Annotated in this window: 59 protein-coding genes (2 of these 59 only partly in view); 10 read left to right on the top strand and 49 right to left on the bottom strand. The window is 71.4% G+C overall.

Features of this window, described 5'->3' with window-relative positions:
• Positions 1 to 720: the 3' portion of an acyl-CoA synthetase gene (locus FHS29_RS07350; RefSeq protein WP_184689460.1), read on the top strand. 606 nt of this gene lie to the left of the window's left edge; only the last 720 of its 1,326 coding nucleotides appear in the window; the start codon falls outside the window, past its left edge; the stop codon is at positions 718 to 720.
• Positions 669 to 1,937: a carboxyl transferase domain-containing protein gene (locus FHS29_RS07345; protein ID WP_184690036.1), complete on the top strand. Its 1,269-nt coding sequence runs from the start codon at positions 669 to 671 to the stop codon at positions 1,935 to 1,937. The genes FHS29_RS07350 and FHS29_RS07345 overlap by 52 nt, the downstream gene beginning before the upstream one ends.
• Before the next feature lie 72 nt (positions 1,938 to 2,009).
• Here FHS29_RS07345 and tsaE read toward each other — a convergent pair whose 3' ends face one another.
• The 5 genes from tsaE to glmS form a co-directional block, all read right to left on the bottom strand.
• Positions 2,010 to 2,462 carry a tRNA (adenosine(37)-N6)-threonylcarbamoyltransferase complex ATPase subunit type 1 TsaE gene (gene tsaE, locus FHS29_RS07340; protein WP_376774392.1) on the bottom strand — a complete coding sequence of 151 codons (453 nt, stop codon included), beginning with the start codon at positions 2,460 to 2,462 and terminating at the stop codon, positions 2,010 to 2,012.
• Entirely contained in the window at positions 2,459 to 3,559 is a 1,101-nt protein-coding gene (locus tag FHS29_RS07335) for an alpha/beta fold hydrolase (protein ID WP_184689457.1), read from the bottom strand. The genes tsaE and FHS29_RS07335 overlap by 4 nt, the downstream gene beginning before the upstream one ends.
• Positions 3,556 to 4,656, bottom strand: coding sequence for an alanine racemase (gene alr / locus FHS29_RS07330; RefSeq protein ID WP_184689455.1), 1,101 nt, complete (start codon positions 4,654 to 4,656; stop codon positions 3,556 to 3,558). Before alr ends, FHS29_RS07335 begins: the two co-directional genes overlap by 4 nt.
• Positions 4,657 to 4,924: 268 nt before the next feature.
• Entirely contained in the window at positions 4,925 to 6,325 is a 1,401-nt protein-coding gene (locus FHS29_RS07325) for an NAD(P)H-hydrate dehydratase (protein WP_184689453.1), read from the bottom strand.
• Between the two features lie 50 nt (positions 6,326 to 6,375).
• Positions 6,376 to 8,238, bottom strand: a complete 1,863-nt coding sequence (glmS, locus tag FHS29_RS07320; protein WP_184689451.1) for a glutamine--fructose-6-phosphate transaminase (isomerizing) — start codon at positions 8,236 to 8,238, stop codon at positions 6,376 to 6,378.
• A gap of 134 nt (positions 8,239 to 8,372) precedes the next feature.
• On the opposite strand from glmS, the gene FHS29_RS07315 reads away from it, so the two are divergent.
• The gene (locus FHS29_RS07315; protein ID WP_184689449.1) at positions 8,373 to 9,188 is read left to right on the top strand and encodes a dienelactone hydrolase family protein; all 816 of its coding nucleotides are present in this window, start codon (positions 8,373 to 8,375) and stop codon (positions 9,186 to 9,188) included.
• A 166-nt stretch (positions 9,189 to 9,354) separates the two neighbouring features.
• Here FHS29_RS07315 and FHS29_RS07310 read toward each other — a convergent pair whose 3' ends face one another.
• The 13 genes from FHS29_RS07310 to eccCa all read right to left on the bottom strand — a co-directional run bounded on the left by FHS29_RS07310 (position 9,355) and on the right by eccCa (position 27,484).
• A complete protein-coding gene (locus FHS29_RS07310) occupies positions 9,355 to 9,819 on the bottom strand; it encodes a hypothetical protein (protein WP_184689447.1) in 465 nt (154 codons plus the stop codon).
• The gene (locus tag FHS29_RS37610) at positions 9,816 to 12,839 is read right to left on the bottom strand and encodes a WXG100 family type VII secretion target (RefSeq protein ID WP_184689445.1); all 3,024 of its coding nucleotides are present in this window, start codon (positions 12,837 to 12,839) and stop codon (positions 9,816 to 9,818) included. The genes FHS29_RS07310 and FHS29_RS37610 overlap by 4 nt, the downstream gene beginning before the upstream one ends.
• Positions 12,839 to 13,141 (bottom strand): hypothetical protein, encoded by a 303-nt coding sequence (locus FHS29_RS07300; RefSeq protein ID WP_184689443.1) that lies wholly within the window; start codon positions 13,139 to 13,141, stop codon positions 12,839 to 12,841. Before FHS29_RS07300 ends, FHS29_RS37610 begins: the two co-directional genes overlap by 1 nt.
• Before the next feature lie 164 nt (positions 13,142 to 13,305).
• A complete protein-coding gene (locus tag FHS29_RS07295; protein ID WP_184689441.1) occupies positions 13,306 to 13,704 on the bottom strand; it encodes a hypothetical protein in 399 nt (132 codons plus the stop codon).
• Positions 13,705 to 13,728: 24 nt separating this feature from the next.
• Positions 13,729 to 15,063, bottom strand: coding sequence for a phosphoglucosamine mutase (glmM, locus tag FHS29_RS07290; RefSeq protein ID WP_184690034.1), 1,335 nt, complete (start codon positions 15,061 to 15,063; stop codon positions 13,729 to 13,731).
• A gap of 121 nt (positions 15,064 to 15,184) precedes the next feature.
• Complete coding sequence (gene rpsI, locus FHS29_RS07285; protein ID WP_312864797.1) at positions 15,185 to 15,793, bottom strand: 30S ribosomal protein S9; 609 nt, start codon at positions 15,791 to 15,793, stop codon at positions 15,185 to 15,187.
• Positions 15,794 to 15,819: 26 nt separating this feature from the next.
• On the bottom strand, positions 15,820 to 16,263 hold the full coding sequence (gene rplM / locus FHS29_RS07280) for a 50S ribosomal protein L13 (protein WP_184689439.1): 444 nt from the start codon (positions 16,261 to 16,263) through the stop codon (positions 15,820 to 15,822).
• Positions 16,264 to 16,525: 262 nt separating this feature from the next.
• On the bottom strand, positions 16,526 to 16,813 hold the full coding sequence (locus FHS29_RS07275; protein WP_184689437.1) for a WXG100 family type VII secretion target: 288 nt from the start codon (positions 16,811 to 16,813) through the stop codon (positions 16,526 to 16,528).
• An 82-nt stretch (positions 16,814 to 16,895) separates the two neighbouring features.
• Positions 16,896 to 17,210 (bottom strand): WXG100 family type VII secretion target, encoded by a 315-nt coding sequence (locus FHS29_RS07270; protein ID WP_184689435.1) that lies wholly within the window; start codon positions 17,208 to 17,210, stop codon positions 16,896 to 16,898.
• Positions 17,211 to 17,367: 157 nt separating this feature from the next.
• On the bottom strand, positions 17,368 to 17,790 hold the full coding sequence (locus FHS29_RS07265) for a hypothetical protein (RefSeq protein ID WP_184689433.1): 423 nt from the start codon (positions 17,788 to 17,790) through the stop codon (positions 17,368 to 17,370).
• A 20-nt stretch (positions 17,791 to 17,810) separates the two neighbouring features.
• Complete coding sequence (locus FHS29_RS07260) at positions 17,811 to 19,616, bottom strand: type VII secretion-associated protein (RefSeq protein WP_184689431.1); 1,806 nt, start codon at positions 19,614 to 19,616, stop codon at positions 17,811 to 17,813.
• A gap of 257 nt (positions 19,617 to 19,873) precedes the next feature.
• On the bottom strand, positions 19,874 to 22,642 hold the full coding sequence (locus FHS29_RS07255) for an AfsR/SARP family transcriptional regulator (RefSeq protein WP_184689429.1): 2,769 nt from the start codon (positions 22,640 to 22,642) through the stop codon (positions 19,874 to 19,876).
• An 837-nt stretch (positions 22,643 to 23,479) separates the two neighbouring features.
• On the bottom strand, positions 23,480 to 27,484 hold the full coding sequence (gene eccCa / locus FHS29_RS07250; protein ID WP_184689427.1) for a type VII secretion protein EccCa: 4,005 nt from the start codon (positions 27,482 to 27,484) through the stop codon (positions 23,480 to 23,482).
• Between the two features lie 254 nt (positions 27,485 to 27,738).
• On the opposite strand from eccCa, the gene eccD reads away from it, so the two are divergent.
• A complete protein-coding gene (eccD, locus tag FHS29_RS07245) occupies positions 27,739 to 29,133 on the top strand; it encodes a type VII secretion integral membrane protein EccD (protein WP_184689425.1) in 1,395 nt (464 codons plus the stop codon).
• A 4-nt stretch (positions 29,134 to 29,137) separates the two neighbouring features.
• A complete protein-coding gene (mycP, locus tag FHS29_RS07240) occupies positions 29,138 to 30,565 on the top strand; it encodes a type VII secretion-associated serine protease mycosin (RefSeq protein WP_184689423.1) in 1,428 nt (475 codons plus the stop codon).
• 99 nt (positions 30,566 to 30,664) lie between these two features.
• On the opposite strand, the gene FHS29_RS07235 is transcribed toward mycP, so the two are convergent.
• The 3 genes from FHS29_RS07235 to eccB form a co-directional block, all read right to left on the bottom strand.
• Positions 30,665 to 31,792, bottom strand: a complete 1,128-nt coding sequence (locus FHS29_RS07235) for a WXG100 family type VII secretion target (RefSeq protein ID WP_184689421.1) — start codon at positions 31,790 to 31,792, stop codon at positions 30,665 to 30,667.
• A complete protein-coding gene (locus FHS29_RS07230) occupies positions 31,789 to 32,142 on the bottom strand; it encodes a hypothetical protein (protein ID WP_312864834.1) in 354 nt (117 codons plus the stop codon). Before FHS29_RS07230 ends, FHS29_RS07235 begins: the two co-directional genes overlap by 4 nt.
• 82 nt (positions 32,143 to 32,224) lie before the next feature.
• On the bottom strand, positions 32,225 to 33,859 hold the full coding sequence (gene eccB / locus FHS29_RS07225) for a type VII secretion protein EccB (protein ID WP_184689417.1): 1,635 nt from the start codon (positions 33,857 to 33,859) through the stop codon (positions 32,225 to 32,227).
• Positions 33,860 to 33,989: 130 nt separating this feature from the next.
• Between eccB and eccE the strand changes: the two genes are divergently transcribed.
• The 3 genes from eccE (at position 33,990) to FHS29_RS07210 (ending at position 37,891) form a co-directional block, all read left to right on the top strand.
• Positions 33,990 to 35,327, top strand: a complete 1,338-nt coding sequence (gene eccE / locus FHS29_RS07220; protein WP_246440004.1) for a type VII secretion protein EccE — start codon at positions 33,990 to 33,992, stop codon at positions 35,325 to 35,327.
• Positions 35,324 to 36,052 carry a hypothetical protein gene (locus FHS29_RS07215; RefSeq protein ID WP_184689415.1) on the top strand — a complete coding sequence of 243 codons (729 nt, stop codon included), beginning with the start codon at positions 35,324 to 35,326 and terminating at the stop codon, positions 36,050 to 36,052. The genes eccE and FHS29_RS07215 overlap by 4 nt, the downstream gene beginning before the upstream one ends.
• A gap of 282 nt (positions 36,053 to 36,334) precedes the next feature.
• Positions 36,335 to 37,891: a S8 family peptidase gene (locus tag FHS29_RS07210; protein WP_184689414.1), complete on the top strand. Its 1,557-nt coding sequence runs from the start codon at positions 36,335 to 36,337 to the stop codon at positions 37,889 to 37,891.
• A gap of 112 nt (positions 37,892 to 38,003) precedes the next feature.
• Here FHS29_RS07210 and FHS29_RS07205 read toward each other — a convergent pair whose 3' ends face one another.
• Positions 38,004 to 39,104, bottom strand: coding sequence for a glycosyltransferase family 4 protein (locus FHS29_RS07205; protein ID WP_184689412.1), 1,101 nt, complete (start codon positions 39,102 to 39,104; stop codon positions 38,004 to 38,006).
• 64 nt (positions 39,105 to 39,168) lie between these two features.
• On the opposite strand from FHS29_RS07205, the gene FHS29_RS07200 reads away from it, so the two are divergent.
• Together FHS29_RS07200 and FHS29_RS07195 are read left to right on the top strand one after the other, a co-directional pair.
• Positions 39,169 to 39,891, top strand: coding sequence for a PIG-L deacetylase family protein (locus FHS29_RS07200; protein ID WP_312864796.1), 723 nt, complete (start codon positions 39,169 to 39,171; stop codon positions 39,889 to 39,891).
• Positions 39,888 to 41,030, top strand: a complete 1,143-nt coding sequence (locus FHS29_RS07195) for a lysylphosphatidylglycerol synthase transmembrane domain-containing protein (RefSeq protein WP_184689409.1) — start codon at positions 39,888 to 39,890, stop codon at positions 41,028 to 41,030. The genes FHS29_RS07200 and FHS29_RS07195 overlap by 4 nt, the downstream gene beginning before the upstream one ends.
• On the opposite strand, the gene truA is transcribed toward FHS29_RS07195, so the two are convergent.
• From truA to rplP, 27 genes are all read right to left on the bottom strand, one after another.
• Positions 40,996 to 41,787: a tRNA pseudouridine(38-40) synthase TruA gene (gene truA, locus FHS29_RS07190; RefSeq protein ID WP_184689407.1), complete on the bottom strand. Its 792-nt coding sequence runs from the start codon at positions 41,785 to 41,787 to the stop codon at positions 40,996 to 40,998. The two genes, FHS29_RS07195 and truA, sit on opposite strands and share 35 nt — an antisense overlap.
• 56 nt (positions 41,788 to 41,843) lie before the next feature.
• On the bottom strand, positions 41,844 to 42,413 hold the full coding sequence (rplQ, locus tag FHS29_RS07185) for a 50S ribosomal protein L17 (protein WP_184689405.1): 570 nt from the start codon (positions 42,411 to 42,413) through the stop codon (positions 41,844 to 41,846).
• A 57-nt stretch (positions 42,414 to 42,470) separates the two neighbouring features.
• Positions 42,471 to 43,523 (bottom strand): DNA-directed RNA polymerase subunit alpha, encoded by a 1,053-nt coding sequence (locus tag FHS29_RS07180; protein ID WP_015105234.1) that lies wholly within the window; start codon positions 43,521 to 43,523, stop codon positions 42,471 to 42,473.
• A 154-nt stretch (positions 43,524 to 43,677) separates the two neighbouring features.
• Positions 43,678 to 44,283 (bottom strand): 30S ribosomal protein S4, encoded by a 606-nt coding sequence (gene rpsD / locus FHS29_RS07175; protein WP_184689403.1) that lies wholly within the window; start codon positions 44,281 to 44,283, stop codon positions 43,678 to 43,680.
• Positions 44,284 to 44,306: 23 nt separating this feature from the next.
• Positions 44,307 to 44,714, bottom strand: a complete 408-nt coding sequence (gene rpsK, locus FHS29_RS07170; protein WP_015105236.1) for a 30S ribosomal protein S11 — start codon at positions 44,712 to 44,714, stop codon at positions 44,307 to 44,309.
• A gap of 47 nt (positions 44,715 to 44,761) precedes the next feature.
• The gene (gene rpsM, locus FHS29_RS07165) at positions 44,762 to 45,142 is read right to left on the bottom strand and encodes a 30S ribosomal protein S13 (RefSeq protein ID WP_184689401.1); all 381 of its coding nucleotides are present in this window, start codon (positions 45,140 to 45,142) and stop codon (positions 44,762 to 44,764) included.
• A 219-nt stretch (positions 45,143 to 45,361) separates the two neighbouring features.
• Positions 45,362 to 45,475, bottom strand: coding sequence for a 50S ribosomal protein L36 (gene rpmJ, locus FHS29_RS36635; RefSeq protein WP_010148647.1), 114 nt, complete (start codon positions 45,473 to 45,475; stop codon positions 45,362 to 45,364).
• Between the two features lie 58 nt (positions 45,476 to 45,533).
• Positions 45,534 to 45,755 carry a translation initiation factor IF-1 gene (gene infA / locus FHS29_RS07155; RefSeq protein ID WP_005166804.1) on the bottom strand — a complete coding sequence of 74 codons (222 nt, stop codon included), beginning with the start codon at positions 45,753 to 45,755 and terminating at the stop codon, positions 45,534 to 45,536.
• 262 nt (positions 45,756 to 46,017) lie between these two features.
• Positions 46,018 to 46,377: a DUF1707 domain-containing protein gene (locus FHS29_RS07150; RefSeq protein WP_184689400.1), complete on the bottom strand. Its 360-nt coding sequence runs from the start codon at positions 46,375 to 46,377 to the stop codon at positions 46,018 to 46,020.
• Positions 46,374 to 46,868: a DUF1707 SHOCT-like domain-containing protein gene (locus tag FHS29_RS07145; RefSeq protein WP_184689398.1), complete on the bottom strand. Its 495-nt coding sequence runs from the start codon at positions 46,866 to 46,868 to the stop codon at positions 46,374 to 46,376. Before FHS29_RS07145 ends, FHS29_RS07150 begins: the two co-directional genes overlap by 4 nt.
• Before the next feature lie 251 nt (positions 46,869 to 47,119).
• The gene (map, locus tag FHS29_RS07140; RefSeq protein WP_184689396.1) at positions 47,120 to 47,893 is read right to left on the bottom strand and encodes a type I methionyl aminopeptidase; all 774 of its coding nucleotides are present in this window, start codon (positions 47,891 to 47,893) and stop codon (positions 47,120 to 47,122) included.
• Between the two features lie 53 nt (positions 47,894 to 47,946).
• Entirely contained in the window at positions 47,947 to 48,498 is a 552-nt protein-coding gene (locus FHS29_RS07135; RefSeq protein WP_184689395.1) for an adenylate kinase, read from the bottom strand.
• Positions 48,498 to 49,808: a preprotein translocase subunit SecY gene (gene secY, locus FHS29_RS07130; RefSeq protein ID WP_184689393.1), complete on the bottom strand. Its 1,311-nt coding sequence runs from the start codon at positions 49,806 to 49,808 to the stop codon at positions 48,498 to 48,500. Before secY ends, FHS29_RS07135 begins: the two co-directional genes overlap by 1 nt.
• Positions 49,809 to 50,061: 253 nt before the next feature.
• Positions 50,062 to 50,457 carry a hypothetical protein gene (locus tag FHS29_RS07125; protein ID WP_184689392.1) on the bottom strand — a complete coding sequence of 132 codons (396 nt, stop codon included), beginning with the start codon at positions 50,455 to 50,457 and terminating at the stop codon, positions 50,062 to 50,064.
• Positions 50,458 to 51,096: 639 nt separating this feature from the next.
• On the bottom strand, positions 51,097 to 51,540 hold the full coding sequence (rplO, locus tag FHS29_RS07120) for a 50S ribosomal protein L15 (RefSeq protein ID WP_312864795.1): 444 nt from the start codon (positions 51,538 to 51,540) through the stop codon (positions 51,097 to 51,099).
• Positions 51,537 to 51,722 (bottom strand): 50S ribosomal protein L30, encoded by a 186-nt coding sequence (gene rpmD, locus FHS29_RS07115; RefSeq protein WP_033428588.1) that lies wholly within the window; start codon positions 51,720 to 51,722, stop codon positions 51,537 to 51,539. Before rpmD ends, rplO begins: the two co-directional genes overlap by 4 nt.
• 4 nt (positions 51,723 to 51,726) lie before the next feature.
• Positions 51,727 to 52,332 (bottom strand): 30S ribosomal protein S5, encoded by a 606-nt coding sequence (gene rpsE, locus FHS29_RS07110; protein ID WP_037329520.1) that lies wholly within the window; start codon positions 52,330 to 52,332, stop codon positions 51,727 to 51,729.
• Positions 52,333 to 52,381: 49 nt separating this feature from the next.
• A complete protein-coding gene (gene rplR / locus FHS29_RS07105) occupies positions 52,382 to 52,780 on the bottom strand; it encodes a 50S ribosomal protein L18 (protein ID WP_221455483.1) in 399 nt (132 codons plus the stop codon).
• A gap of 1 nt (position 52,781) precedes the next feature.
• A complete protein-coding gene (gene rplF / locus FHS29_RS07100) occupies positions 52,782 to 53,321 on the bottom strand; it encodes a 50S ribosomal protein L6 (protein ID WP_184689390.1) in 540 nt (179 codons plus the stop codon).
• 16 nt (positions 53,322 to 53,337) lie between these two features.
• Positions 53,338 to 53,736: a 30S ribosomal protein S8 gene (gene rpsH, locus FHS29_RS07095; protein WP_184689388.1), complete on the bottom strand. Its 399-nt coding sequence runs from the start codon at positions 53,734 to 53,736 to the stop codon at positions 53,338 to 53,340.
• A gap of 125 nt (positions 53,737 to 53,861) precedes the next feature.
• Entirely contained in the window at positions 53,862 to 54,047 is a 186-nt protein-coding gene (locus tag FHS29_RS07090; protein ID WP_053715226.1) for a type Z 30S ribosomal protein S14, read from the bottom strand.
• Between the two features lies 1 nt (position 54,048).
• Positions 54,049 to 54,612 (bottom strand): 50S ribosomal protein L5, encoded by a 564-nt coding sequence (gene rplE / locus FHS29_RS07085; protein WP_184689386.1) that lies wholly within the window; start codon positions 54,610 to 54,612, stop codon positions 54,049 to 54,051.
• Positions 54,612 to 54,926, bottom strand: coding sequence for a 50S ribosomal protein L24 (gene rplX, locus FHS29_RS07080; RefSeq protein ID WP_184689385.1), 315 nt, complete (start codon positions 54,924 to 54,926; stop codon positions 54,612 to 54,614). The genes rplE and rplX overlap by 1 nt, the downstream gene beginning before the upstream one ends.
• The gene (gene rplN, locus FHS29_RS07075; protein ID WP_015805282.1) at positions 54,926 to 55,294 is read right to left on the bottom strand and encodes a 50S ribosomal protein L14; all 369 of its coding nucleotides are present in this window, start codon (positions 55,292 to 55,294) and stop codon (positions 54,926 to 54,928) included. Before rplN ends, rplX begins: the two co-directional genes overlap by 1 nt.
• 77 nt (positions 55,295 to 55,371) lie before the next feature.
• Positions 55,372 to 55,656 (bottom strand): 30S ribosomal protein S17, encoded by a 285-nt coding sequence (rpsQ, locus tag FHS29_RS07070; protein WP_184689383.1) that lies wholly within the window; start codon positions 55,654 to 55,656, stop codon positions 55,372 to 55,374.
• Positions 55,653 to 55,910, bottom strand: a complete 258-nt coding sequence (rpmC, locus tag FHS29_RS07065; RefSeq protein ID WP_184689382.1) for a 50S ribosomal protein L29 — start codon at positions 55,908 to 55,910, stop codon at positions 55,653 to 55,655. Before rpmC ends, rpsQ begins: the two co-directional genes overlap by 4 nt.
• Before the next feature lie 3 nt (positions 55,911 to 55,913).
• On the bottom strand, positions 55,914 to 56,016 hold the end of the coding sequence (gene rplP / locus FHS29_RS07060) for a 50S ribosomal protein L16 (RefSeq protein WP_015105257.1). Its footprint extends 317 nt past the window's final position; only the last 103 of its 420 coding nucleotides appear in the window; the start codon falls outside the window, past its right edge; the stop codon is at positions 55,914 to 55,916.

The raw sequence follows: 56,016 nt of genomic DNA, 5'->3' as shown, positions 1-56,016 counted from the left end.
ATGTTCGGCGTGCCGACGATGTACCACCGGATCGCGGCCTCCCCCGAGCACGCGTCGGCGTTCGCGAAGGCCCGGCTGCTGGTCTCCGGCTCGGCTCCGCTGCCCGCGACGCTGCACGAACGACTCGAAGCGCTGACCGGCCAGCGGGTGGTCGAGCGGTACGGCATGACCGAGACGTTGATGAACACCAGCGTGCGCGCGTCGGGCGACCGCCGCCCCGGCACGGTCGGTCTGCCGCTGGCCGGCGTCGAGGTGCGGGTGGTCGGTGACGAGCCGGGCGAGATCGAGGTGCGCGGGCCGAACCTGTTCCTGGAGTACCTGAACCGGCCGGACGCCACCCGCGAGGCGTTCGTGGACGGCTGGTTCCGGACCGGCGACCTGGCCGTGGTCGAGCCCGACGGGTACCTGCGGATCGTGGGGCGGCGGACGACCGATCTGATCAAGAGCGGCGGGTACAAGATCGGCGCGGGCGAGGTCGAGAACGCGCTGCTGGAGCACCCCGGCGTGGCCGAGGTCGCGGTGACCGGCGAGCCGGACGAGGAACTCGGCGAACGCGTCGTCGCGTGGGTGGTGGCGACCGGGACCCCGTCCACGGCGCAGGAGTTGACCGACCACGTGGCCCGGCTGCTCACCCCGCACAAGCGGCCGAGGGTGGTCCGCTACGTGGAATCGCTGCCGCGCAACGACATGGGCAAGGTGCTGAAGCGGGAGCTGCGGTGAACCCGCTGGGCTGGCCGGGGTACGCGGCGCAGTTGGAGCGGGCGCGGGAGCGCACGGGCAGCGCGGAATCCGTTTCGTGGCGGCGCGACGAGGACGCGGTGGTCATCACGTTCGACTTCCGCTTCCTGGGCGGGTCGGTGGGCACGGCGACCGGTGCGCTGATCGAGGAGGCGTTCACCGACGCCTACGCGTACCGGTTGCCGGTGGTGTCCCTGATCGCCACCGGTGGCAGTCGGATGCAGGAGGGAATGCTGTCGCTGCGCCAACTCCAGCGGGTGGCACGGCTGTGCGCGGCGCACCGGGAGGCGGGGCTGCCGCACGTGTCGGTGCTGCGCGATCCGACGACCGGTGGTCTGTGGGCGTCGCTCGGCGCGAGTGCGGACGTGGTGGTCGCCGTGTCCGGCGCGCAGGTCGGTTTCGCCGGCAGCCGGGTGCGCCCCGACCCGAGGCCCGACCCGGCGTACACGGCGGAGGGCCAGTTCGCCGCCGGCACCGTGGACCTGGTGGTGTCGCCGGGTGAGGTGGACGCCACCGTGGCCCGCCTGCTGGACCTGCTGACCGGCGGCGACGCGGTGCACGCCGAGGTGCCGTACGCATTGGGCGCAGACGATCTGCCCACCGACGGTTGGAGCGCAGTCGGTCGCGCCCGCGCCGGTGATCGTCCGCGAGCCCCGGCCTACCTGGACGACTACTTCGACCACCGGATGCCGATCAGCGGTGACCGCGCGGGCGGGGTCGACCCCGGGATGCTGTGCGGGATCGGGAAGAGGGGCACCCGGTCCATCGCCTACGCGGCCCAGACCGGCACCGCGACGACCCCGGCGGGTTTCCGCACCGCGAGCCGGCTGATCCGACTGGCCGAACGCTTGGCGCTGCCGGTGCTGACCTTGGTGGACACCCCTGGCGCGGCCAACGACGCGGCGGCCGAGCGGGCCGGTGTCGGTGCGGCCATCGCGGAACTGTTCGGCGTGGTCGCGGAAGCGCGCGTGCCGATCACCACGCTGGTGGTCGGTGAAGGCGGATCCGGAGGGGCGCTGGCGCTGTCGTCGCCGGAGCACACGTGGATCACGCCGGACGCCTACTTCTCCGTGATCGCACCGGAGCTCGCGGCCGCGATCCTGAAGCGGGACGACGTGCGGGTGCTGGCCGACGAGCTGCACCTACGACCACAGGATTTGCTCGAACTCGGTGTGGTGAAGGGAATCGCCGAGCGGTGAACAAGCATCTCTCGATCGACCCAGGAGAAGCATGTCTCGGACGTGAGAGCGCTCTCACGCCCGAGAGGTGCGTCAGGCCGGCAGTTCGCGTTCGGCCCACGAGCCGTGGGGCAGCAGGTGGGCGGTGCGGACGTCGTCGTCGTGCCGTTCGAGCTTGATCAACAGATGATCTTCGGACAGACGTTCTGCCACCCCCTCGCCCCACTCGACGGCCACCACCGCGTCCACCAGGTCGGTGTCCAGGTCCAGGTCGTCCAGTTCGTCCAGGTGCCCGCCCAGCCGGTAGGCGTCGACGTGCACCAGCGGCACGCCGCGACCACCCGGCGCGGGCTCGTGGACGCGGGCGATGACGAAGGTCGGTGAACTCACCCGACCGTTGACGCCCAGACCGTCTGCCAGCCCACGGACCAGGGCCGTCTTGCCCGCGCCGAGCGGGCCGGCCAGCAGCAGCAGGTCACCGCCGCGCACCAGTCCACCCAGCCTGCGCCCGAACTCCTCGGTGTCCTCCACCTTCGGGAGGGTCACGCTCGTCGCCACCACCGCCTGCTTTCCTCCCGTTCGGCAACACTGCGCCGAACCAAGCCGACCAGGTGTCCGGTCACCAGGTCGGGCTGCTCCATCATCACCATGTGGCCCGCGCCGGCGACGCGGACCAGTTCGCCGTGCGGCATCTCCTCGGCCATCCGCTCGGCGTGCGAGAACGGCGTCAGCTTGTCCGCGTCGCCGCTGATCACCAGCACCTCGCAGTGCCGCAGCCCGGCCAGGGCCTTGTACCTGTTGTGCGTGCCGAGGGTCTCCAGGAACTCGGTGAGCACCTGCACCGTGGTGCCGCTGATCATCTTCTCCATCAGGTCGACCAGCGACGCGCTGACCTTCCGGTCGCCGAACGCCAGCGCCCGGATCCCGCTCCAGGTCAACGTGCCCGCCCGCCGCCGGACCCACTCCACGACGCCGGGCTGGAGCCCGGCCAACCGGCCGACGCCCATCGTCACCGGGTTGTAGCGGGACAGCACCGACTTCGGCAGCCCGGCCCCGCCGACCGCGCCCGCCGCCGTGCCGACCAGCGCGACCCCGCGCACCCGGTCCGCGAACAGCTCGGGCTGCTGCTCGGCCAACGCCATGATCGTCATGCCGCCCATGGAGTGCCCGACCAGCACCAACGGTCCCTCGGGCACGACCGCCCGGAGCACCGAGTCAAGGTCGCGGGCCAACTGCTCGATCGTGCTGCCCTCGGCGGCCGACCGCCCGGACCGCCCGTGGCCGCGCTGGTCGTAGAGCACCTGGCGGACCCCGGGTCCGGTCAGTCGGGCGAGGTCGCGGCGCTGGAAGTGCCAGCAGCGCCGGTCCAGTGCGAACCCGTGCACGAGCACCGCGGTCAGCTCCGGGTCGCCGCCGTCGGCCGGGTCGACCTCTTCGACCGACAGCGGCACGCCGTCGTCGGCCGCGACGGTCGACTCGCGGTTCGGGGTGAGCAGACCGAGTGGTTCGTCTGCCAGCGGATCGTCGGCAAGCCGATCGTTGGAGACCTTCTTCTGGTTGGCCGCGACGCCCACCGCCACACCGGTGGCGGCCGCACCCAGGATGCCGCCCGCCCAGCCGACGGCCTTCCACAGCGTGTTCACCGGTAGGTCCTGGTCACCCGGGGCCGGTACATCCCGGTGACGATCTCGTAGTCGATGGTCCCGGTGGTGTCGGCCCACTCGCGGGCCGTCGGCTCGCCGCTCGCGCCGGTCCCGAACAGCACCACCTCGTCCCCCTCCGCCACGTCGTCGTCCCCGCAGTCCACCACGACCTGGTCCATGCAGACCCGCCCCACCACCGGGCGACGCCGACCGGCGAGCCACACGTGCATCCGGTTGGAGAGGCTGCGCGGCACCCCGTCCGCGTACCCGACGGGCACGAGCGCCAGCGTCGACTCGCTCTTGGCGGTCCACGTGAGCCCGTAGGACACGGACTCGCCGGCCGCGATCCGCTTGGTGAGCGCGACGCAGGACCGGAACGTCATCACCGGCCGCAGGTCGAACGGCTGCGGGACGGGGTTCAGCCCGTACACCGCGATCCCCGGCCGGACCAGGTCGAAGTGCAGGTCGGGCCGGGTCAGCAGCGCGGCCGAGTTGGCGAGGTGCCGCAGCGGCGCCAAGCCGGCGGCGACCGCCTCGCGACAGGCGTCGTCGAACCGCTCGGCCTGGGCGTCCGTCGCGGGGTGGCCGGGTTCGTCGGCACAGGCCAGGTGCGACCACACCGCGTGCACCCGGACCTCGGGCGTGGCGGCGGCGTGCTCGACGAGGGCGGCCCACCGGTCCGGCGGACAGCCGTTGCGGGACAGCCCGGTGTCGATCTTGAGGTGGACGCGGGCCTGCCTGCCCGCCACCCGGGCGGCCGCGGCGACCTCGTCCAGCTGCCTGACCGACGACACCGAGAGGTCGACGTCGGCCGCGACGCCCGGCGCGTAGTCCGTCCCCGGCGGGTCCAGCCACGCCAGCACGGGCACCTTGATCCCGGCGTCCCGCAGCGCGAGGGCCTCGGCCAGCGAGCACGACCCCAGCCACGACGCCCCGGCTTCCACCGCCGCTCTGGCCACCTCCACCGCCCCGTGCCCGTAGCCGTCCGCCTTGACGACGACCATGGTCGCGGCGCGCGGCGCGAGGCCGGCGAGGAACGAGACGTTGTGCCGGAGGTTGTCGAGGTCGATCACGACCTCAGCACGAGGAGCAGCCATAACACCGTTCATGGTGACACAACGACCCGTCGTGCCCAGCCGGCAGGCTGTGTGTCGGGGGCCGCTCACCCGGCTATGTCGTACCCCTCTGGCAGGCTTGGTCCCAGGGGCGCTCGGACCGGGAGTGTCGGTGGGCTGTGGGACGCTGAGCGGTCGGTCGCCGGGTCGCCGGGTCGCAGGGTCGTTGGGTCGTTGGGGAGCGGCTGGGACGGAGCAGCGGGTCGCCGCGGGGTGGCCGGAGGCCGGACCGCCACGGATGGTCGCGTCGCTACGGCACGGTCAGCGGACGGACGGCGCGGATGGCGTCGGGGATGGCGTTGAGCAGTGCCGAGGCCGGGATGGGGGCTCCGTCCGCAGCCAGTTCGGCGGCCAGCACGTGCACCTTGGCGGCGCAGCCCGCGGCGAGCAGCGGATCCAGGCCGGCGGCCAGCAGGGAGCCGATGAGGCCGGACAGGACATCGCCCGAACCGGCCGTGGAGGCCCAGGACGTCCGCGCCCGGTTCACCAGCACCCGCCCGTCCGGAGCGGCGATCACGGTGGCGTGGCCCTTGAGCAGGACCACGGCGTCGAACCGGTCGGCGGCGCGTTTCGCGGCTGCCACCCGGTCGTCGCCCACCTCGCCGACCAGGCGTTCGTACTCGCGGTCGTGCGGGGTGAGGACCACCGGGGTGTCGGGGTCGCGGGCGTCCCAGAGGTCGGGGTTGTTGGCGAGCATGGTGATCGCGTCGGCGTCCGCGCAGACCGGGACGCCGGCGTCCAGCACCGTGCGCAGGACTTCCTCCGCACCCAGCCCGGTGCCCAGGCCCGGCCCCGCCACCCATGCCTGCACGCGCCCGGCGTCGGTGATGGAGCCGGTGCAGATGGCTTCCGGCCAGCGGGCGCGCACGTCCTCGGCGGCGGCACCGGCGTAGCGGACCATGCCGGACGTCGCGAGCAGCGCCGCGCCGGTCGCCAGGACGGCGGCGCCCGGGTAGGTCGCCGATCCCGCCGCCACCCCGGTCACGCCCTGGGTGTACTTGTCGTCGGTCGGACCCGGCACCGGCCAGGCCGCGCCGACGTCCGACACCTCCAGCTCCACCAGGTCCGGCCCTGCCAGCTCCGGCGTCAGGCCGATGTCGACCAGGCGGACGTCACCGCAGTCGGCCAGCGCGTGGACGGGCTTCAGGCAGCCGAACGTGACCGTCACGGCCGCGTGCACCGCCGGCCCGTGCACGGCACCGGTGTCCGGGTCGAGGCCGCTCGGGGAGTCGACGGCCAGGACCGGCGCGTCCAGGTGCGCCACGTGCTCGGCCGCGTCAGGACGCAGCGGGCCCCGGCCGGACAGCCCCACGATGCCGTCGATCACCAGGTCGACGTCCGTCAGGCGGTCGACGACCCGGCCGCCGGCCTTGCGGAACGCGGCGAGGCCCTCGGCGTGGGCGCGGGGCGGGTCCAGCAGCACCGCCGAGACCGCGACGCCCCGCCGGCGCAGGTAGTAGCCGGCCCACAGGGCGTCGCCGCCGTTGTTGCCCGCGCCCACCAGGAGGCCGATCCGGCGCCCCGCCGACACCTCCAGCGCCACGGTCGCCACGCCGAACGCCGCCCGCCGCATCAGCGATCCGGCGGGCACCCTCGCCAGCACCCGGTCCTCGGCCGCTCTCACCCGCGCAGTGGTCCACAGTCCCCGCATAGCGCGACAGCCTGCCTCCTCCACTCGTCCGGCGCACCGCCGGAGGGGGTCTACTCGACCGTGACGGACTTGGCGAGGTTGCGCGGCTTGTCCACGTCGTAGCCCCGGCTGCGGGCGATCTCCGCGGCCAGCACCTGGAGCGGCACGGTCGAGATCAACGGCTGGAGCAGCGTCGGCACGGCCGGCACCTCGATCAGGTGGTCGGCGAACGGGCGCACGGTCTCGTCGCCCTCCTCCGCGATCACGATGGTCCGCGCGCCCCGCGCCTGGATCTCGCTGATGTTCGACACCAGCTTCGAGTGCAGGACCGCCCGGCCCTTCGGCGACGGCATGACGACGACCACCGGCAGGCCCTCCTCGATCAGCGCGATCGGGCCGTGCTTCAGCTCGCCGGCCGCGAAGCCCTCGGCGTGCATGTACGCCAGTTCCTTCAGCTTCAGCGCGCCTTCCAGGGCCACCGGGTAGCCGACGTGCCTGCCCAGGAACAGCACGGCCTTCGAGTCGGCCAGGTCGCGGCCCAGCGCGCGCACCCGCTCGACCGTGCCGAGCACCCGCTGCACGGCGTCCGGCATGGCCTCCAGCTCGTGGAACTCGCGGGCCACCTCGTCCGGGTACTTGGTGCCCCGTGCCTGCGCCAGCGCCAGGCCCACCAGGTAGTTCGCCGCGATCTGCGCCAGGAACGCCTTGGTCGACGCGACGCCGATCTCCGGGCCGGCGTGCGTGTAGAGCACGGCGTCGGACTCGCGGGGGATCTGCGCGCCGTTGGTGTTGCACACCGCCAGGACCCGGGCCTTCTGGGCACGGGCGTGCCGCACGGCTTCCAGCGTGTCGGCCGTCTCGCCGGACTGCGACACGGCCACCACCAGCGTGTCCCGGTCCAGCACGGGGTCGCGGTAGCGGAACTCGGAGGCCAGCTCGACCTCCACCGGCAGGCGCGTCCAGTGCTCGATGGCGTACTTCGCGACCAGGCCCGAGTGGTACGCCGAGCCGCACGCCACCACGAACACCTTGTCCACGTCCCGCAGGTCCTGGTCGGACAGCCGCTGCTCGTCCAGCACGATCCGGCCGTCGCGGAAGTGGCCGCGCAGCGTGTTCGCCAGCGCCTCGGGCTGCTCCTCGATCTCCTTGAGCATGAAGTACTCGTGGCCGCCCTTCTCGGCGGCCGACAGGTCCCAGTTCACCGTGAACGGCGTGGCGTCGGCGGTCCCGCCGTCGAAGTCGGTGACCGCGTAGCCGGACCGGTCGATCACCACGACCTGGTCCTGGCCGAGTTCGACGGCCTCGCGGGTGTGCTCGATGAACGCCGACACGTCGGACGCGACGAACGTCTCGCCTTCGCCGACACCCACCACCAGCGGGGACGACCGGCGGGCGGCGACCACCGTGTCCGGCTCGTCGGCGTGCGTGACCACCAGGGTGAACGCGCCTTCCAGGCGGCGGACCACGCAACGCACGCTGGCCGCCAGGTCGCCCTTGGTGTCGCCTTCGGCGTACGCGAACGCGATGAGGTGGGCGGTGGTCTCGGTGTCGGTGTCGCTGCTCATCTCGACGCCGCGGCCTTCGAGCTCGGCGCGCAGCGCGGCGAAGTTCTCGATGATCCCGTTGTGCACCACGGCGACCCGGCCGGTCGCGTCGCGGTGCGGATGGGAGTTGCGGTCGACGGGCGCGCCGTGGGTGGCCCAGCGGGTGTGGCCCATGCCGGCGGTGCCCGCGAACGCCTCGCGGCCCACCTCGTCCAGCCGGTCCTCCAGGTTGGTCAGCCGACCGGCCTTGCGCTCCACGGCGAGGCCGCCGTCGCCGTCGAGCACGGCGACGCCCGCCGAGTCGTAGCCCCGGTACTCCAGCCGCCGCAGCCCGTCGAGCACGACGTCCAGCGCCGGGCGATGGCCCACGTATCCCACGATTCCGCACACGCCGCACAGCGTAACCAGACCAGCGGCATCCCCCTAAAGGGCCACTTCACGACGTTTGCGCAGGTCAGCGTCGCAAGTGGTGTAGACCAATCGTGGCGTGCGGGGCAGCACCTCGATCGACTACCGTTCACGCGGTGAGCGGCTACTCGGCGAAGCAGGTGCTCGACCAGCTCAGCAAGCCCGGCGGGCACCCCGTGCTGCGCGGCGACCTGGCCCTGGTCGGACTGCCCGGCCTGGTCTACACCCCGGCGATCGGACTCGGCCTGCCCGCGGTGGCGTTCGGGCACGGCTGGTTGCAGCCGGTCGAGCGCTACCGGGCCCTGCTGCGGCACCTCGCGTCGTGGGGCATCGTCGCCGCCGCGCCCGGCACCCAGCGCGGACCGCTGATGTCGTCCCGGCTGCTCGCCGGCAACCTGCGGACCACGCTGGACATCTGCACCGGGGTGCGGCTCGGCGACGGCGGGATCAGCGTCGACGCGGAGCGGCTCGCCTTGGCCGGGCACTCGATGGGCGGTGGCGCGGCGGTGCTCGCCGCGGCCGACGACGAGCGGGTGCGGGCCGTGGTGACGTTGGCCGCATCCGAGACGCGACCGTCCGCGCTGGACGCCGCGCGGCGAATCGGCGTGCCGGGGCTGCACCTGGCGGCCGGCGAGGACCGGATCGCGCCGCCGGTCGGGCACGCCGAGGCGATCGCGGAGGCGTGGCAGGGACCGGTGCAGCTGCGGCTGCTGCCGAAGACGAGCCACCTCGGGTTCGCCGAGGGGCGGCACTGGAGCGAGTTGCTGCTCGACGGCAAGGGCGAGCGGGCCGCGCAGAAGCTGGCCAGGGCGCTGGTGACGGCGTTCCTGCTGCGGGTCCTCACCGGCGAGAAGAAGTGGGACGTCCTGCTGGAGAACGACGTGAAGGGCGCGGGCCTGCTCTTCCAGCGCGCGGCACTGGCCCGGAGCTGACCGGAGTATCGCCCGCCGCACCCGCCCGACAGCGGCGTGGGCGCCTGCTCGACGCACGATCCCGACCCTGGCGCTTCACGCGAGCAGGGCTGAACTGCCCGGAGAACCGAACGGCCCCTGCGTCCCGTAGGACGCAGGGGCCGTCGTGCACCTCGAGCGGGCCGGTTCAGGTGAGCCAGCTCTGGCTGCCGAAATCGTCGTCGTCGTCCACCGGAGCGGGCCTGCGCGGTGCGGGGCGCACCGGGGGCGGCGGAGGCGGCGGCGGTGCCACCGGGGGCGGCGGCGGAGGTGTGACCGGGGTCGCCGGGGGGCCGGCGACCCAGCCCGTGCCGGGGGCCGCTGTTTCATAGGTCGGCTCGTCGTCCTCGGTCCCGAAGCGGAACTCGCCGCTCTTCTTCTCCGTCGCCGCGGTGGTGCCCCAGCCGCCGGCCGCCTTCTGGCGCTTGCCGGCCTCCTGGATGCGCTCGATCGTCTTCTCCGCGACGGCCGCCTGCTTGTCCAGGCTCTGACCCGCCTTGTCCCGGGCCTCGCGGGAACGGCGCTCGCGCAGCTCCCGGCGGTCGGCGTGCTCGCGGGAGATCTCGTCCATGCGGCTCTTCGCCGCCGCCAGCCGGTCGGACGCGACGCTCATCGGCCCTCCTCGCCCAGCACGCCTTGCACGCGGCTGAGGCTCACATCGTCGTCGAACAGCGAACCGGTGGTGCGCCACTGGCTGGGGCTGCGCTCGCTGTCCTCGCCACCGCCGCCCTGCTGGCCGCCGCCCGCCATCCCGCCGCCCATGGGCATTCCGCCGCCCATCATGCCGCCACCCACCGGTGAGCCGGCCTGCTGGCCGTGCGCGTCCTGCATGGACGGCAGGCTCGCGGAACCCGCCTGGCCCGCGTTGGCGGCGTTGGTGTCGGCCGCGAGGCCCTGGTCGGCGCTGCCGGACGGGCTGCTCCACGTGCTGTCCGAACCGGACGGGCTGCCGCCCAGCACCGAGTCCGCGCCGTTGAAGCCGCCCGAGCCGCCGAACACCGACGCACCCGAGGTGCTGGTGGTGCCGCTCGACTCGGCGGACGTCACCGGGGCGAAGCCCTGGTCGAACTGGCCGCCGAACTGCTGGCCGCCGAACTGCTGGCCGGTGAACTGGGGACCGCCGGCCGGACTCGACCCGGGCTGGAACTGCGAGGGCTCGGTGAAGCCGGGAGCGAAGCCGCCACCGGCCACCGGACCGCCGACCACCGCACCGCCACCGCCCGCACCGCCACCGCCACCGCCACCGCCGGGAGCGAAGCCGCTGTTGTCGTGCGCCGGCATGGTGGTGAACGCCGGTTCGCCCACGCTCGGCGCGAAGCCGCCACCGACCGCCGGACCGCCGGCGACCGCACCGCTGTCAGGCGCGAAGCCACCGCCACCGCCGGCGACCGCACCGCCGCCGGGTGCGGAACCCGCGCCCGCCGGCTCGGTCGCGCCGGGAGCGAAGCCGGCGTCCGCGGCGGCAGGTTCGGTGAAGCCGGGAGCGAAGCCGGCGTCCGCCGCGGCGGGCTCGGTGAAGGCGGGAGCGAAGCCCTGGTCCGGCAGCGGTTCCGCGCGGCCGAACGCGGGCTCCGGCTGACCGGTCGACGGCTCGCCCTCGGCGGGCATCGTGGTGACCGGGTCGTCGAGCCTCGGGTCGGCGTCGGCGGGCAGCGGCACCACGTCGTCCATGCCCGGGATGCCCGGCGTGCCCTCGTCGGCCTTGTCCTCGCCGAACTCGACGCCGTACTCCTCCGGCGTGCCGTCGCCGTTGTCCACGGTCAGGTTGATCTCGCCGGTCAGCGGGTCGACCTCGGCGGTGATCGCCAGGCCGTCCAGCTCGATCAGGGCCTTGCCGTCGGCACCGGCCTCGACCGGGATCGCGCCGCCCTCGGCACCGCCGCCCGCGCCGACCACCGCGCCGGGGGCACCGGGCGCGCCGGGCGTGGTCGGGGCACCGGGCACCGCGCCGGGCGTGCCGGCGGTCGCGCCCGCCAACGCCGTGGCCAGCGCCGCCCCGCCGTTCTGGCCGGTCAACGCCTTGAGCGCGTCGGGGTTGTTGCTGAAGTCGACGTCGTAGGTCTTCGGCTCGCTGGTCGGCGTGTCGACGGTGATCTGCACGTGGCCGTTCTCGTCCGGCTCGGTGATCTTGATCTCGTTGTCGCCGCTCTTGATGGTGACGGTCTCGGGCTCCTCCTCGCCCTTCAGGCCGTCCGGCTTGCCGTCGCCGTCCTTGTCGTCCGGCTTCCCGTCGCCGTCCAGGTCGTCCGGCTTGCCGTCGCCGTCGGTGTCACCGGGGATCTTGACGTCGTCCGGCTTGCCGTCGCCGTCCTTGTCCAGCGGGTTCTCCGGCTTCGGCATCTCCGGGACGGACGGCATCCCGCCGCCACCACCGGAACCCGAACCACCGCCACCGGTGCCGGTCCCGCCGCCACCGCCGGTGCCCTTGCCGTCGCCGCCCTTCCCGTCACCCTTGCCGTCGCCGCCCTTGTCGTCGCCACCCTTGTCGTCGGCGGGCGCGGGGAACGGGTTCTCGAACCCGGCCATGTAGGACGCGAGGGTCTCCCACTTCGCGTCGACGGAGGTCTTGGTGTCCGCGCAGCAGCTCTTGAACTGCTCGTACAGGCCCCAGAACTCGACGTTGAACGACTGCTGGATCCACCGCTTGCACTGGTTGATCGCGTACTCTTTGTTCTCGTCGTTCAGCTCGCAGTCGTCGTCGTTGAGGCGGTCGGCGATGTTGCTGCCGGGCACCACCGAGTCGACCCAGCCCGCGATCTCGCGCACCCGGTCCTTGGAGTAGTCGCCCTCGCCGCGCGCGAACGAGACGACCTTCTCCGCCATGTACGTGTCGGCCTTGGCGATCCGCTCCCGGTACATGTCCAGGACCTCGTCGGCCTTGGCCTTGACCAGCTGGTACACCCCGGCCACGGCGGTGCGGGTCAGGTCGGCCGCACCGTTGAGGCCGTCGCCCAGCTCGGTGATCTTCGGCACGATCTGGTCGGTGTAGTGCTCGTACGACTTGGTGGCGGCCTTGCCCTCCCACTCGCCGTACAGCGTCTTCAGCTTCCCGTCGACGTCGGACTTCATCTCGTCGATCTTGGACTTCGCGGTGCTGAACTCGTCCGCTTCCATCAGCAGCTTCTGGAAGTTCATCCCGCGCTGCTCGTTGTACGGCGTCTGGATCTGCCCGCCGAAGTCCAGGTTGGACGTGCTGCCGAGGCAGTCGCCGGGCCGGTTGTTCCAGACCGGCATGAACTTCTCGAACACCTTCAGGCCCGCCTGGCCCGCGTCGAGCAGCTCGTCGGAGGTCTTCGTGCCCGAACCGGACGCGGTCGGCGGCTGCTTGCCGTCCAGCGACTGGTGGCCCTTCTCGACGGCCTTGGTCTGCTCGCGGCTGTTGTAGCCCTTGGTGTCGCTCTCCGCCTTGGCCTCGTCCAGCCGGTCCTGGAGGTTGTCGCCGCGGCCGGCGTGGTCGCCCCAGTTCCAGAAGCTGGACGTGTCGTAGCGGTCCTTGTACTTGTCGGCGCCGTCCGGGATGTCCCACGGCGGGGTGGCGGAGACGTAGGCGTGCATCAAGTCCGCCTTCTTGTCCTCCGACACGTTCGGGTCGTCGAGGACCGCCTGCACGTCTTTCCAGCTCGGGTTGGCCATCAGTACTGGTTCCCCACGTTGCTCGCGTTGGTGGACTCGACGTCACCGTAGGTACCGGCGCCGGAGGCGATCTTGCCCGCGAACCCGGCGAGCGTGCCGGACATGTTCGCGATGCCCTTGCCGAAGTTCTCGATCCCGGTCTTGTACTTCTGGAAGTGCTGTTTGTGCGCTTCCCCGAAATCGCGGTCGACCGTTTCGGTCTGACCCACCTTCTGCAAGTCGTCCGCGGTGTCCTTCGCGGCGTCGGAAATGCCCTTCGAGGCTTTTTGCATGGCCTCGGTACTGGTGTTGTAACCCGCCACGGGCTCCGCTCCCCTCCGTGGCGCGACGGCCACGACCCTCAAACCGAACTCGTCCGTACGACGCGACGCTCCGGTGCCCGGTTCCCATCGTGGCAGCCGACGGGGCCTCCGGACGGCCTTTCAGAGCTGGTCCTTGCAGGTGTAAACGCCGACCCCCGGAGGGGTCACCCCTGCCGCGGGGGCCGGCCGGGTCCGGGCGGCGGCTGGGGCGGGAAGTAGCCCTGCGGAGGGCTCTGCGGAGCACTTGGGGGCGGCGCCTGCCCCGACTGCCCTTGGCCCGGATGCCCTTGGCCAGGGTGGATTTGACCAGGGTGCACTTGACCGGGGTGGATTTGACCCGGCTGCCCTTGGCTCGACTGGCCGTGACCCGGTTGGCCCTGGCCCGGCTGCCCGTACCCGGGCTGGGGGAACTGCCCGTGCCGGTCGGACGGCCCGTAGGGGTTCTGCGGCGGGTACGGCGGTCGGGCGTTGCCCTTGTTCCTCTTGACCAGCACCACGATCACCACCACGACCGCGATGACGACCAGCGCGATCCCCGCGAGCGGGATGACCCCCACACCCATGGCACTACCCCCGACCGGTGAGTATCAGCCCACCGAGGAAACCACACCCGCGAGCCGGCGCGCGGCGGACTCCGCCAGTTCGTGGGTGGCCGCCTCCACCATCACCCGGACCAGCTGCTCGGTGCCCGACGGGCGCAGCAGGACGCGGCCGGTGTCGCCCAGCTCCTCGGTGACGGCGGCCACCGCGTCGTTGACCGTCGCGTCGCGCGCCACCGCCGCCTTGTCCCCGACCACCACGTTGATCAGCACCTGCGGCAGCCGGTTCATCACGCCCGCCAGCTCGGCCAGCGACCGGCCGGTCTCCGCCATCCGGGACATCAGCCGCAGCGCGGTGAGCAGGCCGTCGCCGGTCGTCGCGTGCGCGGGCAGCACCACGTGCCCGGACTGCTCGCCGCCCAACGCGAAACCGCCGGCGTGCAGCTCCTCCAGCACGTACCTGTCGCCCACGGCGGTGGTGCGCAGCGTCACACCGTGCTCGCGCATCGCCAGGTGCAGGCCGAGGTTGCTCATCACGGTCGCGACCAGGGTGTCGTCGGTCAGCTCGCCGGCGTCCTTCATGGCCAGCGCGATGACCGCCATGATCTGGTCGCCGTCGACCTCGTTGCCGTCCGCGTCCACGGCCAGGCAGCGGTCCGCGTCGCCGTCGTGCGCGATGCCCAGGTCCGCCCGGTGCTCCAGCACGGCGGCGCGCACCAGGTCCAGGTGGGTGGAGCCGCAGCCGTCGTTGATGTTCAGCCCGTCCGGCACGGCGTGGATCTCGACCACCTCGGCCCCGGCCCGCCGGTAGGCGTCCGGCGCGGCCACCGAGGCGGCGCCGTTGGCGCAGTCCACGACCACCTTCAGGCCGTCCAGGCGGTGCGGCGTCACCTTCAGCAGGTGCTGCACGTACTGGCCCTCGGCGTCCTCGATGTCGCGCACCCGGCCGATGCCCGCACCGGTCGGCCGGTGATGCGGCTCACCCATCTTGCGCTCGATCTCGTCCTCGACCGCGTCCGGCAGCTTGTGCCCGCCCGCGCCGAACAGCTTCACGCCGTTGTCGGGCATCGGGTTGTGCGAGGCGGAGATCATCACGCCCATGTCCGCGCCCAGCGTCGCCACCAGGTACGCCACCGCCGGCGTGGGCAGCACGCCCGCGCGCAGCACGTCCGCGCCGGACGCGGTCAGCCCGGCCACCACGGCGGCCTCCAGCATCTCGCCGCTGGCCCGCGGGTCGCGGCCGACCACGGCGACCGGGCGGTGCGAGCGGTCGTGCTCGGCCAGCACGCGCGCGGCCGAGGCGGCCACCGACAGCGCGAGCTCCGGAGTCAGGTCGGCGTTCGCCAGACCACGTACGCCGTCAGTGCCGAACAGCCGAGCCATGATCGCCGTGACCTCCGTGATGAACCGCACAACTTCGGGCGTAAAGCACTGCGGGAGCAGCAGTTCGACAAGAACTGGCTGCTCCCGCAGGGTGTTGCTGAAATGCGACCGACCGCGAGGGTCAGCGCTTGCTGTACTGAGGCGCCTTGCGGGCCTTCTTCAGGCCGTACTTCTTGCGCTCCTTGACCCGCGGGTCACGGGTGAGGAAGCCGGCCTTCTTCAGCGCCGGGCGGTCCTCGGAGTCCACCGCGATCAGCGCGCGGGCGATGGCCAGGCGCAGCGCGCCGGCCTGCCCGGTGGTGCCGCCGCCGTGCAGGATCGCGATGACGTCGAACGTCTCCGGCTTCTCCAGCGTGACCAGGGGCTCGCGGATGAGCTGCTGGTGCACCTTGTTCGGGAAGTACGCCTCCAGCGTCTTGCCGTTCAAGGTGAACTTGCCGGTGCCGGGCAGCAGGCGCACCCGGACGATGGCCTGCTTGCGGCGGCCGACGGTCTGCGCCAGGTGGTGCGCGCCCGCGCTGAGCACGGGGCGGACGACGGGCGCGGGAGCGGGCTCGGCCGCTTCGTCGGAGTCGGAGTCGGACTCGGCGCCCGCCTCGACCGGGGCGTCGGCGTCGGCCTCGACGGCCTCCGCCTCGACCTCGGCGGTCTCCACCTCGGGGGTTTCGACCTCGGCGGACTCGGCGACGTCGGCCTCGACCGCGTCGACCTCGGCCTCAGGGGTGGTCACGTCGTTTTCCTCGGTGTTCGGCTCGGTCACTGCGCGACCTTCTTGATCTCGAACGGCTGCGGCTGCTGCGCCGCGTGCGGGTGGGTCGGGCCCGTGTAGACCTTGAGCTTGCCGGCGATCACGCGGCCGAGGCGGTTCTTGGGCAGCATGCCCTTGATCGCCTTCTCGACCAGCCGGTCGGCACGGGTGTCGAGCACCTCGCCGAACGACTTCTGACGCAGGCCGCCGGGGTGGCCGGAGTGCCGGTACACGAACTCCTGGTCGCGCTTCTTGCCGGTCAGCGCCACCTTGTCCGCGTTGATGATGACGACGAAGTCGCCGGTGTCAACGTGGGGGGCGTAAGTCGGCTTGTGCTTGCCGCGCAGCAGCGTCGCGGCCTGGGTGGCGAGCCGACCGAGCACCACGTCCTGGGCGTCGATCACGTGCCAGGCTCGGGTCACCTCGCCGGGCTTCGGGCTGTACGTGCGCACGGGTCTACCTCGTCGTCACTTGCGTCTGGGGTCATTGCGGCGGCTTGCTCAGGCCAGACACCCCAGGTGGGCAGGTGGACCAGAACACGAGGCACGCAAGGGCGCACCGGGTACCGCACAACAACGTAGGAAGATACCGGTTGGGTCGTGGCCGGGTCAAAACGGCCCCCGCCAACCGGGCCGGGCGGGCTCGCGGAACACGTACGCGGGCCCCGGAGACCAGTGTGGTCCCGGGGCCCGCGAGGTCACGCGGTGGAGCTGTTCACCAACGCGCGGTGTTCTTGGACTCCGCGGCGGAGTAGGCGTCGTTCGCCGAGGCGACGGCGGTACCGATGGCGGCGAGGACCTGCTGGATGTCCGCGGCCGAGTCGTCCCACTTCTTCTGGATGACCTGGTAGGCCTCGGACGTGCCACCTTCCCACTGGGCGATGACGGGCGCGAGGCGGCCCTTCAGGTCGTCCAGCTGGGACTGCACCTGGTTGGCCTGGCTGCTGATTTCCGAGGCGGCGGCACCGAGGGCGCCGAAGCTGACCTGGATCTGGTCGTTCATGATCTCCCCTTGGAGGTTAAGTCACATTTCGACGAGCGATTACCGCAAAGCGGTGGGGCGAGCGGAGAAAAACGCCGGACTATCAGCTGCCGCCGAGGCGGCCCATGATGGTGGACATTTCCTGCGCCTGCTCCTCTTCCTGCTGCACGTAGGTCTGCGTGCTGCCGCTGATCTGCTCGGCGATGCCGACCAGGGCCTCCTGCAGCTTCGCCGCGTCGTCGTTGAACCGGGCCATGAGGGCCGTGAACGCGTCCGCCGCCGTACCCTTCCAGGCGCCGCTGACCGTGTCGATCGTGTTGCGGAGCTGGTTCAGGATGGTCTGCACGCTGTCGTTCGTGTTCATGACGTCCTCGGCGGCCCTGACGAGCTCCGGAACACCGGTTGCGTAACCAGTCATTGGGTGTAACCCCCTAAGTCGGCGAGATCAGGCCCCGTACGGCCCTGCTCGGTTCGTACGCCTCTTCCGACGCAGACCCTGCCACGGTCGGTTCCACGCTGTCGCGGCTTCTTCCCAAGTAGTTGCGCTAGTAAACGCAAACGGGCCGCCGGCGACTTCAGTAGAGGATTCGCGCTTGCGAAAAGTCCTCGTCATCATCCCTGTCGGGGGGAAGTTGGCCACTCGGACCGGCCACCGCGCGAGAACCGAGCACGGGCGGCGGTGACGCGGAATTTGCATTCGCGTCCGTTCGCTTCTGCGATTCTTCGGGCGCGAGCAGTTCCGCGCCGGTCGGCAGCCGCTCCACCGGCAGCCCGTGCCGCTCGCGGAAGCCGGTGGCGACCCGCTGGACGTCGCCGGGGGTGGGCGCGTGCCGGCCCGGCTCGACCCGGCGGTCGCGGGCCTCCTCGGCGAGTTCCCGGTTGCGGTCGCGCCGGGCGGCGTTCTTCGCGCCGGCCGCGGCGGCGGCCCGGCGGCCTCTGGTCACGGCGGCGTCCAGGTCCGAGCGGAACCGGGCGAAGGCCTCCGGGATGCCGGTCATCAGTCGTCCCCTGTGAAGTCTCAGTTGGTCACGGTCAACGTGCGCACCACCTGCTCGCACGCCGGGCGGACCCGGCCCTCCCCGGACGGGGGGTACTGGCAGCCGACGCTGACCTGCGCGTCACCCTGGAACAGCACGTACCAGTCGATGGTGGCCGAACCCGCCTGTTCCCGGTAGTAGACGACATCCTTGCCGCCGAAGTCCGCGGAAGCGTCGAAACCGGACAGTCCCTCGCCCTTGTCGTACTCGGCGCGCAGTTGGGTCTCGGCCCGCCGGCGGTCCGCGGTCGAGTCGTAGGTGAGCTTCTGCTCGGTCACCGTGATGACGTCGTCGCCCGACTCCGGCGCCTCCGGCTTGAGGAACACCTGCCGGGTCTCCGCGTTGCCGCCGCTCTGCGCCCAGCCGGCCGGCTGGGTGAAGCTGTAGTCGTACTGGGCGATGGTCTTGCCCGCCGGCGTGCTCGACGTGGTGGGCCCGGCCTGCCCGCCGTCGCCCAGGGTCAGCGCGTACGCCACCGAGCCGCCGACGACCACGGCCACCGCGATCGCCACGCCGACGAGCAGCGGCGTGCGGTTCTTCGGTGGCGCCGGCAGCGGGTGCGGCGTCGGGTGGGGCGTCGGCGGCGGGGGGAAGTACGCGGGCTGCGGGAAGCCGCCCGGCGGCGACGGGGTGGCCGTGATGCGGCGGGTCAGCTTGCGGGTCGAGTCGTCGGTGATCTTGTGCGTCACGCCGCCCTGGTCGGGCAGCGCCCCGGTGCGCAGCGGGTCCGCGTTCACCGCGCGCAGCGCGCCCCGGGCCACCACGGTCTCCGGCTGGTCGATGCTGGTCGGCACCACGCCGGTCTGCTCCAGCACCAGCCGGGCGACCAGCGGGATCCGGCTGGAACCGCCGACCAGGAACACGCCGGCCAGCCCGCGCGGGACCTGCCCGGCGTCCCGCACGGCGGTGGCGAGCAGCGCCGCCGCCCGGTTCAGCGGCGCGGTGATCAGCGACTCCAGGTCGGTCCGGGTCACGTGGGCGTCCGGGAACGGCGGCGGCATCGGCACGTCGGTGTAGGAGTGCCGGGACAGCGTCTCCTTCGCGCCCCGCACGTCCTGCCGCAGCACCCGGCGCTTGCGCCGGTCGGCCATCTCCCGGCCCTCGACGAGCTGCCGCCACGCCTCCGGGTCGCCGGGCGAGACCAGCGAGCCGACGTGCTCCAGCAGCGCCTGGTCGACGTCCGCGCCGCCGAACGTCGGGTCGCCCTTGGTGGCCAGCACCCGGAACGCGCCGCCCTGCCGGGTCACCACGCTGGCGTCCACGGTGCCGCCGCCCAGGTCGAGCACGGCCAGCGCGGCGCCCTCCGGGATGGCGTGGGTGGCGGAGTGGAACACCGCCGCCGCCACCGGTTCGGGCACCAGCCGCAGGTCCTGGCCCAGGCCGCGGGCGGCCTGGAGCAGCACCCTGGTGCGGATCGCGCCCCAGTCGGCGGGGTGGGTGAGCACCAGCAGGTCGACCGGCGCGCCGCCCGCCACGTGCCGGGCCTCGGTGACCACCCTGGTCAGCACGGCCCGCACCACGTCGACGACCTTCAGCACGCTCGTGCCCAGCAGCAGCTCGCCCTCGTCCACCCGGCGCTTGGGGTGCGGCTCGTACCGGGACGGGTCGACCGCGGCCTGCCGTTCCGCCTCCTGGCCGACGAACAGCGTGCCGTCCGGCGCGGCGTACACCGCGGACGGCAGGATCGGCTGGCCGTCCACCACGACCACCTGCGGCTCCCGGCCGTTGACCGAGATGGCGACGCAGGTGCTGGACGTGCCGAAGTCGACCGCCACGCGCAAGGTCATCGGTCATCCCCTCGTCTGCCGGGGTCGGCGTGCCCGCATATGCATACCGGATGATGCCTCCGGCGGAGACCCGACCTCGGCCCGCCACCGGTGCCACCTGCGGTAACCAGCCTGCGCGGACACGTCGGCGGGTCGGCGACGGGTCGGTGTCCGGCACTCGCGGGGTGCAGGTCGCGCGGCCGGGGACCGGGGTGCGCGCCGAGTTCGCCGGGCCACCGCCGGCGGCCCAGGGAAGTCGGATCCGACCGTCGGCACGTTCATCCGGTCGACACCTGGACCGGGGCGTGCGCCAGCAGCCGCACCCCCAGCTCGCGCGTCTCCGGCGCGTCCAGCTCCTTGAAGATGGCCAACGCCGCGCGCCAGTGCTGGCACGCCCCCGTCACATCGCCCGAACCGTCCAGCACGTCACCCAGCCACGCGAGCGCGAGCGCCTCGTTGTGCCGGTCGGACAACGAGCGGCTCAGCTCCAGCGCGCGCTCCAGGGCGTCCGTCGCGGCGGCGGTACGACCCAGCTCGTGGTGGAGCCGCCCCAGGTTGGCCAGGTTGATGCCCACCGAGTACAGGTCGTCGTTGTCCAGGTTCAGCCGCAGCGCCTGCTCCAGGCACTCGACGGCCCGCTCCCGCTCGCCCAGCGCCCGGTGCACCGTCGCCAGGGTGTCCATCAGCACCGCCTCGCCGGTGCGCACCTCCTGCGCCCGGCAGATCTCCAGCGCCCTGGTCAGGCAGTCCAGCGCCAGGTCGGCGCGGCCCACCGCGTTGTAGGCCATGCCGAGGTTGTTCAGCGCGATCCGGGTGTTGCGCGGGTCCTCCGCCCGCTCGCCGAGCGCGAGCGCGCCGGTCAGGTGCCCGATGGCCTCGTCGAACCGGCCGAGCCGGCCGAACACCACGCCCAGGTTGTTCATCGCACCGGACTCGGCGGCCAGGTCGCCCAGGTGCCGCGCGGCGACCATCGCGCTGTCGCACAGCCGGATGGTGTCCGACTGCCGGTACCGGAGGTTCAGGAACAGCCACATGTTCGTGCTCAGCGCCGGCAGGTACCGCCACCAGCCCCGGTGGAACGCGTCCCAGGCCGCCGGCAGCAGGTTGTGGCACTCCACGTCGAACCAGTGCACGGCCTCGTCGAACGAGCCGAACTCCAGCGGTCGCACCCCGTCCAGCAGTTCCACGGTCAGCGGCCTGATGTCCTGCCTGAGCCACCGGTTCGCGCCGAACGCGGTGTGCAGGAACCAGTTCAGCAGCCGCTCCACGGCGGCGTCCCGGTCGGGTTCGGCTTCCTCGGCCGCCGCCAGCTCCGCCGCGTACCGGCGCAGCAGGTCGTAGGTGGTGTACCGGCCGGGGTGCTGCTCGAACAGCAGGTGGGCGCGGGTCAGCTCGGCCAGCGCGGCCGCCGCTTCCGGCACCGGCACGCCCGCCAGCGCCGCGGCGGCGGGCACCGACGTGTCGACCGCCGTGCTCAGCCCGATCAGCCGGAACAGCCTGGCCGCCGCCGGGCCGAGGAACCGGTGCGACCAGGAGAACACGTTGCGCACGCCGGCGTCCGGGTCGCCCGCGTCCAGGTAGTCCAGCCGGTGCCGGCCGTCGGCCAGCTCGGCGGCCATGCCGCGCAGCGCGAAGTGCGGGTTGATGGCGGCCCGGGCGGCGACGATGGCCAGCGCCAGCGGCAGGCCGGCGCAGTGCTCCACCAGTTCGGCGGTGGCCGCGGGGTCGGCCGACACCCGGTCCTCGCCGAGTCGGCGGGTCAGCAGCGCGGTGCTCTCGACCGGGTCGAGCATGGCCAGCGGCACCGGGTGGGCGCCCTCGTTCGCGACCAGCCCGGCCAGCCGGTCGCGACTGGTGACGATCACGAAGCAGCGCGAGTCGCCGGGCAGCAGCGGGCGCACCTGCTCGGCGTCCCGCGCGTTGTCCAGCACGATCAGCACCGCGCGTTCTTCGAGAATTCTCCGGTACAGCGCGACCTGTTTGTCGAAACTCGCCGGAATGGCCTCCGGTGACACCTCGAACGCGTCCAGGAAGGTGCGCACCGCCTCGGCGGGCGGCACCGGTTCACCGGTCGGGTCGAAACCGCGCAGGTTCAGGTAGAGCCGCCCGCCCGGGAAGTGCTCCGCCACCTCGTTCGCCCAGTACACGGCCAGCGTGGTCTTGCCGACACCGGCCGTTCCGGCGATCGTCACGACCCGCGGCGCGCCTTTGCGGTGGCCGACCTTCGGGAGCTGTGCGGTCAATTCCGCCAATTCGGTGGAACGGCCCACGAAATGCGGGTTGCGGGCGGGCAGCATCCGCGGCACGGAGCATTCCGTGACCGCCTGCCGGGGTTTGGCCAGACTCGGGTTCGCGATCAGGATGTGCTCGTGCAGCTCCCGCAGCGCCGGGCCGGGCTCGACCCCGAGCTCGGCGTCCAGCAGCTCGCGGACCTCCCGGTACGCGGCCAGCGCGTCGGCCTGCCGGCCCGAGCGGTAGAGGGCGAGCATCAGCTGGCCCCAGAACCGTTCCCGCAACGGGTGGTCGCGGGTCAGCTCGCGCAGCTCGGCGACCAGCTCCACCGCCCGCCCGGCCGCCAGGTCGGCGTCCACCCGCTGCTCCAGCACGCCGAGCCGGTCCTCCAGCAGCGGCGCGATCGCGCTCGCGTGCACCGCGTCCGACTTCACGTCCGGCAGCGGCGCACCGCGCCACAGGTCCAGCGCCTCGTGGTAGCGGCCCGCCGCCGTCAGCGCCCGGTAGCGGTGCAGGTCGAGCCGGTCGGGGTGCACGTCGAGCAGGTAGCCGCCGGACGCGGCGCGGACCGCGTCCGGCTCGCCGAGCGCCTGCCGCAGCCGGGTCACCACCATGTGCAGGGTGGCCCGCGCGCGGCTCGGGTTCGGCGCGCCCGACTCCCACAGGATCTCCACCAGCTCGTCCACCGGGACGACCTTGTTGGCCCGCAGCAGCAGCACCGCCAGCAGGGTGCGCACCTTGCCCGAGGGGAACCGGACCGGCTCGCCGTCCCGCCGGACCTCCAGCGGTCCCAGCACGCTGAACTCCATCGTCATCGCACACCCCCGGGACCGGTCGCCGGGGCAGGTCCGGCGGGCGGCAGGGGCTCCCGTCCGCCGACCCGCACGCGCGGCGGACCGGGGAACCCGAACTGGACAGACACGAACAACTCCAACCAGGTGAGTCCGCTGTGAGCCGAATGTGAGCCGACTCGCGCAGAGTGGACGTCGTTCACCACCGCTCCCAGGAGCCACGCGCCGGCGAATCGGTTCGAGGGGGGTCCGCCGGCCGACAGGTCCGCGTGTCGCAGTCAGGGGGGCCGATACGCGGACCGGCTCGCGGTGGTGGCGCCGCCGCCGCAGGTGCTCTCGACGCTCCCCCATCGGAGCACCTGCGGTGACGGCTCGGTTGTCGTGTTCGCCGCGGTGGTCGCGCGGCTGTGGCGGCACCCGTTCCCGTCGTCCCGGAACGGGGCGGGGTGCCCCGGTCGCTGCGTGCCGGTTCCTCCTCGTGGTCTGCGTTCCGGCGGGATGTGCGTTCCGGCGGGATGTGCCGCCGGACGCCGGCGGGGTCAGCGCAGTGCGGCCACCTTCCCCCGCAGCTCGTCCGTTGCGCCGTGGTCCAGCTCGTCCGAGATGACCAAGGTTCGCCCCTACGCTTTCACGGGCTGCGTGGTGGTCGCAGGCCAACCCGCGTGTGTCACCGAGTCGGCCCAGGGTGGCGGCCTGCCTGGTGGCGGCGACCCGGTTGCGGGTGAGCCCGCGGCTGCGGTCGAACCTCCCAGCCCGCACGTCCCCGCACGTCCCCGCACGGCTTCGAGCGACTTCGAGCGACTTCGAGCGAAAGGCCCCGCCGCGGCGGGGCCTTTCGCGTGTCCGGGCGTTCCGCCGAACTCAGTCCGGCTGGATCCAGGCGACCTGGATCCGCTGCTGCCCCAGCTTGCGGGTGACCAGCGTGCCCCGGCCGGGGGGCTGCGGCGACGCCTTGAGGTTGCCCACGATCGCGCCCTCCTCCTTCGAGCCGGAGCCGACCAGGATCGGGGCCGAGATCTCCTTGAGCTTGCCCAGGATCGGGTCGTACAGGGCGCGCGAGACACCACCCATGCGGCGGACCGCGACGATGTGCAGGCCGACGTCCTTGGCCTGCGGGATGAACTCCGACAGCGGCTGCAGCGGGTTCTGCGCGCCCTGCGGTGCCACCAGGTCGTAGTCGTCCACCACCACGAACAGCTCCGGGCCCTTCCACCAGGAGCGGTTCTTCAGCTGCTCCTGGGTCACGTCCGGACCGGGCAGCCGGCCCGCCATCGAGCCGCGCACGTCCTTGACCATGTCGGTGAGCTGCGCCGACGACACCGCGTAGGACAGCAGGTGGTCCGTCTCGATGTAGCCCAGCATGGTGCGCCGGTAGTCCACCAGCATGATCAGCGCCTCGTTGGAGGTGTAGCTGTTCATGATGCCGCGGACGATGGTGCGCAGCAGGTTCGTCTTGCCGGACTCGCCGTCGGCCAGGCACATGAAGTGCGGGTCGGCGTCGAAGTCCAGGTAGACCGGTGCCAGCGCGTCCTCGTTGACGCCGATCGGCACCAGGTGGCCCCGGTTCGGCCGCTGCTGCTGCACCTGGGCCATGAAGTCGGCGTGCGGCAGCAGGTCGGGCAGCAGGCGGACCTGCGGCGCGCGCCGGCCGCGCCAGGCGCCGTTCACCTTGGCGATCATGTCCTGCACGCCCGCCGCCACGTTCTCCGCGTCGGAGGACGCGTCGATGCGCGGCAGCGCGGTCAGGAAGTGCAGCTTCTGCGGCGACAGACCGCGGCCCGGCCGGCCCGCCGGGATGTTCACCGCGACCTTGCGGTCCACGTCGGACTCGCTCGGGTCACCGAGCCGCAGCTCGAACCGGGTGCCCAGCAGGTCCTTCATCGCGGGACGGATCTCCGCCCACCGGTTGGCCGCGACCACGACGTGCACGCCGTACGACAGGCCCTGCGCGGCCAGCGCCTGGACCTGCGGCTCCAGCGTCTCGAACTCCTGCCGGAAGTTCATCCAGCCGTCGACCACCAGGAACGCGTCGCCGAAGTCGTCGTCCCGGATCTCGCCGCGCCGCTTGCGGTTGCGGAACTCGACCATCGAGTCGATGCCCTGCGCGCGGAACCGCAGCTCCCGCTCGGAGATCAGCCCGGTCAGCTCGGCCACCATCCGGCGGGCCTTGTCCACGTCCAGCCGGGAGGCGAAGCCGCCGACGTGCGGCAGGTTCTCCAGCGCGGCGAGCGTGCCGCCACCGAGGTCGAGGCAGTAGAACTGCACTTCCTCGGGGGTGTGGGTGAGCGCCATGGACGTGATCAGGGTGCGCAGCATCATCGACTTGCCGGACTGCGGACCGCCCACCACCGCGCCGTGGCCGGCCGCACCGGAGAAGTCCGCCCACAGCAGGTCGCGGCGCTGCTCGAACGGCTTGTCCACCACGCCCAGCGGCACCTGGAGCTTGCTGTTGGAGAAGAAGCCGGGCGAGGTCAGGCCCCGGTCCTCGGTCGCCTGCAACGGCGGCAGCAGGGTGTCCAGCGACGGCGGCTCGTTCAGCGGCGGCAGCCACACCTCGTGCGCCGGCGGGCCCTGGCCCACCAGCCGCTCGACGATGACCTCCAGCTCGCTGGGCTCGTTGCTGTCGTCCTCCTTCTTCGCCTGCTTGACCGGCTCCAGCGGCTTCACCGGCTCCTTGGGGATCTCGACGTAGTCCGGCACGAAGAACCGGGGCCGCTTGTCGCTGGACACCACGGCCGACGGACCGGCCACCTGGATGCCGGCGGGCCGGTACGGGCCGGACACGTACAGCGCCTTGAACCGGGTCAGCGGCGAACCCTGCACGCCCAGGTACCCGGAACCGGGGATGGGCGGCAGTTCGTAGGCGTCGGGCACCCCGATCGCGGCGCGCGACTCGGCGGCGGAGAACGTCTTCAGACCGATCCGGTAGGACAGGAAGGTGTCCAGACCGCGCAGCTTGCCCTCCTCCAGGCGCTGCGAGGCCAGCAGCATGTGCATCTGGAGCGACCGGCCGACGCGGCCGATCTGGAGGAAGATGTCGATGAAGTCCGGCTTCGCGGTCAGCATCTCGGAGAACTCGTCGATGCAGATGAACAGCGCGGGCAGCGGGTCCAGGTCGGCGCCGTTCTCGCGTGCCTTCTCGTAGTCCCAGACGTTCTTGTAGTTGCCCTTGGCCAGCACCTCCTGGCGCCGCGACACCTCGCCCGCGATGGCGTCCTTCATCCGGTCGACCAGGGTCAGGTCGCCCGCCAGGTTGGTGATGGTCGCGGCGACGTGCGGGGCCTTGTCCAGGCCCAGGAACGTCGCGCCGCCCTTGAAGTCGACCAGGATCATGTTGAGCGTGGTCGACGAGTGCGTCGCCAGCAGGCCCAGCACGAGCGTGCGCAGGAACTCCGACTTGCCGGAACCGGTCGCGCCGATGCACAGGCCGTGCGGGCCCATGCCCTCCATGGCCGCTTCCTTGATGTCGAGCTCGACCTGCTGGCCGAACTCGCCGATGCCGAACGGCACCCGGTAGCGGTCGCGCACCGGCCGGGGCCGCCACGCCTGCTGCACGTCGAAGGTCATCGGGTCGCCGTGCAGCCCGAGGAACTCGATCAGCGGCGGGTTGTTGCTCATCGACAGCGGGTCCTCGTCGCTGCCACCCGCCTCGACGCCGCCGACCCGGTACGGCGCGAGCCGGCGCGCCAGCGCCTCGGCCTCCACCACGGACAGCCAGTCCGGGGCGCCGAACCACTCGACGCCGCTGGCGCTGCGCGCGCCGAGCTTGCCGTCCTCGATCACCAGCCGCAGGCCGCGCCGCGCGGTCAGGTTGCCCAGCGACTCCGAGAGGTCCATCAGGGTGACCCCGACCAGGCCCTCCTCCAGGATGATGGCCTCTTCCCGGGTGACGTCGCCGTCGTCGATCACGATCACCACGTGCGGCTGGTCGGCCGGCGGCGGCGCGTTGCGGGTGAACCGCTGCCGGTCGCGCAGCTGCTCGTCGAGCATCTGCTCGACCTCGGCGAGCGAGCCCGCCATCATCCGCATCTGGCCGATGCCGTCCACGATGTTCGGGTGCTGCACGTGCGGCAGCCACTTCATCCACTCCCACTCGGCCTTGGTGCGGCCGGTGGTGACCACCGCGATCAGCAGGTCGTCCGGCGAGTGGAAGGTCGCCATCTGGGCCAGCAGGGCGCGGGCCAGGCCGCGCTTCTCGTTGATCTCCCCCAGCAGGCCGACCGCGGCGAAGCCGCGCAGCGCGATGGAGATCGGCAGGTCGGGCACCAGCGAGTGGGCGCGCACGAACCGGCGCAGCGCCAGCGTCGCGATCGGCTCCAGCTCCTCCACCGGGCCGGTCTGCGGCGGCACCAGGCGGGTCGCCAGCCGCTGCGAGCCGCGACCGGCGCGCAGGTGGCAGAAGTCCGGGTCGTTCTGCCGGCGCTCCCACATCCGCCGGGTGGTGGCCAGCGACCACAGCATCTGCGGGTCGGGGTGCACCCACTCCCGCTCGGCGCGCTGCTCGTTGGCGGCCTCGCGGGCGCGGTCCCGCATCTGGCCGAGGTACCGCAGGTAGTCCTTGCGGTCCTCGTTCATCTCGGCCTTCTTCTGGCCCTTGCCCGAACCCATGCCGCCCGCCATCATGCCGATGGTGGAGATCATCATCATGCCCGGCATGATCATCGCGGCGGGATTCTTGTTGCTGTAGCTGAACATCAAGACCATCATCCCGACGGACGACACGATCATGACGGCCGGCATGGCCTTCATCATGATGTTGCCGGGGATGATCCTGGGCACCTCGGGCGGTGGTTCGAGGTGGACCTCGCCGCCGGGCGGGCGGGGAGCAGCAAGGCGTGCCGTGCGCTTGAACTGCAACGTGCTCACCTAACAGGCACCTCTTCACACTCTCGTACCTACGCACGCGGGGGTGCGCCCACCAGTCGCAACGACACTATGGCGCATCGCTTCCCCCGGCGAAGGTGGGTCCGGCAAAATCGCCGGCGGACGTGTTGCGCCGAACCGCCCTGATGAGACGCGCGCTGCGGCCATACTTGGGGCCGCCCGGTGGGCGGCCGAGCGGACGAATAAGGTCGGCACGGCCCACAAGCACACACGTGATCAGGACTTAGGGGGCGCTGGTGGCGACCGGTACGACGGTGTTCAGCCGGGTTACGGTGGTTGCGCCGCGAACGCGTATCGACGTCGCGCTGCCCGCCGACGTCGCGGTGGCCGACCTGCTGCCGATGCTGCTGGACATGGCCAAGGAGGCCACTCCGGACGGTGGCGTGCGGCACGGTGGGTGGACGCTGGCCAAGCTGGGCGACAGCCCGCTCGACCCGAGCCGCACGCTGGCCTCGCTCGGCGTGGTGGACGGCGAGCTGCTGCAGCTGCGCAAGCGCAACGAGAACCCGCCGCCCCCGCTGTACGACGACGTGGTCGACGCGATCGCCGAGTCGGACCCCGACAGCTTCCGGCCGTGGACCAAGGACACCGCCCGCCGGTACGGCCACATCGCGGGCGCGCTGGCGCTGATCGTGGCGGCCGTCGCGGTGCTGCTGTCCGGCCCGCTGGTCGGCGGCAGCGGCCTGTGGCCGGCGATCTGCGCGGGCGCGACGGCGATCGTGGCCCTCGCGGCGGGCGCGGTGATCGCCCGCTCCTACAACGCGGTCGGCACGGGCGTGCTGATCGCCGCCGCCGGCGGCCTGCCGATGGCCTACGTGGCGGGCCTGTACACCGTGCCGGGCGCGATCGGCCGGCCGAACCTGCTGCTGGCCAGCGTCCTGGTGCTGATCTTCGCGTCCGCCGCGATCCTGCTCATCGGGCGCGGCATCACGGTGTTCATCGCGGCGGCCACCGCGGGCGCGCTGAGCGGCCTGGCGTTCCTCATCGGCATCTTCGTGGACCACCCGGTGGTCGGGATCGCGGCGGCCACCGCGGCGGTGTCGCTGGCGGCGCTGTCCATGCTGCCCCGGCTCACCATCCAGCTGGCCAAGCTGCCGCTGCCGACCGTGCCGGGCAGTGCCGAGGACCTCAAGGAGGACACCGGCTTCCCGGAGTACGCGGTGATCGAGCGGCGCACCGCGAACGCCCACGAGTACCTCACCGGCATGATCATCGGCTGCGGCGGCATCGCCGCGGTGTTCTCGGTGATCGCGGCGGGCGCCGACACCGTCTTCGGCCCGATCCTGGCGATCGTGGTCACCCTGGTCCTGCTGCTGCGCGGCCGGGCGTACGCCAACGGCGCGCAGGCGGTGGCCCTGCTGGTGTCCGGCATGGTCGCGGGCACCGGCGTGCTGGTCGGGTGGCTGGTGGAGTCGAGCCCCGGCGACCGGCTGCTGTTCGTGTTCGGCACCCTCGTGGTGGTCGGCGCGGGCGCCCTGGTGCTCGGGGTGATCTTCCCCCACCAGAAGTTCTCGCCCGTGCTGCGCCGCACCGTCGACGTGCTGGAGGCCATCCTGATCGCCGCGGTGCTGCCGCTGGCGCTCGCCGTGATGGACCTGTACGTGGCGATGCGCCAGCTGATCCCGGCGTGACCCGATGAACCGGACCGCACGCAAGGTCGCCGCCGCGACCGCCGTGGCACTGACCCTGGTGACCTCGCCCGGCGCGTACGCGCAGCCGGCGACGACCACCGCGCCGACCCGGCCGAACTCCGTTCCGCCGCCGGTCGACATGAGCTACCTCAAGCCGTTCAAGCCCCCGGCCGAAGACGTCAACTACACCCAGAAGACCCTCTGCATCACCTCCGGCACCGGCGACCGTCCGATCCCGAACAAGCCGTGGGGCCAGATGCAGCTGCGGCTGGAGGAGGCGCACCGCTTCGCCACCGGCGCGGGCGTCAAGCTGGCCGTCATCGACACCGGCGTGAACGCCAACCACCCGCGGCTCAAGGGCCGGGTGACCGGTGGCGGCGACTACGTGGAGACGGAGAAGGGCGGCACGTTCGACTGCGACGGCCACGGCACCGAGGTGGCGGGCATCGCGGCGGCGAGCAAGGACGACGCGACCGGGTTCGTCGGTGCGGCGCCGGAGGCGGAGATCATCGCGTTCCGCCAGACCAGCGACCACTACCACTTCGAGGACCCGGCCAAGGTGGACAACCGCGCCTCGGCGGGCAAGGTCCGCACCCTGGCCGAGGCCATCGTGGCCGCCGTGGAGGCCGAGGCGAAGGTCGTCAACATCTCGCTGACCGCCTGCGAGCCGCCGCACGAGCCGAGCGAGCAGGAACGCGAGCTGCAGGCCGCGATCCACTGGGCGGTCAACGAGAAGAACGTCGTGATCGTGACGGCGGCGGGCAACATCGGCAAGCCCGAGGACGGCTGCTCGGTGCAGAACGACAACCAGAACATCGACAACGTCAACGTCGTCGCGTCCCCGCCGTGGTACTCCGACAACGTGCTGTCGGTGGCCTCCATGAGCGTGACCGGCGTCGTGTCGAGCTTCTCCGTCTGGGGCCCGTGGGTCAGCGTCGCGGCACCGGGCGAGGACATCACCACGCTGGACCCGGCCGGCCAGGGCCTGTCCAACGTGCGCCTCGACGAGCGCGGCGGGGCCAACCGCATCCAGGGCACCAGCTTCGCGTCGCCGTACGTGGCGGGCGTGGTGGCGCTGGTGCGCCAGCGCTTCCCGGACCTCAACGCGCGTCAGGTGATGGAGCGGATCAAGGCGACGGCCCAGCACCCCGGCAACCCGAACGGCCGGGACCACAAGATCGGCGCCGGCATGATCAACCCGGTGGCGGCGCTGACCGCGGAGCTGCCGTCGGAGAAGGGCGCGAAGCCCAGCGCGCCGGCCCAGGTGATGACCGACCTGGACCCGCTGGAGCCGCCGAACCACACCCCGCTGATCGTGGCGCTGTCCGGTACCGGCGCGGGCGTGGGCCTGCTGCTCCTGACCCTGTTCATCGTCCACACCGTCAACCGCAACCGCGCCCGCCGCACCCCGGTCAAGCGCAGCGTCAGCTAGCTGTCGGGCGGGGCGTGAGCCGAGCCGCGGCGACCTACGGACACGAAGAACGGGCCTCCCGACCGGGGGGCCCATTCCGGTTCGTACGGTGGATCCGGATCAGTCGTCCTCGCCGACGATCGGCGGAGCGGTCTTCTTGGGCTTGCCGAACAGCTCCTCGGTGGTCCCGGTGATCCGGACCTTGGACTTGTGGTCCTTGTCGCCGCCCTGCTGGCCGCCCGCGCCCATGCCGCCCATCATGCCGCCGCCGACCATGCCGCCGGCCACACCACCGTGCGCCGCGCCACCGCCGCCGGCCGCGGCCGCAGCGGGTCGTGGCCCGGCTTCGGAAGGTCGGGGCTCCTGGACGGCGGTCGAACCCCCCGGCGCGAGCCGGGTCTCCGGCGCCGGGCTGCCACCGGGAACACCGCCACCCGCGACACCGCCACCGGGAACCCCGCCACCACCGACGCCACCACCACCGACACCGCCACCACCGCCGGGGGAAGCGCCGCCCGTCGCACCACCGGCCGGCGGGCCGCCTGCCGCCGCACCACCGGAACCGACCGCACCCGCCACCGCGGCACCGCCACCGGCGGGCTTGTCGGAGCCGGGCTTCGCGGGCTCGGTGAACGTCCAGTCCTGCTCCGGGTACTTGTGCTCCATCTTCACGTCGGCGAAGCCGGAGGCGCCCGACACCCCGTCGCACAGCCGCAGGAACGCCTCCAGGACGTCCCGCACGGACTCGTGGAGCTCCTTCGCCGGGTCGCGCAGCTCCTCCAGGGCCTCGACCACCCGCCGGTCCCCGTCCAGCGGCAGGGCGGCCGCGCCGGACACGGTGTCGGCGGCCTCGGCGAACACCCGGGACATGTCCTCGACGATGTCCCGGATCGCGTCGGCCGTCTGGTCGAGCGCGTCGCCCATGGCGTGCATGGCGTCGGACATGTCGTGCCCGGCCAACCCGACCGACTGCATGTGCGCCACGAAGGAATCGGCGTCCTTGCCCTGCCAGGCCGAGTCGAGCCTGCCCAGCGGCTTGGTCAGGTCCCGCGTCACGTGCTCGGCGACCAGCCCGGCCTTGCGCCACCGCCCGGCCTCGTCGTGCAGGTCGTTCCACGACCCCACCACCGGGGTGAAGTAGTCCTCCACCAGGTCCTGCACGCCCAGCCGGCGGCTGACCCCGGACAGGTAGTCCAGCTCCGGCCCGACCGCGGCGGCGATCTGCCGGCCGTCCTCGCCGCGCGTCACGAGCCCCCCAGCCGTCGGTCCGCCTTCTTGATCAACGCCAGGGCCTCTTCGTCCTGCGAGCCGTAGTGCTCGGCCACCTCGTGCAGGCCGCGCGCCGCCGACGCCAGCACCTCGCAGGCCCGGTCCAGCTGCTGGTCCAGCACGCCCGCCGCGCGGCGGTACGCCTCGGCGCTGCGCAGGGTCCGGCCGAGTTCGCCGAAGCTCTCCGGGCGCACCGGGGCGGAGCGCAGTTCGGCGCGGGCGCGGGACAGCTCCTCCGCGGCCTCGTCCACGCGCTCGGCGTACAGCTCGACCCAGCGCGCGTCCACGGCGATCCTGCCGGTGCGCGCCGGGGCGGCGGGTCGTGACACCTCGTTCAAACCGGACACCTCCCTGCCCCCTGTGACGGTGCCCGACCGGGGTCGGTTCCGCCGAAGGGAGCAGGAAGGCCGATCAGCCGCCGGACGCCTTCTTCTGCTGGTCCTCCGGCAGCTGGCTGAGGTTCTTCGGCACCGGGATGGAGTCCCAGCTGCGCGCCGCGTCGGTCCGGTTGAGCTGCGGGCCGTTGGGCAGCAGGCGCAGGATGGCCTCCGGGCCCGGCGTGAACTGGTCGCCCAGGCCCAGCGCGCCGCTGACCACGGTGTCCGGGATGCCGTACTTCACGCCGCGGCCGGTGACCAGGTGGATCGGGCCGCTGCGGAAGTCCTGGGTGGACGTCGCCGAGCGGACCACGGCCGACTTGCCGGGCGCCATCATGAACTTGCCCACCACCTCGCCGGTCGCGCCGACCTGGTTGATGTCCACGGCGACCGCGTCGCCGGGCACCGGCAGGGACGGCGCGATGGTGACCTGGGTGTGCTGGGACCTGTTGTCCGCGTTGACGTTCTCGGCCCGCCAGTTCAGGCACACCACCCGGTTGTTCTGGTTGGGCTCCAGGGTGTCCGGCACCTCGGTCGGGTAGTCCAGGAAGTCCAGCGGCTGGGCCGGCTTCTTGGTGTCGATGCGGGCGATGTCGACCCGCTTGGCGTCCGCGCCCTGCGCGTAGGCGGCGCGGATCAGGTCGCCGGCCGCCCGGCTGATCTCCTGGAGCGCGTCCTTCAGCGCCACGTAGAACACCGGGTCGGCACCGGTGCGCACGACCTCGATCACGTCGCCGACCTCCAGGTTGGCGCCGGTGATGTAGTTCACCTGGTCGCCGAGGCCGGGGATCTCCGGCGCCCGCAGCGGCTTCGCCTCGGGGATCGCGTTGAGCAGGCCGGAGCTGATCGCGCGGACCGTCTTGCCGCGCAGGTTGAGCGCGGTCAGCACGTCCGCCTTGGTCAGGTCCACCTTGGCCCGCACGGTCGACGTCGAGGTGATCTTCGAGTTCACCGGGGCCTTGTAGATCAGGTACGCCTGCTTGTCGTCGGTGCCCGCGCGGACCAGCAGCGCCTTGTTGCCGTCCAGCAGTCGGCCGCCGCTCATGCCGGCCAGCACGGTGGTCTCGAACTTGCCCTTGGACGCCGGGTTGTTCAGCGTGTCGTCCAGGTCGAGCGTGTCGCACACGCCCCACTCGGGGCCGATCCGCTCCTCCGGCTTGGCGGGCAGCACGTCCGGGCCGTCCGGGATACCGGTCAGCCTGCCCTTGGGCAGCCGTGCCAACGCCTTCTCGGTGACCAGCTTCGGGGCGCCGCCGGCGGCCGACGGGGCCGCGTTGAGCCCACCGGCCTGCGCGTCGCCGCCGCCGACGCCCTGCTGGGACTTGTCCGGGCTCTGCGTGTTGAGGATCAGCAGCCGGGCGGACGCCAGGTTCGTCATCGGGATCAGCTGGGTGGGGCCGCGCCGCACCACGTAGACCTGGCCGGTCTCCTTGCTGATCGCGATCTGGGTCTCGTCGTCGATCTTCGGGTCCGGCGAGAAGAAGCCGAACACCAGGAAGCCGATCAGGCCGATCACACCGAGGATGACGCCCACCGCGGTCGCGCGCGAGTGCGTGCGCATCGGGTCGTGCAGCATCACCGCGTCTCTGCGGACCAGGGCGGACTGCATCCTGCGCAGCACGAAGCGGTAGGCCTGGACCTGTGACTTGGTGGTGGGTGTTGATGCCATTCTCGGCTCGCTGCTCTCCCAGTCGCGGTACGGTCTGCACGATAGCCGGACGGCGGGTGGCGCGTGTGCGGGTTGGTCAGACCCGATCGGTCCACCGGCCGAACGCCGACGGGAAAGAGAACCAGATCGGATGTCCGTGACCACCCCACATCCGGGCCCGCCCAACCCCGCCATGGCGCGCGCCCAGGCCGCCGGGGGCGCCGTGCGCGCCGCCCTGCTGCGGGCACGCCGCCGCGCCACCGGGGCCAGCCTCGGCGCGCTGCCGGTCGCCAACCTGGTGGTCCTGGAGGTCGGCGTCGCGGTGGGCCTGATCCTGCTCGCGATCGGCACCACCGGCGACGGGATCGCGCCCGGCCTGATGTACACGGCGGGCGGCATCGTGCTGATCTCGCTGATCCTCGCGTTCACCCGCTCGCGCGGCCGCTGGCTGACCCAGTGGATCGGCCTGGTCGTCCGCTACAACTTCCGCGGCCACACCCGCACCGCCAAGCGCGCCGGCCCGGTGGAGATGAAGCCGCCGTCGGAGGAGGAGTCGTCGGTCATCGGACCGGACGACCCCAGGGTGGCGCTGCTGCGGCTGGCCGTGCCGGACCTGGTGGTGGCCAAGGGCGTCGACCACGAGCGCCGTCCGCTGGGCATGGCCTGGCACCAGGGCGCGTGGACGGCCGTGCTGCTGGTCGACCCGGCGCCCGGCCTGATCACCGCAGTGGGCAGTGCGCCGGCGCTGCCGCTGGGCGCGCTCGCGCCCACGCTGGAGGACCGGGGTGTCGTGCTGGACGCGATCTCGGTGATCTGGCACTGCTACCCCGGCAGCGCGGCGCTGCCGCCGAACTCCCCGGCGCTCAACTCGTACATGGAGGTGCTGGGCCCGCTGCCGGCGGCGTCCCGGCGCACCACGTGGATCGCGGTCCGGCTGGACCCGAGGCGGTGCGCGGCGGCGATCCGGGAGCGCGGCGGCGGCGTCGTCGGCGCACACCGGGCGCTGATCGGCGCGCTGTCCCGGGTCCGCAACGCGCTGGAGTCGGCGGGCGTGGCGATCCGGCCGCTGGACTCGGACGAGCTGATCCGGGCCGGCATCTCGGCCGCCGAGCTGACCTCGGTGGCGGGCTCGAACAACCCGGTGTCGCTGCGGGAGAAGTGGTCCGGGGTCACGGCGGGCGGTGTCGGGCACGCGTCGTACGCGATCACCGGCTGGCCCGCCAAGGGGATGCGGAACAACCTCAACGCGCTGACCGGGGTGCGGGCGCTGTCCTCGACGCTGTCCATGACGATCTCGCCGAGCAGCGAGCAGGGCCAGGTCGGGCTGCGCGGCATGGTGCGGGTGTCCGCCCGGACGCCGTCCGAGCTGGACCGCGCGGACGACCGGCTCAAGGCGTTGGCGGACAAGCTCGACATCACGCTGACCCCGTTGAACGGCCTCCAGGTCGCGGGCCTGGCCGCCACCCTGCCGCTCGGAGGTGTCGCGTGAGCAATTCCAGGCTGCTGGACACCCGGGGCCAGGGACGGGGCGTCGCACCGGAGTTCCTGGTCGCGCCGCAGCTGCTGGACGTGGTGTCGCCGTCGGGCGACCGGGGCGGCATGGTGCTCGGCTCGGGCATGAAGGGCGAGCCGCTGACGATCTCCGTGCTGCGGTCCGCGCCGACCCGCATGGTCGTGGTCGGCGGGCTGTACCTGGCGCGGCAGATCGCGCTGCGGGCCATGGCGACCGGGGCGTGGATCATCATCGCGACCGGCCGGCCGCAGGCGTGGCAGCCGGTGGTGCGGGCGGCGGGCAACGGCCCGGACGGTCGCCCGTCGCCGCTGGTGCAGCTGCGCCGGCTGAGCCCGGTGGAGCTGCCCCGCCCGTCCGAGGACAGCCCGCTGCTGGTCGTGCACGACGGCGGCCACGTGCCGCAGGAGCTGTTCCCGCCGCGTTCCCCGTGGCAGACGACGATGTACGTGCTGCCGTACCTGCACCCGCAGGCGGCGAGCACCGCGAACACCGCGGACCTCGTGCTGCTGCAGCGGCTGCCGGTCGGCCAGGCGCAGCTGGCGAGCCAGATCTGGCGGCTGCCGCCCCAGATGGCGCACCAGCTCACCACGTTGAAGGACGACCAGGTGATCGCGCTCGGCGCGAACCTGTGGCGTCCGCTGCGGCTGGTGACCACGCCGGGTGAACAGCAGATCCTGGGCGCGGTCCGGCGCGGCGACTGACCGCGCCGACCCGCTGACCGGCACCGACCGGCACTCTGACCCGCACCGACGGTGCCCCGGACGCGCGTCCGGGGCACCGTCGTCTTTCACCGCGCTGTCGTCACGGTCCGCAGTGATTCGTTCACAGCGCGAATAAGTTCTGTGGACGGGCCATTGGTCTGATGTTCGGCGTCTCTTCTTGCGCGGCCCCGCAGGGCGAACTAGGACTGACTCACCGTGTCCGACCGGTTTCGCCGGGCGAATCCGGCCAGGCGCCACCCTGCGAAAGAGGAGACCCCTGCCATGGGAGACGTTCGCTCGTCCTGGGCCAGACGACTGGCCGGTGCCGGTCTGGCCGCCGGCACGGCGTTCGCGGTGACCGCCGCACTCACCGGCTCCACCGCCACCGCCGAAGGCGACATCCGCGGCCTCGGCGCCGGGAACTCGGTGAAGGACAGCTACATCGTGGTGCTCAAGGACGCGGGCACCCACAGCGTCACCGCGTTGAGCGCCAAGTACCAGGCCAACGTGAAGCACACCTACACCAGCGCCCTGCGTGGTTTCTCCGCGACCATGACCGAGGCGCAGGCCCGCAAGCTCGCCGCCGACCCGTCGGTGTCGTACGTGCAGCAGGACGCCGAGGTGAAGCTCTCCGGAACCCAGGCGCCCACCCCGTCCTGGGGCCTGGACCGGATCGACCAGGCCGCCCTGCCGCTGGACAACTCCTACACCTACCCGAACGAGGGCGAGGGCGTCACCGCCTACATCATCGACACGGGCATCCGCTTCTCGCACACCGACTTCGGCGGCCGCGCCACGTCGGGCCGCGACACCGTGGACAACGACAACGACTCCACCGACTGCAACGGCCACGGCACGCACGTCGCGGGCACCGTCGGCGGCACCAAGTACGGCGTGGCGAAGAAGGCCAAGCTGGTCGGCGTCCGGGTGCTCAACTGCGCCGGGTCCGGCACCTACGCGGGCGTCATCGCGGGCATCGACTGGGTGACGGCGAACGCGGTCAAGCCGGCCGTGGCCAACATGTCGCTGGGCGGCGGCGCGGACGCGACCGTCGACCAGGCGGTCCGCAACTCCATCGCGGCGGGCGTGACCTACGGCCTGGCGGCGGGCAACGACACCGGCGCGAACGCGTGCAACACCACGCCCGCGCGCACCACCGAGGGCATCACCGTCGGCTCGACCACGAACACCGACGCGCGCTCGTCGTTCTCGAACATCGGCACCTGCCTGGACATCTTCGCGCCGGGCTCGAACATCACGTCGGCCTGGTACACCGACGACGCGGCCACCAACACCATCAGCGGCACCTCCATGGCCACCCCGCACGTGGTCGGCGCGGCGGCGGTCTACCTGGCCGCGAACCCCTCGGCGACCCCGCAGCAGGTCCGGGACGCCCTGGTCGACGGCGCCACCAACGGCGTGGTGACCGGTGCCGGCACCGGCTCGCCCAACAAGCTGCTGCGACTGGTCGGCACCACCCCGCCGCCCACCGGCTGCCCGGCGAAGACCAACGCCACCGACGTGAACGTCCCGGACCAGGGCACCGGCGCCAGCACCATCACCATCGCCGACTGCGCGGGCAAGGCCGGCTCGGCCGCCACGGTGGAGGTGCACGTCAAGCACACCTACCGCGGTGACCTGTCGATCGACCTGGTCACGCCGAGCGGTGCGGTCAAGCAGCTCAAGGTGACCAGCGGCTCCGACGGCGCGGACAACGTCGACGCCACCTACGCGCTGAACCTGTCGGCGGAGAACGCGAACGGCAACTGGCAGCTCCGGGTGCGCGACGCGTACAGCCAGGACACCGGCTACATCGACACCTGGACGCTCGACCTGTAACGGAGCAGCCGTCCGGAACGAGCCACCCAACGCGGTCCCTCACCCACTTCCGCCGGGTGAGGGACCGCTCCTCGTCGGGTGAGCCGTGGGTCCGGCAACGCCGCCCGACCGCCTAACACCGCCGCCCGGCAGCCTCTTCGGCGTGCACCGCGCGGTCCCGGCACGCCCGCAGCGCCTCCAGCACCCGCGGCCACGTGCAAGGCGGGTCGGTGTCGCGGTTGTGCGCGGCGATGCGGCGACGTTCCTCGTGGTCGCCGGCCAACCGCACCAGAGCCCCGACGAGATCGTCGGACAGCAGCCCCTCCACGCCGTCCCGCACGAAGTCCGCCACCCCGGTCCCCGGCCGCGCGATCACCGGCACCCCGGCCGTGCGCGCCTCCAGCGCCGCCAGCCCGAACGCCTCGGCGACCGTCGGGTTGACGAACACGTCCGCGCCGGACAGCAGCCGCCTGATCGCTTCGCGGTCCAGCCGCCCCGGCAACGTCACCCAGTCCATCCCGTGCCGCCGCAGGTACCGCCGCATCGCGGGCATCTGCGGCCCGGCCCCGACCACGGTCGCCCGCAGGTCGCCGATTTGCTCCCGCGCCTCGCGCAGCACGGACAGCAGGTGCATCGGCTGCTTCCGCGACGCCAGCCGCCCCACGGACACGACGTGCAGCGCGTCGTCCGGCCGCTGCTCCGCGACGCCCCGCCACAGCACCGGCGTGATGCCGTTGGGCACCACCGACACCTCGGCACCCGGCAGCGCCGCCCGCATCCGCTCGGCGGCGGCCGTGCTGACCGCGCCCCAGACCAACGGCCCGCGGCACCAGCCCTCCCACCGGTCCAGCCGGCGGTAGATGCGCTGCACCAACGGATCCCACATGCTGTGCACGACGGCGACCGTCGGCAGGCCCGACCTCAGCGCCGAGCTGATGCCGGACCACGCGAACGGTGAGACGGCGCCCACGTGCACGTAGACCACCTCCGGCCGCACGTCGGCCAGCAGGCGGTCCAAATGGCTGCCCGCGCGGGGGTGCACCGGTAGGTTGCCGGGAAGGCGCATGGCCACCCGGTGCACGGTGTAACCGGGTGGCTGTTCGGCGTCACGGGTGGCGGTGACGACGTGCACCCGTGCACCGGCCCGGCTTTGTGCGTCGGCCAGGCCGGCGACCTGCACCTCGATCCCGCCCAGGCGCGGGAGGAAGCAGTCGGTGACATGGATGATCGACACGGGTACTCCCGTCGGGCCGCCGAACAGATCAACTGACACTCTTACACCTGTGAGCCGAACGTGCGTGTTCTTTCACGCCCACCCAGATGACGAAGCCCTGTTGACCGGCGGGACGATGGCGCGGCTCGCGGCGGAGGGGCACCGGGTCGTGCTCGTCGTGGCGACCGCGGGGGAGCTCGGGCTTTCGGCGTCACAGCAGGACTTGGGCGTGGTGCGGACGCGGGAGGCGCACGTGTCGGCGAAGGCGCTGGGCTGCGCGCGCGTCGAGTTCCTCGGCTACCGGGACTCGGGGCTGGAGGGGACGCGGGGGTTCGCGCGAGCCGACGTGGCGGAGGCCGCGGGCCGGCTGGCGGAACTGCTGCACGAGGAGCGCGCGGACCTGCTCACCACCTACGACCCGACCGGCGGCTACGGGCACCCGGACCACGTGCAGGTGCACCGCGTGGGCGCGCTGGCGGCGGAACTCGCGGGCACACTGAGGGTGTGGGAGGCGACGGTCGACCGGACCCTGCTGCTGCGCGGGCTGCGGCTGGCCAGGCTGGCTCGCCGCTTCGACCTGACCCCGTTCAAGTCGGCGTACACCCCGCGCGCGGACATCACCCACACGGTGAACGTACGGCGCTACACCGACCAGAAGAGAGCCGCCTTGGCCGCCCACGCGACGCAGACCACCGGCGGCGACCAGACCAGGACCCTGACCGCCCTGCTGAGCCTGCCGAAACCACTGTTCCGCCTGGTCATGGGCACCGAGTGGTACATCGAACGCAAACGTTTGCGAGCCCGGTGAGCCCCGAATCAGAACCCCGCACAGCCGAACCGGGCACCGCCGAACCACGCACCGCCGGACCGGGCGCTACCGAACCGGCCCCGACCGAAGCCCGCACAGCCGAACCAGGCGCTACCGAAGCCCGCACAGCCGAACCGGACTCAGCCGAGCCGGGTACCGGTGCACGTCCCGCGCGGGTCGGCCCTCCGTCGAAGTCCCGCCGCCGGACCTGGCTGCGCGCCATCGCCTCCGCCGCATCGCTGGCCCTGGCCGCCTGGCTGGTCATCGCCCTGATCCCCACCATCGGCGGCGTCGGCTGGACGGCCATCGGCGAACGCCTCACCGACGTCGGCCCGGTCACCCTGCTCGGCCTCACCGCGCTCTGGCTGGCCGGCCTCTGGACCTACACCTACGTGCTCACCGGCTCGCTCCCCGGCCTGCGCAACACCCAGGCGTTCAGCCTCAACGCGGCCGGCAGCGCGGTCAGCAACCTGCTCCCGTTCGGCGGCGCGGCGGGCGTGGCGGTCACCGCGATGATGGCCGCGAGCTGGGGCCACACCGCCCGCGCGATCACCACCTCCACCATCGTCAGCGGCCTGTGGAACGCCCTGTTCCGGGTCACCCTCCCGCTGGTCGCGCTGGCCGTCCAAGGCGCGGCGGTCCTCGGCCGCGGCGTGCTGGCCGGCACCCTGGCCACCGCCGGCGCCCTGGTCGTGGCCACCGTCCTGCTGACCCGGCTGCGCTGGCTGGGCGGCCTGCTCAAGGGGCGGGCCGGTCGCTTCCTGGTCCGCCTGCACGGGGAGACCGCCCAGGTGATCCGGAACGGCTGGGTCGGCATGACCGCGGGCATGACCGCCTACCTGGTGCTCCAGGCCCTGCTGCTGTGGTGCTGCCTGGCCGTCACCGGCACCCAGCTGCCGATCCCCGCGCTGATCGCCGCGTTCGCGGTCAGCCGCCTGCTCACCCTCGCGGTGATCACGCCGGGCGGGTTCGGGGTCAGCGAGAACGGCACGATCGCGCTGCTGGTCGCGTTGGGCACGCCCGCCGCCCCGGCGGTCGCCGGGGTGCTGCTGTTCGCGTTCTTCACCTACCTCATGGAAATCCCGATGGGCGGTGTGGTGTGGCTCAGCTGGTCGGTGCGACGCGCACGTTCCGCGTGACCAGCGCCCGCGCGGCCAGGTCCGCGTCGTCGGGGTAGTCCACCCGCACGAGCGACAGGCCGTGCGGCGGCGCGACCGTCACCTCGCTCGACCTCGCGGACAGCGAGAGCAGGGAAGCGGGCCACGCAACGGGTTTGCGCCCCTCGCCGACGGCCAGCAGCGCCCCCACCAGGCTGCGCACCATCGAGTGGCAGAACGCGTCCGCCGACACGTGGGCGGTCAGCACGTCCCCGGAGCGCTGCCACGCCAGCCGCTGCAACTCGCGGATCGTGGTGGCCCCTTCACGCCGCCGGCAGAACGCGCAGAAGTCCCGCTCCCCCAACAACAACGCGGAAGCCTCGTTCAGCGCCTCCACGTCCAGCGGACGAGGCCACGCCAAGGTGTCCAGGCGCCGCAACGGATGCGCCCCGAAGGCCGCGTCCGTCACCCGGTACTCGTAGTGCCGCCGCAAGGCGGTGAACCGCGCGTCGAAAGCGGGCGGCATTACCCGCGCCGAGAACACCCGCACGTCGGCGGGCAGCGCACGGGCCAACCGGCGGGGCAGCGCGTCGACGTCCACTGTGGATGGCAGGTCGACGTGCGCCACCTGGCCGGACGCGTGCACGCCGGCGTCGGTCCGACCCGCCACGGTGAGGTCCACGTCCTCCCGCAGCACCATCGACATGGTGTCCTCCAGCACCCCGCACACCGTGCGCCGCGACGGCTGCCGCGCCCACCCGGAGAACTCGGTGCCGTCGTAGGCCAGGTCCAAGCGCACACGAACGAGCCCGTCGCCCCCGGTGGGGACGACGGGCTCGTCGGCGAACAGGTCCGTCAGGACTCGTCCTTCTTGCCCTCGGCCTTCGGCGCGTCGTCCTCGGCGCCCTCGGCGGGCTCCTCGGCGGCGTCCTTGGTGGCCGACTCGGGCGCGTCCGCGTCCTGGTCGGCGGCCTTGGTCTCCTCGTCCGCGGCCGGAGCGGCGGCCTTGGCGGCCTCGTCCTTGGCGAACTTGGTCTTGCGGGCGCGCTCGGCCTCGGCGGTGACGGTCTGCTCCTGCACCAGCTCGATCACGGCCATGGGGGCGTTGTCGCCCTTGCGCGGCAGCGTCTTGGTGATGCGGGTGTAGCCGCCCGGCCGACCCGCGAACTGCGGGCCGATCTCGGCGAACAGCTTGTGCACGATGTCCTTGTCGCGGATGACCTTGAGGATCTCGCGACGGTTGTGCAGGTCGCCGACCTTGGCCTTGCTGATCAGCTTCTCGGCGTACGGGCGCAGCCGCTTGGCCTTCGCCTCCGTGGTCGTGATCCGACCATGGGTGAACAGCGAAGTGGCCAGGTTGGCCAGCATGAGGCGCTCGTGGGCCGGCGAGCCCCCGAGACGGGGCCCCTTGGTGGGGGTAGGCATCGAATTGCTCCTCGGATTACTTTCTGATCCTCTGCTCCGGCCCGGCCGCTGGCGGCCTCAGAGCTGCTCGGTCTCCGCGTAGTCCTGGCCGTCGTCGTGGCTGTCCACGGTCGTGTCCGCGCCCCAACCCTCGGCGGGGTAGTCGGACGCGGCGGCCGACGGGTCGAACCCAGGGGGGCTGTCCTTGAGCGCCAGGCCGAGACCGACGAGCTTCATCTTGACCTCGTCGATCGACTTGGCACCGAAGTTCCGGATGTCCAGCAGGTCCGCCTCGCTGCGCGAGACCAGCTCGCCCACCGTGTGGATGCCCTCGCGCTTGAGGCAGTTGTAGGACCGGACGGTGAGGTCCAGGTCCTCGATCGGCATCGCGAACGCCGCGATGGTGTCCGCCTCGGCGGGCGAAGGTCCGATCTCGATGCCCTCGGCGTCGACGTTGAGCTCGCGCGCCAGGCCGAACAGCTCCACCAGCGTCTTGCCCGCCGAGGCGACGGCGTCGCGCGGCGTGATGGAGGGCTTGGTCTCGACGTCGAGGATCAGCTTGTCGAAGTCGGTCCGCTGCTCGACACGGGTGGCCTCGACCTTGTAGGTCACCTTCATGACGGGCGAGTAGATCGAGTCGACGGGGATGCGGCCGATCTCGGCACCGGCCTGCTTGTTCTGCACGGCGGGGACGTAGCCGCGACCGCGCTCGACCACGAGCTCGATCTCCAGCTTGCCCTTGCCGTTCAGGGTGGCGATGTGCAGGTCGGGGTTGTGCACCGTGACACCGGCCGGGGGCACGATGTCGCCGGCGGTCACCGCGCCCGGCCCCTGCTTGCGCAGGTACATGGTCACCGGCTCGTCCTCCTCGGAGCTGACGACCAGCTCCTTGAGGTTGAGGATGATGTCGGTGACGTCTTCCTTCACACCGGGGACGGTCGTGAACTCGTGCAGCACACCGTCGATGCGGATGCTGGTCACGGCCGCGCCGGGGATGGACGACAGCAGGGTGCGGCGGATGGAGTTGCCGAGGGTGTAGCCGAAGCCCGGCTCCAGCGGCTCGATGACGAACCGGGAGCGGGTCTCGTTGACCGCTTCCTCGCTGAGCGAGGGGCGCTGGGAAATCAGCACTGGGTTCTTCCTTTCCTATCCCCGGCGACCGCCATATGACGCCGGGAGACCGGTCGCGGGGACCGGCAAACGCGTGCGGCACACCATTCCGTGCCGTCGCGGGACCCGACTGGAGGGCCGCCCCCGCAAGACCGGGGACCGCCCTCCAGGAGGATCACTTCGAGTAGAGCTCGACGATGAGCTGCTCGGTGACGGGCGTGTCGATCTGCGCCCGCTCGGGCAGCTGGTGCACCAGGATGCGCAGGTTGGACTGCACGACCTGGAGCCACGCCGGGATCGGACGGTCGCCGAACGACGCACGCGCGGCCTCGAAGGGCAGCGTGGGCAGCGACTTCGGCTTCACGTCGATGATGTCGAACTTCGACACCCGGTAGCTGGGGATGTTCACCTTCTGGCCGTTCACGATGAAGTGACCGTGGCTGACCAGCTGGCGCGCCTGGCGGCGGGTGCGCGCGAGACCCGCGCGGTACACCACGTTGTCCAGGCGGGACTCCAGGATCTGGAGCAGGTTCTCACCGGTCTTGCCGGTGCGGCGGACCGCTTCCTCGTAGTAGCGGCGGAACTGCTTCTCCAGCACGCCGTACGTGTAGCGGGCCTTCTGCTTCTCCTGGAGCTGAAGCAGGTACTCGGACTCCTTGATCCGGCCGCGACCGTGCTGGCCGGGCGGGTAAGGGCGCCGCTCGAACGCCTGGTCGCCGCCGACGAGGTCGACCTTGAGCCGGCGCGAGATGCGGGTGGCTGGTCCCGTGTAGCGAGCCATGTGTGCTTACTCCTCCCCGTGCCTCAGACCCGGCGCCGCTTGGGCGGGCGGCAGCCGTTGTGGGGCTGCGGGGTCACGTCCTGGATGGTGCCGACTTCCAGGCCCGCGGCCTGGAGCGAACGGATCGCGGTCTCGCGGCCGGAGCCGGGGCCCTTCACGAACACGTCCACCTTGCGCATGCCGTGCTCGGCTGCCTTGCGGGCGGCGTTCTCGGCTGCCATCTGCGCGGCGAAGGGCGTCGACTTGCGCGAGCCCTTGAAGCCGACGTGGCCGGCGGAGGCCCAGCTGATCACGTTGCCCAGCGGGTCCGTGATGGACACGATGGTGTTGTTGAACGTGCTCTTGATGTGCGCCTGGCCGTGCGAGACGTTCTTCTTTTCCTTGCGCCGGACTTTCTTGACCCCGGCGCCCGTGCGGGACTTGGGTGGCATCTCTGGGTGATCTCCTACTGATCCCTATGTGGAATGACGCGAGGTTCTTACTTCTTGCCGGCCTTCTTCTTGCCCGCAACGGTCTTCTTCGGACCCTTACGAGTGCGCGCGTTCGTCTTGGTGCGCTGCCCGCGGACGGGCAGGTTGCGACGGTGGCGCAGGCCCTCGTAGCAGCCGATCTCCATCTTGCGGCGGATGTCGGCCTGAACCTCGCGGCGGAGGTCACCCTCGACCTTGAAGTGGTTCTCGATGTAGTCCCGCAGCTTCGCGAGGTCGTCGTCGCCGAGGTCCTTGACGCGGAGGTCGGCGGAGACCCCGGTGGCGGTCAGCAGCTCCTTGGAGCGGGTGCGACCAATGCCGAAGATGTAGGTGAGCGCGATCTCCATCCGCTTTTCGCGGGGGAGGTCGACGCCAGCGAGTCGTGCCATACGGCGCTTGCTCCTGTCGGTTTCACTCCAGGTCTGCTCCTCGCCCGATTCCGGGACTGACTCGCTGTGTCAGTACCGGCCGCTCTCACGGCCGGTGTCCCGGCCCCGGCCTGGAGTCCGGGGGTGTGCCCCACCGCTGTTCCGGTGGGGCAGGTGCGAAGAGGCTTGCTTGTGTGTCGCGTCCGGCGAGGACCACGACGTCGTGCTAGGAGGCTCTGGTCAGCCCTGGCGCTGCTTGTGGCGCAGGTTCTCGCAGATCACCATGACCCGGCCGTGGCGGCGGATCACCTTGCACTTGTCGCAGATCTTCTTGACGCTCGGCTGGACCTTCACGCCTGAGCTCTCCTGCTTGTAGCCAGGTGTCCCCGAGGCTTCGTGGACACCGTGGAGGTCACTTGTAGCGGTAGACGATGCGCCCGCGGGACAGGTCGTAGGGCGAGAGCTCCACGACAACCCGGTCCTCTGGGAGGATGCGGATGTAGTGCTGACGCATCTTGCCGCTGATGTGTGCCAGGACCTTGTGCCCGTTCTCCAACTCGACTCGGAACATCGCGTTGGGGAGCGGCTCGACTACGCGGCCCTCGACCTCAATGGCCCCGTCCTTCTTGCCCATGTCCTCCGCGTTTCGTGACGGTGGGTACTCGACTGGTGGATGCGGGCACGCATGACCCCGACTCCTTCAAGGCCCTTGCGAACCCTGCCAGCCGTGATTGCGTCACAGGCATGGCGGAACCGGCGCTACGTGTGCGCCACCCGTCCATACTACGCGGGCGGGCGGAGATGCCCAAATCGGCCCTCCCGGGGCGCGCGGGCGGGTCGCTTCAGGTCGTGCCGCCGGGTCGCTTCGGGTCATGCTGCCGGGTGACGCCGGCGGGTCACGGTGCGATGAGCACCAGCAGGCCCCAGAACAGGGCGACCCAGACCCACCACGGGTACAGCACGAAGCCCAGGGACAGGCTGAGGATGCCCCAGACCAGGAAGTTCACCCCGGTCACCAGCACGTAGACGACGTACCGCCGCTTCTTGGACCGCCGCTTCCTGGACCGCCGGGGCGGGGCGGTCGGCGCGTCGCCGGGCAGGTCGGCGGTCAGCGCGGCCAGTTCGGTGTAGCTGGTGGCGGCGGCGACGTACCGGAGGCGCTCCTCGTACTCGGCGTCGGTGAGCCGGCCCTCGGCCTTGGCCCGGGCGAGCTCGTCGGCGACGCGGGCGCGGTCGTCGCGCTGGAAGTCGGTCACTCGGGCTGCCGGACGAAGACCAGCCAGATCACACCCAGCACGGAACCGGCGGGCAGCGCCACCCAGAGGAACCAGGGGTGTACCAGGCCTTCGCCGCCGAGGAGGCTGACCAGCAGCCAGAGGGCGAAGTTGAACGCGCTGACGCTCAGCCAGATCGTGGTGAGCACCCTGAACGCGGTCCTGCCGCCGGTACCCCGTCTGGCGACGGGCCGGGGCGGCGGTTGCCGGATCAGCGCGGGTGGAACGAGGTCGGCGGGCCCGCCGAGGGCGTCCCGGGTGACGGAGGTCTGGGTGAGGGCGGTCTGCGGCAGGTCCGCGGTGAGGGCGGCGAGGTCGCCCCGGGTCTTCGCCTGCCAGGTGCGCACGACCCGCTGGTCGAACTCGGCCAGGTCGAGACTCCCGTCGGCATGTGCTCGGTGCAGCCACTGCTGCACCACTTCGCGTTCGGTGTCGGAAGCCCGCATGTCCTCGGGCCGCACAGGCTGCGTCACCCGTCCATGGTGGCGCGGAGGGGCGGGTGTCAAAAAGGGGGCTAACCCCCCGCTTGGGGCTGCGGGCCGCCTCCCCTGGGTGAGCGTCGACCCGGGGGTCGACTCGAAGCGTCAACCGGGGAGGTCACCCGAAGGGGCAACCGGAAGGGGCAACCGGAAGGGTGAGCCCGGAGAGTTGACCGGGAAGGTCGACCCGAAGGGTCGAGCGGGGAGGGTCGACCCAGGTTCACCCCGGAAGGTGAACCTGGGGGTCAGTCCTCGAGGGCGGTGAGCACCCAGGGGCCGTCGTCGGTGATGGCCACGCTGTGCTCCCAGTGCGCCGCGCGCGACCCGTCCGCGGTGATCACGGTCCAGCCGTCGTCCAGCTCCACGGTGCGCTCGCTGCCCAGGGTCAGCATGGGCTCGATCGCGATCGCCATGCCGACCTTCAGGCGCGGGCCCTTGCCGGGCTTGCCGTAGTTCGGCAGGAACGGGTCCATGTGCATCTTGGTGCCGATGCCGTGGCCGCCGTAGCCCTCCACGATGCCGTACTCGACGCCGTGCTGTTCGCCGGCCAGGATGGTGGCCGACTCGATGGCGAACGAGATGTCGCTCAGCCGCCCACCCGGCAGCGCCGCCCCGATGCCCGCCAGCATCGACTCGCGGGTGGCGTCGGACAGCTTCGCCTCGGCTTCGGTCACCACGCCCACCGGCAGGGTGACCGCCGAGTCGCCGTGCCAGCCGTCCAGGATCGCACCGCAGTCGATCGAGATCAGGTCGCCCTCGTCGAGCACCTGGGTCTTGCTCGGGATGCCGTGGACCACCTGCTCGTTGACCGACGCGCAGATGCTCGCCGGGAACCCGTGGTAGCCCTTGAAGCTGGGGATGGCGCCCGCGTCCCGGATGCTCTGCTCCGCCAGCTCGTCCAGCTCGGCCGTGCTCACGCCGACCTTGGTGTGCTCGGAGAGCAGCGCCAGGGTCCGCGCCACGACCAGGCCGGCGGCCCTCATGGCCTCCAGCTGGCCGCGGCTCTTGATCTCGATCATGCGGTCGCGACCGCCCGGTACGACGTGGCGCAGAGCATCGAGGAGACCACCGGTCACTTCTCGCCGCGCAGTGCGCGCAGCGCCCGTTCGCTGATCTCGTCCACGTCACCGACCGCGTCGATGGTCTTGACGATCTCCGCGTAGTAGTCGAGCAGCGGGGCGGTCTCCGAGCGGTACACCTGCTGGCGGTGGCGGATGACCTCTTCCTTGTCGTCCGCCCGGCCGCGCGCCAGCAGGCGCGCCACCACGACGTCCTCCGGGATCCGGAACTCGATCACCGCGTCGAGCCGGTGGCCGTCGACGGCGAGGATCTCGCCGAGGACGGCCGCCTGCGCCGTGGTGCGGGGGAACCCGTCGAGCATGAAGCCGTTCGCGGCGTCGGGCTGCGCGAGGCGGCCCCGGACCATCTCGTTGGTCACCTCGTCCGGCACGAGCTCGCCGGCGTCCAGGTACTCCTGGACCTCCTTGCCGAGATCGGTCTGCTGGCTGATGTGAGCGCGGAAGAGGTCCCCGGTGGAGATGTGCGGCACGCCGAGCTTGGTCTTGAGCAGTTCGGCCTGAGTGCCCTTGCCCGCTCCGGGCGGGCCGACGAGAACGAGTCGCACTAGCGGAGGAACCCTTCGTAATTGCGCTGCATGAGCTGGCTCTCGATCTGCTTAACAGTGTCGAGGCCGACACCCACCATGATCAGCACCGCGGTACCGCCGAACGGGAAGTTCTGGTTCTGCCCCTGGTCGGTGATGTCCAGGAAGAAGTTCGGCAGGATGGCGACGATGCCCAGGTAGATCGAGCCAGGCAGCGTGATCCGCCCCAGGACGAAGCGGAGGTACTCGGCTGTGGGTCGGCCCGGTCGGATACCCGGGATGAACCCACCGAACTTCTTCATCTCATCGGCACGCTCGTCCGGGTTGAACGTGATGCCGACGTAGAAGTAGGTGAAGAAGACGATCAGCAGGAAGTACAGCGCGATGTGCACCGGGCTGGACTGGGTGACCAGGTGTGTCGCGACGAAGGTCGCGAACCAGCCGGGCGCCGACCCGTCGGTGGCGGCGGTCAGCCGCGAGATCAGGTCGGGCAGGTAGAGCAGCGACGAGGCGAAGATGACCGGGATGACACCGGCCTGGTTCACCTTGAGCGGCAGGTAGGTCGAGGTGCCGCCGTACATCCGGCGGCCGATCATCCGCTTCGCGTACTGCACGGGGATGCGGCGCTGGGCCTGCTCCACGTAGATGACGCTGGCGATGATGAGCAGCGCCGCGACGCAGACCAGGAAGAAGGTCAGGCCGCCCCGGTTGAGGATGAGCTGGCCCTCGGCCGGGATGCGGGCCGCGATGCCGGTGAAGATCAGCAGCGACATGCCGTTGCCGATCCCCTTCTCGGTGATGATCTCGCCGAGCCACATGATCACGCTGGTGCCCGCCGTCATCACGACGACCAGCACGGTGAGGTTCCAGACGCTCTGCTCCGGGATGACCGGGACGTCGCAGTTGGCGAACAGCTGGCCGCGCACGGCGAGCGCCACGATGCCGGTGGACTGCAGGACCGCGAGCGCGATGGTCAGGTAGCGGGTGTACTGGGTCAGCTTGCCCTGACCCGCCTGACCTTCCTTCTTGAGCTGCTCGAACCGCGGGATGACCACGGTGAGCAGCTGCACGATGATGCTCGCGGTGATGTAGGGCATGATGCCCAGCGCGAAGATCGACAAGTTCAGCAGCGCGCCACCGCTGAACAGGTTGATCAGGGAGTAGATGCCCTGCTGGTCGACCTGTTCGACGCACTGTTTGACGTTCTTGAAGGAGACGCCCGGCGCGGGCATGGTCGCGCCCAGCCGGTACACCACGACGATCCCCAGCGTGAAGAGGATCTTCTTCCGTAGGTCCGGCGTCGCGAGAGCCGAGCGGAATGCGCCGAGCACGCGAACCTCCATCAGCGTTGCCGCCCCGCCGGGGTCGGCATCCTGCGGTACCGGCTGTGTTGCCGGCACAGTCTTGCGGTCTGGCCGCCGGCCACGCCGGCGGTGGGCGGAAGCGACGGGTAGCCGCGACCGACCCGGAGGACATCCGGGTTCAGCCCGCGACTTTAACAGCCGCGCGGCCGATCGCCGTAGCCAGTCGTCCTTCACACTTCGTACCTGATCGACTACGACCGCCCGCAAGCCGCCGAATGGATCAAGTTCGGCCGGCGGTGGCGGTCGCGCCGGTGGCGGGCAGACCGGCCAGGCCCGGCAGGACGGTGCCGGTTCCCGGGTCCAGTCGGCGCTTGGCTCGTGCCGTGAGATTGGCCTTGCGGATGACCGCGCCGGTCGTCGCGCATCCCGTGCCTGCCAGGGCTTCCGCTGCCAGGTGGACCGTGTCGAGGAGGGTGGGCCGGGTGGGGATGCCGCCTCTGGAGGGGGCCGCGAACTGGGGGACGAAGGCGGTGGAGGTCAGCGGGGGCTCGGGGTTGGTGGTGGCGGTCGGGAACTGCTTGCGCAGCGGGTGGCCCTGCCTTGGTGCGTCTTCTTGGTGTGTAGGTGTGAAGAAGATCCAAGGGGTGAGGTAGCTGAGGTGGTCCCGTCGAGCCATTTGAGGACGGTCTGGGGGTCTGGGAGGCGGAGAGGACCGGGGACCAGGCTGGCTGTCATGGCGTTACGCCCTGCGCGAACGGGGTCTCGATTGGGTGATTTGGGGGTGGGACGGGGGAGCCAGTGAGTCCTGGCGGGTCGCGTCGGTGATGGGTCTACGGGCGTAAAAGCGTCCTCGCCGGACGGGCAGACCGCCAAGGATCCCTTGCAAAGCTCTTCGAGCTTTGGGGTGCGGTGAGGTGGGGGTCTGCGTGTCCTCCCCGTATGACCTGGTCGGAGACAACCACATGCGTCAAGGGCAGATCGTGAGGGTGTGCTCGGTGGTCGCGTGTCCGATCTGCCCTTGACACATGCGGTTCGCTGACGCGCAGGCCATACGGGGATGACACGCAGCGGCAGGGATGTGCGCGTGCCGCGCAGGCCGGGGGCAGGGGTGTGCGGGGGGGGCGCAGGCCGTGGGCGGGGGTGTGCGGGGCGTGGGCGGAGGTGTGCGGGCGTGGCGCGCAGGCCTTGAGCAGGGGGTGTGCGGGGCGCGTAGGCCGTGGGCGGGGGTGTGGCTGGGTGGTGGAGAGGTCCGGATAGGTGAAAGGCCCCCGGAGCTGGAGGCTCCGGGGGCCTTTCGGGGTGTTGCTGGTTCTTGTCAGAGCACGGTGGTGGTGCCACCGGCGGCTGCGATCTTGTCGACCGCGCTGCCCGAGAACTTGTGGGCCACGACGTCGAGCTTGACGCCGTTCAGGTCGCCGTTGCCGAGGACCTTCACCAGTTCGTTCTTCCGCACCAGGCCGGCGTGGATCAGTGCGTCCACGTCGATCCTGCCGCCGTCCGGGAACACGCGGGCCAGGTCGCCGACGTTCACGACCTGGTACTCGGTGCGGAACGGGTTGCGGAAGCCCTTGAGCTTGGGCAGGCGCATGTGCAGCGGCATCTGGCCACCCTCGAAGCGCGGCGAGACGTTCTTCCGCGCTCCGGTGCCCTTCGTGCCGCGGCCCGCGGTCTTGCCCTTGGAGCCTTCACCGCGACCGACACGGGTCTTCGCGGTCTTGGCGCCGGGGGCCGGGCGCAGGTCATGGATCTTGATGGTCACGACTGGACCTCCTCGACGACCACCAGGTGGCGCACGGCGTGGATCAGGCCGCGCACCTGCGGCGTGTCCTCGCGGACCACCGACTGGCGGATCTTGCGCAACCCCAGGGTCCGCAGGGACTCACGGTGGTTGTGCTTGGTACCGATGCTGCTCTTCACCTGGGTGACCTTGAGCTGTGCCATGGGGTCACACCGCCCCTGCGCGGGCGCGGAGCATGCCGGCGGGAGCGACGTCCTCGAGGGGCAGGCCGCGGCGCGCCGCGACTTCCTCGGGACGCTGGAGGCCCTTCAGGGCCGCCACGGTGGCGTGCACGATGTTGATCGCGTTGTCGGAGCCCAGCGACTTGCTCAGCACGTCGTGGACACCGGCGCACTCCAGCACCGCGCGGACCGCGCCACCGGCGATGACGCCGGTACCGGCCGAGGCCGGGCGGAGCAGGACGACGCCCGCCGCCTTCTCGCCCTGGATCGGGTGGGGGATCGTGCCCGCGATGCGGGGGACGCGGAAGAAGTTCTTCTTCGCCTCCTCCACACCCTTGGCGATCGCGGCCGGCACTTCCTTGGCCTTGCCGTAGCCGACACCGACCATGCCGTCGCCGTCGCCGACCACGACCAGGGCGGTGAAGCTGAAGCGACGACCACCCTTCACGACCTTGGAGACGCGGTTGATCGCAACCACGCGCTCCAGGTGCGGGGTCTTCTCCTGGGCCGCGCCGCCGCGGCCGCCGTCACGGCGGTCGCGACGCTCTCCGCGCTCGCCTCCGCCGCCTTCGCGACGCGTGCGTCCTGGCATCAGGCGTCCCTCTCAATTCGGATGTTTTGCCCAAAAATAGTGGTCACGGTCAGAACTCCAGCCCCGCCTCGCGGGCGGCGTCGGCCAGAGCGGCGATCCGACCGTGGTAGGCGTTGCCCCCGCGGTCGAACACGACCTTGGTGATCCCGGCGTCCTTGGCACGGGCCGCGGCCAGCTGACCGACCTTCGCGGCACGGGCCTTCTTGTCGCCGTCGACCGCGCGGACGTCCGCCTCCACCGAGGAGGCAGCCGCCAGGGTGTGGCCCGCCAGATCGTCGATGATCTGCACGGTGATGTGCTTCGACGACCGGTGCACGACCAGGCGGGGACGCTCGGCGGTGCCGCTGACCTTCTTGCGCAGGCGGAAGTGACGGCGGGTCTTGGCGATGCGGCGAGTGGTCGAGATGTCCTTGCCGACCGGCTTCCGCTTGGTTGCAGTCTCGCTCATGTCACTTACCCGTCTTTCCGACCTTGCGGCGGATCTTCTCGCCCGCGTAACGCACGCCCTTGCCCTTGTACGGGTCGGGCTTGCGCAGCTTGCGGATGTTGGCGGCGACCTCGCCCACGAGCTGCTTGTCGATGCCCGACACGGAGAACCGGGTCGGGGTCTCCACCGCGAAGGTGATGCCCTCGGGGGCCTCGACCTTCACCGGGTGGCTGTAGCCGAGCGCGAACTCCAGGTCGGAGCCCTTCAGCGCGACACGGTAGCCGACCCCGTGGATCTCCATCTTCTTCTCGTAGCCCTGGGTCACGCCGATGACCATGTTCTGCACGAGGGTGCGGGACAGGCCGTGGAGCGAACGGCTCCGGCGCTCGTCGTTGGGACGCTTCACCTCAAGGGTGCCGTCCTCGACCTTCTCGATGATGATGGGCTCGGCGACGGTCAGCGACAGGGTGCCCTTGGGCCCCTTCACGCTGACGTCCTGGCCCGCGATGTTCACGTCGACCCCGGAGGGGACGGTGATCGGCAGCTTTCCGATGCGCGACATGCCTAGTCCCCCTTCCTCACCAGACGTAGGCGAGGACTTCTCCGCCCACGCCCTGCTTGTTGGCCTGGCGGTCGGTCAGCAGACCACCAGAGGTCGAGATGATCGCGACGCCCAGGCCACCGAGGACCTTCGGCAGGTTGGTCGACTTCGCGTAAACCCGCAGACCGGGCTTGGACACGCGCCGGAGGCCGGCGATGCTGCGCTCCCGGTTCGGGCCGTACTTCAGCTCGACCACCAGGTTCTTCGCAACTTCGCCCTGCTCGTCGCGGTAGCTCGCGATGTAGCCCTCGCGCTTGAGGATCTCGGCGATGTTGGCCTTCAGCTTCGAGTGCGGCATCACGACCTTGTCGTGGTAAGCCGAGTTCGCGTTGCGCAGACGCGTCAGCATGTCTGCGATCGGGTCGGTCATCGTCATGGTGACCTGGTCAACCTTTCTCGCTGCGGTTCCCCAGCCAGGGTCCGAGCCGGCCTCGCGGCCGGCTGGTCGTGATCGGGCCTACAGCGAAGTGGAATCGAAAGAAGTCTGCCGCCGAGCCGGGACTACCAGCTGGACTTGCTCACACCGGGCAGCTCGCCGCGGTGCGCCATCTCGCGCAGGCAGATCCGGCACAGGCCGAACTTGCGGAACACCGAGTGCGGGCGACCGCAACGCTGGCAACGGGTGTAACCCCGCACCTTGAACTTCGGCTTGGCCGCGGCCTTGTTGATCAGAGCCTTCTTGGCCATCTCAGTTCTCCTTGAACGGGAAGCCCAGGGCCTTCAGCAGCGCCCGGCCCTCGTCGTCGTTGGTCGCGGTCGTGACCACGGTGATGTCCATACCGCGGGGACGGTCGATCGCGTCCGGGTCGATCTCGTGGAACATCGACTGCTCGTTGAGACCGAACGTGTAGTTGCCGTTGCCGTCGAACTGCTTGGCCGACAGGCCGCGGAAGTCGCGGATGCGGGGCAGCGCGATGGTCAGCAGCCGGTCCAGGAACTCCCACATGCGGTCGCCGCGCAGCGTGACGCGCGCGCCGATCGGCATGCCCTCGCGGAGCTTGAACTGCGCGATGGACTTGCGGGCCTTGCGGACCTCGGGGCGCTGGCCGGTGATGATCGACAGGTCCCTCACGGCGCCCTCGATCAGCTTGCCGTCCCGGGCGGCGTCGCCGACGCCCATGTTGACGACGACCTTCACCACGCCGGGGATCTGCATCACGTTGGCGTACTCGAACTGCTCGCGCAGCGAGGCGACGATCTCCTCGCGGTAGCGGGTCTTGAGCCGCGGGATGGTCTTCTCAACGGTGGTCATCAGATGTCCTTCCCGTTACGACGGGAAATGCGGACCCGCTTGCCCTCGTCGTTCGTCCGGTAGCCCACCCGGGTCGGCTTGCCGTCCGAGTCGACCACCATCACGTTGGACACGTGGATGGAGGCCTCCTGCGTCACGATGCCGCCCGACTGCGCGCCGCGCTGGGTCTGGGTGACCCGGGTGTGCTTCTTGATGCGGTTGACGCCCTCGACCAGGATCCGGTTCTGCGCCGGGTAGGCCATGATGACCTTGCCGCGCGCGCCCTTGTCCTTGCCGGCGATGACGACGACAGTGTCGCCCTTCTTCACCTTCATCAGAGCACCTCCGGCGCCAACGAGATGATCTTCATGAACTTCTTGTCGCGCAGCTCGCGACCGACCGGGCCGAAGATGCGGGTGCCCCGCGGCTCGTTGTCGTTCTTGATGAGCACCGCGGCGTTCTCGTCGAAGCGGATGTAAGAGCCGTCGGGACGGCGCTTCTCCTTGACCGTGCGGACGACGACCGCCTTGACGACGTCGCCCTTCTTGACGCCGGCACCGGGGATGGCCTGCTTCACCGTGGCGACGATGATGTCCCCGATACCCGCGTAGCGGCGGCCCGAGCCACCGAGAACACGGATGCAGAGGATCTCCTTCGCACCGGTGTTGTCGGCGACGCGCAGCCGCGACTCCTGCTGGATCACTTACCTACTCCTTGACCATTCCTGGCCCGCCAGATTTCCGACCTGACGGGCTCGGTCCGTGGTGCCCGGTTCCGGGCTTACTTGGCCTTCTCGAGGATCTCGACGAGGCGCCAGCGCTTGGTGGCGGACAGCGGCCGGGTCTCCATCAGCAGGACGCGGTCGCCGACACCGGCGGTGTTCTGCTCGTCGTGCGCCTTCACCTTGGTGGTGGAGCGCAGGACCTTGGCGTACCGGCGGTGCTTCTTCCGGTCCTCCAGCGCGACGACGATCGTCTTGTCCATCTTGTCGGACACGACGTAGCCCTCGCGGACCTTGCGGTCGTTGCGCGTCTTGGTCTCAGTCACTTCGTTGTTCTCGCTCATGCCGCACCTTCACCAGTGGAGACCGCGTCGGGAGAGGTCGACAGACCCAGCTCCCGCTCCCGCATCACGGTGTAGATCCGGGCGATCTCGTGCCGGACCGTGCGCAGACGGCGGTTGTTGTCCAACTGCCCGGTGGCCATCTGGAAGCGGAGGTTGAACAGCTCCTCCTTCGCCTCCCTCAGGCGCAGCACGAGCTCTTCCTCGGTGAGCTCACGCAGCAACGAAGCCGCGGAACCCGCTTCAGTGCTTGCCATTGGCTAGAACTCACCACCCTCACGCGTAACGATGCGGCACTTCATCGGGAGCTTGTGGATCGCGCGGCGCAGCGCCTCGCGGGCCACCGTCTCGTTCGGGAAGCTC

Source organism: Saccharothrix tamanrassetensis, from assembly GCF_014203665.1.
GTDB lineage: Bacteria > Actinomycetota > Actinomycetes > Mycobacteriales > Pseudonocardiaceae > Actinosynnema > Actinosynnema tamanrassetense.
This window is presented reverse-complemented; position numbering and strand designations above follow the sequence as displayed.

What these genes read in the sequence shown, in the direction of transcription:
- alr (WP_184689455.1), bottom strand. Translation starts at nt 4,656, where the DNA reads ATGGCTGCTCCTCGTGCTGAGGTCGTGATCGACCTCGACAACCTCCGG.
- FHS29_RS07325 (WP_184689453.1), bottom strand. Translation starts at nt 6,325, where the DNA reads ATGCGGGGACTGTGGACCACTGCGCGGGTGAGAGCGGCCGAGGACCGG.
- FHS29_RS07310 (WP_184689447.1), bottom strand. Translation starts at nt 9,819, where the DNA reads ATGAGCGTCGCGTCCGACCGGCTGGCGGCGGCGAAGAGCCGCATGGAC.
- FHS29_RS37610 (WP_184689445.1), bottom strand. Translation starts at nt 12,839, where the DNA reads ATGGCCAACCCGAGCTGGAAAGACGTGCAGGCGGTCCTCGACGACCCG.
- FHS29_RS07295 (WP_184689441.1), bottom strand. Translation starts at nt 13,704, where the DNA reads ATGGGTGTGGGGGTCATCCCGCTCGCGGGGATCGCGCTGGTCGTCATC.
- glmM (WP_184690034.1), bottom strand. Translation starts at nt 15,063, where the DNA reads ATGGCTCGGCTGTTCGGCACTGACGGCGTACGTGGTCTGGCGAACGCC.
- FHS29_RS07275 (WP_184689437.1), bottom strand. Translation starts at nt 16,813, where the DNA reads ATGAACGACCAGATCCAGGTCAGCTTCGGCGCCCTCGGTGCCGCCGCC.
- FHS29_RS07270 (WP_184689435.1), bottom strand. Translation starts at nt 17,210, where the DNA reads ATGACTGGTTACGCAACCGGTGTTCCGGAGCTCGTCAGGGCCGCCGAG.
- FHS29_RS07265 (WP_184689433.1), bottom strand. Translation starts at nt 17,790, where the DNA reads ATGACCGGCATCCCGGAGGCCTTCGCCCGGTTCCGCTCGGACCTGGAC.
- FHS29_RS07260 (WP_184689431.1), bottom strand. Translation starts at nt 19,616, where the DNA reads ATGACCTTGCGCGTGGCGGTCGACTTCGGCACGTCCAGCACCTGCGTC.
- FHS29_RS07255 (WP_184689429.1), bottom strand. Translation starts at nt 22,642, where the DNA reads ATGACGATGGAGTTCAGCGTGCTGGGACCGCTGGAGGTCCGGCGGGAC.
- mycP (WP_184689423.1), top strand. Translation starts at nt 29,138, where the DNA reads ATGAACCGGACCGCACGCAAGGTCGCCGCCGCGACCGCCGTGGCACTG.
- eccB (WP_184689417.1), bottom strand. Translation starts at nt 33,859, where the DNA reads ATGGCATCAACACCCACCACCAAGTCACAGGTCCAGGCCTACCGCTTC.
- eccE (WP_246440004.1), top strand. Translation starts at nt 33,990, where the DNA reads ATGTCCGTGACCACCCCACATCCGGGCCCGCCCAACCCCGCCATGGCG.
- FHS29_RS07210 (WP_184689414.1), top strand. Translation starts at nt 36,335, where the DNA reads ATGGGAGACGTTCGCTCGTCCTGGGCCAGACGACTGGCCGGTGCCGGT.
- rplQ (WP_184689405.1), bottom strand. Translation starts at nt 42,413, where the DNA reads ATGCCTACCCCCACCAAGGGGCCCCGTCTCGGGGGCTCGCCGGCCCAC.
- rpsD (WP_184689403.1), bottom strand. Translation starts at nt 44,283, where the DNA reads ATGGCTCGCTACACGGGACCAGCCACCCGCATCTCGCGCCGGCTCAAG.
- rpsK (WP_015105236.1), bottom strand. Translation starts at nt 44,714, where the DNA reads ATGCCACCCAAGTCCCGCACGGGCGCCGGGGTCAAGAAAGTCCGGCGC.
- rpsM (WP_184689401.1), bottom strand. Translation starts at nt 45,142, where the DNA reads ATGGCACGACTCGCTGGCGTCGACCTCCCCCGCGAAAAGCGGATGGAG.
- infA (WP_005166804.1), bottom strand. Translation starts at nt 45,755, where the DNA reads ATGGGCAAGAAGGACGGGGCCATTGAGGTCGAGGGCCGCGTAGTCGAG.
- map (WP_184689396.1), bottom strand. Translation starts at nt 47,893, where the DNA reads ATGATCGAGATCAAGAGCCGCGGCCAGCTGGAGGCCATGAGGGCCGCC.
- FHS29_RS07125 (WP_184689392.1), bottom strand. Translation starts at nt 50,457, where the DNA reads ATGGCTCGACGGGACCACCTCAGCTACCTCACCCCTTGGATCTTCTTC.
- rpmD (WP_033428588.1), bottom strand. Translation starts at nt 51,722, where the DNA reads ATGGCACAGCTCAAGGTCACCCAGGTGAAGAGCAGCATCGGTACCAAG.
- rpsE (WP_037329520.1), bottom strand. Translation starts at nt 52,332, where the DNA reads ATGCCAGGACGCACGCGTCGCGAAGGCGGCGGAGGCGAGCGCGGAGAG.
- rplR (WP_221455483.1), bottom strand. Translation starts at nt 52,780, where the DNA reads ATGAGCGAGACTGCAACCAAGCGGAAGCCGGTCGGCAAGGACATCTCG.
- rplF (WP_184689390.1), bottom strand. Translation starts at nt 53,321, where the DNA reads ATGTCGCGCATCGGAAAGCTGCCGATCACCGTCCCCTCCGGGGTCGAC.
- rpsH (WP_184689388.1), bottom strand. Translation starts at nt 53,736, where the DNA reads ATGACGATGACCGACCCGATCGCAGACATGCTGACGCGTCTGCGCAAC.
- FHS29_RS07090 (WP_053715226.1), bottom strand. Translation starts at nt 54,047, where the DNA reads ATGGCCAAGAAGGCTCTGATCAACAAGGCCGCGGCCAAGCCGAAGTTC.
- rplE (WP_184689386.1), bottom strand. Translation starts at nt 54,612, where the DNA reads ATGACCACCGTTGAGAAGACCATCCCGCGGCTCAAGACCCGCTACCGC.
- rplX (WP_184689385.1), bottom strand. Translation starts at nt 54,926, where the DNA reads ATGAAGGTGAAGAAGGGCGACACTGTCGTCGTCATCGCCGGCAAGGAC.
- rpsQ (WP_184689383.1), bottom strand. Translation starts at nt 55,656, where the DNA reads ATGAGCGAGAACAACGAAGTGACTGAGACCAAGACGCGCAACGACCGC.
- rpmC (WP_184689382.1), bottom strand. Translation starts at nt 55,910, where the DNA reads ATGGCAAGCACTGAAGCGGGTTCCGCGGCTTCGTTGCTGCGTGAGCTC.